The following is a 55,057-nucleotide window of genomic DNA, read 5'->3' on the forward strand; positions in this document are numbered from 1 at the left end:
CGCTCCTGTTCCTGATCATGCCGTACCTGACGCCGGCCCTCACCGCGGTCGGCCAATCCGTCTGGCCGCTCGTCATCACACTGACGGTCGCCGGCTTTTCGCTGGTCGGTTTTGAATCCACGCGCCGGGCATTGGGCCTGCGTTTCTAGTTCTCTCTGGCCACGCCGGCGATCAGGGGCACGAAGCGTACCTCACCGAGGTCTTCCGTCTCGTAGCCATCCGCCGTCTTGGTGTAGCGCAGCAGGCGCTGGGTCGAGCCGCGCCCTTGCGGACCGACCATTATGCCTTTTGGCTTCAGTTGCGCCAGCAGGTGCGTAGGTTCTTCCGGCAGGGCGGCGGTGACGAGAATACGATCGAACGGCGCCTGTTCCGGCCAGCCTTCCCAGCCATCGCCGAAACGATAGATGATATTTTCCAGCATCAGGCGCTTGTGGCGGATTTCCGCCTCGACCATCAGCGAACGATAGCGCTCGATCGTGTAGACATAGCGCGCCAGGCGGCTAAGCACGGCGGTCTGGTAACCGCTGCCTGTGCCGATTTCGAGCACGCGGTGACGCCCCTCTATCTTCAGCGCCTGGGTCATCAGGGCCACGATATAGGGCTGGGAAATCGTCTGTCCACAATTGATCGGAATAGCCGAATCTTCCCACGAGCGATCGAGGAACAGTTCCGGCACGAACAGGTCGCGCGGCGTATATTCCATGGCGTGCAGGACTTTTTTGTCGGTTATGCCCTGTGCTTTCAGGGTATTGAGCAGGCGCTCCAGACGTGTCGGTTCTTCGCTCATTGGGCTGCTTCCACCTTCTTCGGCGCCACGCCGCCGAGCGTCTTCTTCAGACGGTGCAGGGTCTCGTTGTGCGTCAGGTCAAGATGCAGCGGCGTCACCGAAATGCGCTTCTCGGCGATGGCCTTTAGATCGGTGCCGTCAATCAATGATTGCTCGTAATTATGGAAATCGATCCAGTAATAGTCACGGCCGCGCGGATCGGTGCGGCGGACGGCGTGCATCTCATGCAGGTTGCGGATGCCCTGGCGGGTGACCTCGACGCCGGTCACGTCGTCAGCGGCGCAATCCGGGAAGTTGATATTCATGATGACATCGGCCGGCCAGCCCTGCCCGATCAGATTACTGATCACCGGCGCACCATAGACCTGCGCCGCCTGCCATTGCGCTTCGATATCGAGGTCGAAATCGAGGCACTGCGACAGGGCTATGGAGGGAATGCCGAGCGACATGCCCTGCAAGGCGCCAGCCACCGTGCCCGAAAGGGTGACATCCTGCGCCAGGTTGAAGCCGCGATTGACACCGGAAAGCACCAGATCGGGGGGAGAGTCCATCAGGTCGCTGACGGCGATCTGCACGCAATCGGTCGGCGTGCCGGCGGCGGCGAAGCGGCGCTCGCCCAGGCGGCGGACCCGGACCGGATCATGCAGCGATACGCCCCTGCCCTTGCCGGATTGCTCCAGCACCGGCGCACACACCCAGACATCATCGCTGAGCGCCGAAGCGATATCGTAAAGCACCTTCAGCCCGAAGGCGTCGATACCGTCATCATTGGTCAGCAGGATACGCATGGGGCTTTTGTACGGCGATTTCAGTTAGTGGCGCAACGGTGAAAGCGGCTTTCAAAGTAAGAAAGATACCCCACCACCACGCCACGAAGAATGGCGCGGTCCCCCTCCCCGACAAGTCGGGGAGGTATGATAATTAACAGTCCCCTTATACCTCCCCAGCTTGCTGGGGAGGGGGACCATTGCTTTGCAATGGTGGTGGGGTTTCTTTCTTACCCGATATGCGTCAGGCCGCCCATGTAGGGCTGGAGCACGGCGGGGATGGCGATGCGGCCACCCTCGTCCTGATAGTTCTCCATAATAGCCACGAGCGTCCGACCAACCGCCAGGCCGGAACCATTGAGCGTATGGACAAAGCGCGTGCCCTTTTCGCCGGTCTTGCGGGTGCGGGCGTCCATGCGGCGCGCCTGGAAATCCCCGCAATTTGAGCAGGACGAGATTTCGCGGTAGGTATTCTGCGACGGCAACCACACCTCGAGATCGTAGGTCTTCTTCGCGCCAAAGCCCATATCGCCGGTACACAGCAGCATGGTGCGGAACGACAGGTCTAGCTTTTTCAGGATTGTCTCGGCGCAGGTTGTCATGCGCTCGTGTTCGGCGTCGGATTGCTCCGGCGTGGTGATCGAGACCAGTTCGACCTTCTGGAACTGGTGCTGGCGGATCATGCCCTTGGTGTCGCGCCCGGCCGAACCGGCTTCGGCGCGAAAACAGTTGGTCAAGGCCGTCAGACGAAGCGGCAATTCTTCCTCAGCCGTGATGGCTTCGCGGACAAGGTTGGTCAAAGTGACTTCAGCGGTCGGGATGAGGTAATAGTCAGATGCAAACGGCCCAGCACGCAAATGCGTCTTCAACAATTCAGCATACATCTTAGCAGCGCCAGCGAAGCCAACGTTCAGAGCATCTTGGGAGTTGTCCGCGATCGATTCAGCTATTGCCCGATATTCATCCCAATCCAAGCTTGAAGTTTTGAATAAATCTTCTTCGAACTTAGGAAGCTGTCCAGTACCAAAAAGCGCATGTTCTTTGACCAAAACCGGCGGATTAACCTCGGTGTAGCCATGCTCCGTCGTTTGGACATCGAGCATAAATTGACCGATGGCACGTTCGAGACGGGCCAGTTGCCCTTTCAGTACCACAAAACGCGAACCGGACATCTTGGCCGCTGCTTCGAAATCCATCAGTGGGCCAGTTGGCCCCTTGAGCGCTTCGCCGAGATCGGCGTGATCCTTGGCCGGGAAGCTCAGGATATTGGGCGCACCGACCTTGCGCACCTCGACATTGCCGTGCTCATCGGCGCCTTCCGGCACATCCTCAAACGGGATATTCGGCAGCGAAGCCAAAAGGTTGCGCAATTCCTCACCCTTGAGGCGTTCGGTTTCCTGCGTCGTCTCGATGGTGGTCTTCAGTTCGGCCACCTCGGCCATCAGGGCTTGCGCCTTGGCCTCATCCTGCTGGGCCTTGGCCATGCCGATCTGCTTGGAGGCGTCATTGCGGCGGCTTTGCGCGGCCTGGAAAGCGGTCTGGGCGGCGCGCAGGTCGGCATCCAGCGCCAAAAGGGCATCGATATCCGACTGCGCGGTCTCGCGGCCACGCTTTTTCCAGCCATCAACAAAGGCTTGAGGATTTTCGCGGATCGCCTTGATATCGTGCATTTTATGAGCCTTGCCTGAGCATAAGTAAGCGCCCCCTCCGTCAGCGACACCGGCCCTTCGGGCCTTGCGCTGACACCTCCCCCGCTTCGCCAAGCGGCTCGCAAGGGAGGAGAAGTGGGCATGTGTGTCTATACAATGGTTTGCATCTCAGGCAAGCCCATAGACGGCATCACATACACCGTCGCATTACGGGTCAAGGGGGCTTGCCCCCTTGTTAGGCCCCTTGCGGCTTGCCTTTTCTTAATTCGATGACCTTCACGCACAGGATCGAGATTTCGTAGAGCAGCACGATCGGGATGGCCAGCATACATTGCGAGATCGGATCGGGCGGCGTCACCACGGCGGCCACCACGACAATGGCCAGGATGGCGTAGCGGCGCAGGCTTCCCAGCATCTTGGAGGTCACCAGGCCGGTCAGGCCCAGCAGGGTCAGCACCACCGGCAACTGGAAGCAAAGACCGAAGGCGATCATCAGGGTTTCGATCAGTTGCAGATATTCCGACACCTTCGGCATGAACTGCACGACCACGCCGCCGGCGCCGGTCACCTGCTGGTTCAGCGAGAACCACAGCACCATCGGCAGCATCAGGAAATAGACCATGGCCATGCCGAGGATGAACAGCACCGGCGCCGCCACCAGGAACGGCAGGAAGGCCATGCGTTCGCGGCGATAAAGGCCGGGCGCGACGAAGCGGTAGACCTGGAAGGCCAGGATCGGGAAGCTGACGATGACGCCACCAAACATGGCCAGGCGCAGATTGGTGAAGAAAACCTCCATCGGCGCCGTGGCGATCAGAGGGATTTCCTTGACATTGCCGATGGCTTTCAGCCCCAGCAACACGGAAATCAGATCGAACGGCCCACCGTGGCCATGCAGTTTCTGCTCTTCATAAAGCGCCGAAGCCACGGCCAGCGGATGGGTCAGCAGCGACAGAATGGTGTTGTGGAAGGCATAGCAGGCGATCACGCAGACCAAAAACGCCACCACCATGACGATGATGCGCTGGCGCAGTTCGATCAGGTGATCCATCAGGGGCGCACGCGACGCCTCAATATCCAGTTCGTCCTGGTCGGCCGTGATGATGTTGCGCTTGGACTTATCCTCGACCTCAGCCGGCAGGTTTATATCATCACTGCTCATTGGGCACTCTTCTTCGTGCGGGTGCGCTTGGCAGGCGTAACGGCAGGCTCAGGTACGGGCTCCACTGCGGCTTTCGGCTTGCGAACGCGCTTGGGCTTGGCCGGTGGTTCCGGCTTTTCCGCAGGCGGCAGGCCGTCCAGTTGAGAGTTGGCCAATTGAGGATTGGCCGGCTCATCCACCGCCGGCGTATAGCTGGCGGGCTTATATTCCGGCGTCGGCGCGGTCAGGCTGGAACTGATGTCGCTTTCGAGCGCCTTCATCTGGTGGCCGACATCCTCAAGCCCCAGTTTCCCGGCCCTGAGCGCATCGACCTCCTTGCGCAGGTCATCAAGTTCGCTCTGCCGCGCCATGTCCTCGAATGAGGTACGGAACTCATCCGCCATCCGCCGCATCTTGCCGACAAAGCGGCCAAGCTGGCGCAACAGTTTCGGCAGGTCTTTCGGCCCGACGACAACCAGCGCCACGACAGCAATAAGAATGAGCTCACCGCCCCCGATACCGGGCACCATGTGAAAGACTTTCTGTTAGGATTTCAGATAGATGCGATCAGGCTTTCGGCTCGTCGTCCTTCTTGGCCTTCCCATCGTCTTCATCGTCCTTCAGGCCGTTCTTGAACGCCTTGATGCCCTTGGCGGCATCGCCCATCAGGCCCGACAGCTTGCCGCCGCCGAACAGGACCAGGACCACCAGACCGATGATCAACCAGTGCCAGATGCTGAAACTACCCATACTCTAATCTCCTTTGCGAGCCCGCCCACCTATCAGATGGGAGGCCGCCCCTTTAAATGTCAGTCCGTCCGGACCAATTTATGCTCTTATAGGCGCGTTTTAACCTGTCTTGGAAGTGTTTTTGCGCAAAATCACTCTTTCTCAAAGAAGTCTTGCGCAAACTCGGTTTCTTCCATCTCCTCTAGAAGCAATGGATCTTCGGCGGTCTGTCCGCTGGCAGGATCGGGCACCATAAAGTCCGCCGGCACATTGATGTCAAGCAGGCCCGCCGCTCGCATTTCGGCCGCTCCCGGCAGATCGGCCAGGGATGGCAGGGAGAATTGCTCAAGGAAGTAGTCGGTCGTGCCGTAGGTGACCGGCCGGCCCGGCGTCCGCCTGCGCCCGCGCAGTTTGATCAGGTTCATTTCGTGCAGCACATCGAGCGTGCCGCGTGACAGGCCAACCCCGCGCACCGCTTCGATCTCGGCCCGCGTCACCGGCTGGTGGTAGGCGATGATGGCGAGCGTCTCCAGCGCGGCCTTGGAGAGCCGACGCGGCTCCTCGCGCTCCTCGACCATCAGGTAACCGAGATCGGCCGCGGTACGGAACTGCCAGCGATCATTGATGATTTCGAGCGACACGCCCCGGCCGGCGTAACGCGCGCGCAAGGAAGCCAGCGCCTTGCCGACATCGGCGCCTTCCGGCAGGCGGTAGGCGATTTCAGAGGCCGACAGCGGGCCATCAGCGGCAAACAGCAGCGCCTCGATGGCGCGTTCGACGGTTTCCGGAGTCATGATTTGTCTCCCATCAGCGCCTGTCTTTTACGCATGTACAGCGTCTCGAATGTCGCCAATTGCTGGAGTTGCAAATGACCTTCCTTGGCCAGTTCCAGAGAGGCGGAAAGGGTTGACGCCACATAGGACACCCGGCGTGGACCATCGCTGCGCACCGGCTGCGGCGCCACATCGTCAAGCGCCGTCCAGTTGCTCAGCCTGGGCAACTGCGCGCGCAGATTATCACGAGCATCTTCCAGCGAATAGGCTTCGACGCGACGAGTCGGGTCGTAATGGCGGTCCAGTTCGCGGCGGCGCTGGGTGACATAGGCGCTCATCAGGTCGAAGACATTGGCCTCGATGCGCGAGGACGGAATGATCAGCCGCGCCTCCGGATCGCCGCGGGCAAAGACATCGCGCTTTAACTGCGGCCGCGAGGTCAGGGCCTCCACAGCCTTACGTATCGCTTCCAGTTTTTGCAGACGATAGGCCAGAGACAGGGCCAGTTCTTCCGGCGCCGGTTCATTGGTCTGCTTGCGTTCGGCCTGGGGCAGCAGCAGCCGCGATTTCAGATAGGCCAGCCACGATGCCATGACGAGATAATCCGCCGCCAGGGCAAAGCGCAGGCGACGCGCTTCCTGGATGAAGGCGAGATACTGTTCAGCCAGGCGCGTGATCGAGATCTTCAGCAGGTCGACCTTCTGCTGGCGGGCCAGGGCCAGCAGGACGTGCAGCGGCCCTTCATAGCCGTCGAGTTCGAGAATCAGCGCCTCGTCATTGGCGATTTCTTCGGCGACATCCGGGGCTGGACCTTCAAAATCGAGACGCCTTTGCAGAACGTCGTGCTCCAGACCTTTCGGCGTTGTATCGCGGCTCATGATGGCATGGCCTCGGTCGGATCAGATTTGGCGCCAACATCCTGCCCCCGCGCCATCACCACATCGAAACGGGCACGCGCATCGATCACATCGAACGGTTCCGGTGTTTTCAACAGACGCTTGATAGCGGCTTTCACGCGACGCAAGCCCTCGCCTTTCAGCTTCGGCGTGACGTGCGCCACCGACTTCATCTCGGCCATCTGACCGCTGCAATGCAGGATCACATCAACGCCCGCCCGCAAGGCGGCCTTTGCGCGCTTTTCCAGAGTACCGGAAAGGGCATTCATGGACAGGTCATCAGTGATCAAAAGACCATCGAAACCAATGATATCGCGGACGATTTTTAAGCATTTTCTTGAGGTTGTCGCCGGATTGCGCTTGTCGATGGCGCGATAAAGCACATGGGCCGTCATGGCAATCGGCATGTCGGCATTGACCTGGAAGGGATAGAAGTCGACCTTGAGCAATTCATCCAGCTTCGTATCGACGCGTGGCAGATCGGTATGCGAATCAGCCCCGGCCCGTCCGTGGCCGGGAATGTGCTTGATCACCGGCAAAATGCCACCAGCGAGGAAACCTTCGCAAGCCGCGCGCCCCATGACCGCGACGGCCTGCGGCGTCATCCCGTAAGCGCGATCACCGACAATTTCATGAGCGCCAGGCTGCGGCACATCGAGCACCGGCGCGCAATCCACATTGATGCCCAGTTCGGCCAGGTCATGCGCCATCAGGCGCGCGCCGAGGCGAACCATTTCGCGCTCTTCGGAAGGATCATTGGTCACTTCGGCAAAACGCGAAGCCGGCGGATAGTCCGGCCAGTGCGGCGGCCGCAGGCGGCGCACCCGTCCGCCCTCCTGGTCGATCAGGATCAGGGCGTCATGCGCCACCAGCTTTTTCAGCGAAGTCACCAGTGCCCTCACCTGCGCCGGTGTGTCGATGTTGCGGCGAAACAGGATAAAGCCGAGCGGCTGGAGATCGCTGAAAAAGCGTTGTTCCTCGGGCGTCAGTTCGGTGCCTGCAAGTCCCAATATACACGCGGCGATACCCTTGCCCACGGCCCTACTTCACGATGCAGTCATGGCCCGACGCCTTGAGCGCCGAACAGAAGGATTTTGCCTTGTCCGCGCTCAGGCCGGTAAAGGCAGTGCGATAGAAGGTGCCGTTGGGCGTGGTGACCTTTTCAATCCGCTTGCTGGCGCCGCCGACAAACAGACCGTAGGAAGACGCCACCTTGGCATATTCGGCATTGGCGATGTCGGTCGAGGTATAGGCGCCGATCTGGACGGAGGCCGAACCGCTTGCTGCTGGCTTGGCGGCGGCAACGGGCGCCGTCACCGGCTTGGCGGCGACAGGCGCGGCCGGCTTGGCGGCAACCGGGGAAGATGCGGACGCACTGGCGCCAGGCACCGGCGTGGCGACAATACGGGCGGGGGCCGCGCTGCTGCTTATGGCGCTGGCGGTTGTTTGCGACGGCAGCGGCCCTTCGATCGGCGCGGCCGGCAGCGGCGCGATATCGACCGTCGAGGCGCTGGCCGCCGGCCGCGCGCCGGGCACTTCCGCACCGGGCGCGAAGGTTGCGATGCCGGATTCGCTCAGATCCTGGTCGCTCAGCGGCTTGGCATCCTGAACCTGGCCTTCCTTGATATCCCCAAGGGAATCACCGACTTCCGGGGCGATATTGCCATGCTTGTTAAGGGTGCCGGAATTATAGAGGATCACCACGACGAGCAGCAGAACGACCAGGCAGATGCCGCTGATGATCAGCGTGATCGGCGCCTTGTCACGCGAAGCCGGTGTCCGGCGCGATTCATAGCTCAGATTGTCCTCGGTGGGGGGCGAATAGGTGCCGCGATCCCCGAACTCTCCGCGATCCTGATCTGACATGGTGAAAATCCCCATAGGCCCGGCGATTGCACACCGGAAAAAACACAATAATAGGTCCGATTCCTTACGGGCGTCGTGTGGAATCGGGCGCGAAGATACAGACTAGCCAGCAATTTTGACAGCCCTGTGGCCAAAAATGTCCGGTCCGCCTTCGGATAATATCCCGCAGGCAATCCCATCGCCATATTGCGCCCTTACCGGCTCGCACCTATCTCTTAAGACATAAGGAGATCGATCATGGATCAGGCCGTTACTGACAATACCGGCGAAAGCCGCTTCGAGCTGAATATCGACGGTCAGGTTGCCCGTGCCGATTACCGGATATCAGGTGACACGCTCTATATCGATTACGTCGAGGCTCCGCCGGCCCTGCGCGGCACCGGCGCTGCCGGGCGACTGATGGAAGGCATCATGACAGCCGCGGCCGAAAAAGGCTATGCGGTCGAACCGGTTTGCGGTTATGCCGCCGCCTGGATGCGCCGGCATCGCAAGCTTTAGGCGGGTATTTGCATCACGAAGCGCGTCTCTTCCGATGTAGAAGTCGCTATCAGTTCGCCGCCATGGGCACGGGCGATTTCTGACGCGATGTAGAGGCCGAGCCCCAGGCCCTGTTGTGTCGATTGGCCGTGCCCGCGGACGAAGGGCTGGAACAGGCGCGTCATGATATCTGCCGGTATCTGCCGCCCGCCATTGGCGACCTGAAGTTCAAACCGCCCTGCTGCGCTTCTGGCGATGACGCGCACCGGCTCATCGGGCGCCCCATAGGTCAGGGCATTGCCCAACAGATTGGAAAAGAGCTGCGCGATACGGCCGCCATCGCAATCGACCGGTGAACGCAAATCGTAATCCACGGAAATGACCCGCTCGGGCCAGCTTGTGCGCAACTCGCTGATGACCTGCTCAAGAACGGGCTCAAGCCGTATCTCCTGGCGAATATCGAGCGCAATTCCGCTCCCCAGGCGGCCGCGGGCAAAATCGAGCACATTACCGATCAGTTCGTTCATCCGCGCGGTACAGGTCTGCATCATGGTCACCAGACGGGCACCGCGGTCATTAAGCGGCATGGCCTCAAGTAAGGTCACACCGGACATGATGGCGCCCAGGGGATTGCGCAGATCGTGCCCCAGAACGGCAATAAACTGCTCGCGCCGTTCGGCCGCCTTGCGCGCTTCAGCCAGTTCGGCCTGCGCAGCGGCCATGCAGCGTTGGCTGTCGAGGTGCTGGGCGATCAGTTCGGCAGACAATCCGAACAGGCCGATAATCTCCGGTCTGTTGACACGGGCCGCGCGGGTATCGAAGGCGCAGAGCGTGCCGAAGCAGCGGCCGTCCGCCATCATGATCGGCACGGCTATATAGCTTTTCAGGCCATAAAGCGCGGGTGTGTGAAGTGTGGTAAAATGCGGATCGTCGGCGATATCATCAAAGACGATCGGCTTGAGGCTCTGATGAATGTCATGGCAAGGCGTGGTTTCGACCTTCAGTTCCCCGCCTGGCTTCAGGCCAAAACCGATATTGTCCTGCACCGCGCAGGCTACCCAGCGTTCCGGCGTGATACGCGCGACCGTCGCAAATCCCATTCCGGTGGTGCGGCAGATCAGATCGAGTATTCGCGGCACAGCCGAAATGCCGGCAAGAGCATCAATGTCCGCCTGAAAATCGCTTATTCTCGTGATATCCAGCGTGTCCATAAACCATGCTGGTCACATATGACACGACATGGCAAACCCTGATTTCGCCAGATACGGGCAAGTATCCAATATGCGCGGTCTGAGGAAAATTTTAGCCGGAATGCGCAGAAATTGTTGTCCTGACGGTGGTCAGTATTTCATCTGAGAGCGACTCATCACTGACCGCCCGCGCCAGAACCATTGCGCCGACCAGGGTTGATAACAGGGTGATCGCTTTTTGGCGCCCCTCGCCGGCGTCGGTCAAAACCGCCAGGGCGTCGAGATAATCCGCCACCCCTTCGCTGAAAACCTGACGCACGGTGTAAGCCTGCCGGGCTATGTCGGCGGCCAGAGATGGAAACAGGCAGGCCTGCCCCGGCTCATCCCGGTTCTTCGTCGACAGATAGCGCGCCACATAGGCGTCCAGTTCCGCCTGGAAATCCCTCTTCGCCGTCTTAAGGCGTGCAGCCTGGCGTTCCAGGGAGGTCGCACAGGTCTGCGCCACCAGGTCTTCCTTGGAGTCGAAATAGGTGTAGAAACCGCCATGCGACAAACCGGCCGCCTGCATGACATCGGCCACCTTGACGCCGTCAAAGCCATACCGCCGAAACCCCTCCGAAGCGGCTTGCAGCAGTTTCTCCCGATTGGCCTCGACATTTGCTTTGGATGTTTTCATATCTTGACTATACATGATCATTATCATAAATGCAATCATGACTATTATCATGTAAAAAGAGCCCGCCATGATCTCGACCGCCCTCGCCGATCGCCTGAAGCGCCACAATATCCATTACGGCTGGGTGATGGCTGGCGTTACCTTTCTGGTCATGCTCACCACCGCCTGCGCACTCGGCGCGCCGGGCGTGCTGATGCCACCGCTGGAGAAGGAATTCGGCTGGAACACGGCGGAAATTTCCGGCGCCCTGGCTTTACGGCTGATCCTGTTCGGCGCCATCGCCCCGTTCGCGGCCGCCCTGATGCTGAAATTCGGGTTAAAAAAGGTTGTGTCATTGGCGTTGACCCTGATTTGTCGGCGGGCTTGGTCTATCCATGCTGATGACGCAGATGTGGCAACTGGTCCTTTTATGGGGGATATTTGTCGGCGTCGGTTCCGGCATGACCGCCATCGTACTGGGTGCCACCGTCGCCACACGCTGGTTCACGCACCGGCGCGGCCTGGTGATCGGCCTGCTGACCGCCAGTTCGGCCACCGGCCAACTGGCCTTCCTGCCGCTGGTCGCCAAAATATCGGAAAGCCATGGTTGGCGCGCCGCCCTGCTGCTGGTGGTCGGCCTGCTGGCCGCAGCGCTGGTTGCCGTGCTCTGCCTGCTGCGTGACCGGCCGACCGATCTCGGCCTCCTGCCCTATGGCGAAACCGAAGCTGTGCCCGTCCCGCCTCCGGCCCAGTTGTCGCCCATCGCCATGCTGAAAGAAGCCGCCCGCACGCGGACCTTCTGGATTCTGTTCGCCAGCTTCTTCGTCTGCGGCGCCTCGACCAACGGCCTGATCCAGACGCACTTCGTTTCCCTGTGCGGCGATTACGGCATGGCAGCGGTGACAGCGGCCAGTGTTCTGGCCATGATGGGCATATTCGATTTCATTGGCACCATCGGTTCCGGCTGGCTGTCCGACCGCTTCGATTCGCGCTGGCTGCTCTTCTGGTATTACGGTCTGCGCGGATTGTCCCTGCTGTACCTGCCGCACACCGACTTCACCTTTGGCGGCCTGTCGCTGTTCGCCGTATTTTATGGCCTCGACTGGATCGCCACAGTGCCGCCCACATTGAAACTGACGGCGGAGAAATTCGGCCGCGAAAAGGCCGGCGTTGTCTTCGGCTGGATCTTCGCCGGCCACCAACTGGGCGCGGCTGCCATCGCCTTCACCGCCGGCTATATCCGGACCACCTATGAAACCTATATTCCGGCCTTCCTGATCGCTGGCAGCCTGTGCCTGTTCGCTGCCTTTTTCGTGCTGCTCATCATGCGCCCGAAAACGATAACAATCGCAGCCTAAATCACCAGGGCGGCGCCTGAACAGCGCAGGCCGTTGACCTGGGCATCGACCTCACCCAGCCCGACCCCCAGTTGATCGAGCAAGGCATTGATCACCGGATCAAGCACCGGTCCCAGGCCGGCGATCAGATTGCCAAGGCTTTTCGTCACGACATCCAGGCCGATACCCAACCCCAGCACATTGGCCGTCAACTGGGTCTGGCCGGCCAGGGACGAACCGATGCTGGTCACGGCGTCGTTGGTCCGCACGGTCTTCACGGTCTGATTGCTGATATCGGCGGCGGTGAAGGTGGCGGATTGCCACGACGTGCCACCGATCTTGATCTGAGCCTGCGCCGCGACGCCACCGACCAGCGGGATTGTCACCAGTTGCGCCGGCGAAACGGCCAATGTCTTTTTAAAGTTGTTGAGGTCCGCCGTATTGATTGTGCCGATGGCAGCCTGGCCAATGCCGGGGCTTAAGGCCAGAGCCACACTGTTCAGCGTTTTGTTGGCATTGCAGGAAATGCTCGACAGCTTGCCCTGCGCCGAAGCCAGTTCGATAAAGAGCGGCACGTGGACAACGCTGACGCCATTCAGGCCCGGCACCAGAGAGGCATCAATATAAAGCCTCGCCTGCGCCGTGCGGATAACGGGTTCACCGGTGCGGGTGACCGTCAGCCAGGCCGAATGATTGGGCCGTTCGCCGATCGCCATCCAGATCTTAAGGCCCGCCAGCCCCGGCGCCTGCGCGCCCAGGTCAAGCTGTACCTGCCGGTCCTGGTTGGCAAGGGAAAGGATAGCCCTGGTCATAGTCAGGCAGTCGACCTTAATGGCGGCATCGGCCCCGCCGACAATCCGGTCCTGTTCGCCATAGGCGCCGATATCGACCAGATCACTCATCTTGATCTTTGTCGATTTGATCGGGCTGTTGGCCAGTACTTTTAGCGGTGTCCTGGCATTCGCATCCGTCTCATTGGCCAACAGGGTCAGGGCGTCGCCGACCGTTATGTCGCTGGCCAGGGATTGATCAAAGGTGGCGGCGGTCAAATTGGCGCGGCTATGCAGGGCCTGGACATAGTTGAGAAGATCGATTTTGGCACCGGCCAGGTTGTTGTAATCCATGACCGTCAGGTTCACGGTGCTCCCGGTCAGGCCGCTCAGGAGCGCATTGGCTATGCCGCCATTAACCGAGGCCAGCCGCGTACCGATGCTGAAAGCCGCCAGCCTGACCGACGAAGCCGTGGCCGTGCGCGTGATATGCGCCGTATTCTGGCCCAGCATCCGACCGAAAAACAGATCGGCATCCGCGCTCAAAGTCACCTGCGCCGCATTGGCATCGGCCACAGGTGTGACCTTAAAACGCGCTGAAGGTGTTTTACTGGCGCCGGCATCGTAAAAGCCGGTCAGTGTTTTGGCGGTGATGGTATTTCCGTGTGCGTTCGCCTGAACCACTGCCTGGGCCGCGCTGTCGGCTGCGCTCAGGTTCGCTACCGCTGACATCGCCGCCAAATCGGCCGTGCCCTGCAATTCGCGGCTTTTGACATAGACATAGCCCATATCGACGGCAAAAGCCGCCAGCGCCACCGTAATAATCATCAGCCCCGCCCCCATGATCAGAACAGACCCGCGTTTGTCACGCCCGAAGCGGGTCAGGAAATGAACATGAAATGATTTCACGGCACCCTCCCGAATTTAGTAGCCGCCGCGAACGATAGACGCTGAGCGCACTATTGTGTCCGGCATTCCCGGCGGCAGGGGAAAAAGCTCGAATGTGCCGCCGTCAGGCTTGTAGGTCAGGGTCACGGTCACAACCTGCGTGCCTTCCGTAATAGAAAGAGCTGCCGTGCCTTTCGACAGGAAGGCGTACTTGTCAGTTTCACTGTCCATGACGCCTTGCGCCAGTTCGAGCCGTTCGGCGGCCGTATTGCCGGCAATAGCGGTGCGCGCAGCGTCATTGACCATCTGCTGCACGCCATGCGCAGTCGAAAAATAACTGCCATAGTCCACAATCCCGGCCAGCATCAGAATGAACAGCGGGCTGATCAGCGCGAACTCAACCGCTGATGCGCCCGTTATATCCGAGCACCCGGCGCGAAATGAAAAGGCCCTGCGAAACATGTGTCACCATTCAAGGACGAGATAACCGCAATAGCCACTTAGAATTGCATATTTAAGTTTCTCAATTCCTAATGGTTCAAATAACGCTGTGGAGAGCGATATTCATACTGACGGCAGCCTTATGAACGACAGGCCATATCCCTACAGTCCCCTTGCAACCGAATGATTTAGCTTCTCTCCTGCAAACAATGGAGATACCCAATGGCCCCCCCTTCCCAATCCTCAGGCAATAACGGCCTGGTCGTCATTATAGCCGTCGCTGTCATCGCCATTCTGGCGGTCGGCGCCATCTTTCTGATGCAGGATCATCGCTCCGGCAGCGAACGGGTCGGCGATGCCATCGAAGCCGCGCCGCATGGGCTTGACAAGGCGGCCGACAAACTGGGCGATCAGGCGCCGGCCGATAATGTTGAGCGCAATCTCGACAAGGCCGGTGACAAGGTGGAAAAGGCCGTCAACTAATGGGGATAAAAGAGTGGTCGGGCGATTATTCGCCGGCCATTTTTCATATCCGGCTTCATGTCTGGTGGATTGGTAGGCCCGGAGGGACTCGAACCCCCAACCAGACCGTTATGAGCGGTCGGCTCTAACCATTGAGCTACAGGCCCCCAAATATGAAGGGAGGCCGTGCTAACATGCACGCCGTCAGATTTAAAGGCTATTTTTGAACGGTCAGGCCCGTTCAGCCCACATTCATGCGCGATCGATCATCATGGACATACCGCAAGGCCGATCCCAAGGCTTGCGGCACTCAAACAAGAAAGACCATCCACATGCCAGCCATCAAATCCGCCCTGCTGAAATCCTTTGCTTTAGGTGCCCTGAGCGCCGGCCTGGTTGCCGCCCCCCTGATGGCCCCAAATGCAGCCTTGGCCCAGACCACGCAACCCGTTCTGGTCATGCCGGCGCAGAGCACCTTGTCCCTCAGCGCCAATGGCGAGGTCAGCGCCACCCCAGACATGGCCACCATCAATTTCGCCGTGGTGACGCAAGGCAATACCGCGTCCGAAGCCATGAAGGCCAATAATGTCCGTATGAACGCGGTCATGGCGTCTCTGAAGAGCGCCGGCATCGCGGCCAAGGATATCCAGACGTCGAGCCTCAATCTCAACCCGCAATATGACTATACCGATGGCCAGGCGCCGAAGCTGACCGGTTATCAGGCGCAGAACCAGATCACGGTCCGGGTCAACGACCTGAACCAGACCGGTCCGGTGATCGACGCCGTGATCAAGGCGGGCATCAACCAGGTCAATGCCATCAATTTCGGCCTGAAGAACGATGAAGCCATGACCGATCAAGCCCGCCAGGCCGCGGTCGCCACCCTGCTGAAGCGCGCCAACCTCTATGCGGCCGCCACCGGCATGAAGGTCAAGCGGATCATCTCGATCGAGGAAGGCGGCCCGGTCTATAACCAGCCGCAGCCGATGATGTTCCGCGCCAACAAGATGGCCGACGCCTCGACGCCGGTGTCTTCCGGTGAACTGCAATTGAGCGTCAATGTCTCGGCGACTTTTGAGTTGGAATAACCTCTCCTCCCCTGACTTGAAGCCTGTCACGCCAAAAACGCGACAGGCTTTTTTTGTGCATAAAATTCAATCAATGCGATAAAGCAGGTGACGCAAAATTAAGACTTTATTAACCTGCGCGAATGTTTGGAAAACGCGCCCCTTCATATGCAATTGCAAAAGTCGCCCCCGCCCTGCCCGTTTGGCTGGCTGTGGACAGCGTGTTCAATCCGGTAAATGTCGGCATTTTCCTGGCGGCCTTGCTTTTCGGCATGAACGCCTGAACAACCGGCTTGCCCTGCCCGCCTTGCGGGATTAGGACAGGCTATGACCAAGACAGCGCCCGCAACCGTTTCGCCCCTGTTCGTCACCGAACTGTACCGCGCCGATCTAAGCGCGCAGCCGGGCTTTGACGACTTTCTCGCCGAACTGGACGACACCTGCCGCGCCATTGCCGACGAGGATGAGGCCGGCCAAAACTGGTCTCAGCAGAAGGGCTATCTCGGCTATACCTCCTATGCTTCGCTGAATGACCTGCCGGCGCGGGCCAGCGTTTTCGCTGACCTGAAGGCGATTCTCGATACCCATGTCGCCGCCTTCGCGGAAAAGCTCGATTTCGATCTGCACGGCCAGAAGCTGAAGCTGAATTCCCTGTGGATCAACATCCTGGAGCCGATGGGCCATCATTCCAGCCATATCCATCCGCACAGCGTCATCTCCGGCACCTTCTATATCTCCATCCCCGAAGGCGCCAGCGCGCTGCGCCTGGAAGACCCGCGCCTCGGCTTCATGATGAATGCGCCCTTGCGCAAGGCCAACGGCAGGCCGGAGCACCAGACCTTCGTCAATTTCACCGCCCAGGCCGGCACAGTGCTGCTGTGGGAAAGCTGGCTGCGTCATGAGGTGCCGATCAATCTCAGCGACGATGTACGTATTTCGGTGAGTTTCAATTATGGCTAGTGTGAAAACCGCCCTCGTTGGTTACGGCTACGCCGGCAAGACCATCCATGCCCCGCTGATCCGCGCCGCAAAAGGCCTGAAACTGGCCACCATCGTGTCCTCCAGACCGGTTGATGTACTGGCCGGCCTGCCCGGCATGACCGTGGCGCCGGATCTGGCGACAGCCCTCGCCGATCCGTCAATCGAGTTGGTCGTCATCGCCACGCCGAATGAAATTCACGCCTCCATGGCGCATGAAGCGCTGGATGCCGGAAAGCATGTGGTCATCGACAAGCCGTTTGCTCTCAGCGTGGCGGAAGGTGAATCCGTGCTCGCCCATGCCGAACGCGTCGGTAAAACGGTCTCTGTCTTCCATTGCCGCCGCTGGGACAGCAATTACCTGACCCTCCAAGCCCTGCGTCCGCATCTGGGCGATCTCTATCAGGTGATTTTACGTTACGACCGTCTGCGCCCCGTGGTGCGCAATCGCTGGCGGGAACGCGCTGGTCCCGGCTCCGGCATCTGGTTCGATCTCGGCTCGCATCTGATTGATCAGGCGATAACCCTTTTCGGCTGGCCGGAATGGATATCGGCGGATATCGCCGGCCAGCGCCCCGGCGCACAAACTGATGACTATTTCCACGCCATCCTGGGCTACGGACCGCTGCGCGTGATCCTGCATTCGTCAATGATGACCACCATTCCCGGCCCGGCGCTTGAGGCCCAGGGCGCGCATGGCGCCTTCGTCAAGTTCGGCATGGATACGCAGGAAGAGATGCTGAAGGCCGGCCGGGTGCCCGGTGATACCGGCTGGGGTATTGATCCGGTCATGGGTATTTTCACGCCGGTGGCTGGTGAAATCGCCGGACAATCACAGGAAGTCACCGCCACGCCCGGCAATTACCTCGCCTATTACGAAGCCATTGCGGACACCATAAGCCGAAACGCGCCCAATCCGGTGACCGGAGAGGACGCGCTGAAGGTGATGAAACTGCTCGAACTGGGCTTTGTTAGTGCGCGTGAAGGGCGCAAAGTTGCAACCTAGACACCCAAATCTCCTGAGATTTGGCAAGGGCAAGCGACCGCCCGAGTGGTTGCAAGGCAAGCCCGCGCGGCGTTTTAGCGCCTATAAAGGCAATACCCTGCGCTTTTTCGAGAAGCTCATATAACCGACATTGGCGCCGAGACGGAAGCCGACACCAGCGCGGATCGGCGCCAGCACTATGCCTTCGGCGCGCTGGTAGGTGATGCCGAGACCGCCAATGAAATAGGCCGAGCCTTCGACGCCGGGGAAGCGGCGATACATGAAGATCGGCTCGCGCAGGTTATAGACCAGGGTGAAGACGCGCGAGGCATTGGCGCCGGTATCGAACCCGATCGAGGGCCCCTGCCAATACATGTGGGTCGGCTCGGCAACGTCCTTCATGAACAGATTGCCCTTGCCGTAGCGCACGCCAATCCCCACAGCGCCGGAAGCTTCGGTGCCGGCGATATAGGCGGTCGGGTGATCGCCGTAATCGGCGAATATCTTTTCAAGCGCGCCCCCCAAAGCTTCGACCGTCACGCCCAGGAAATCGGAACCCGCGGTCAGGATCTCATCGCGGGTATAGTAGCGATATTCCTTTTCCTCGGCAGGCTGATTCTTCTCGGTCGGATAGGTTTGCGCCAGGCTCAGGCGCGGGGCCAGGCCAGCGATCATGGGTGTTGCGGCGGCGGCCACACCGGCCAGAAGAAACGAACGACGTTCCATGGGCGAAAACTCCTCAAACTCTGATCGATGGGGTCTATCGCCGACAAGGTTAACAGATGATTTACTAACATCCCCTTACGCGCGCATTCCCCGGTTACGTGCAGGGTGCCTGTGCCATGTGTCGTGAATAGGGCTTAACTTGCCGCGACTTCGCCGCATTTCTTAATGCAAACCCCCACCGGATGTTATAGTCTCAGACCAACCGTAGTTGGCCATATGGGGGTTGCTGTGACATCAGTCGGCGCTTTTTTTACCTACCGTCAGGGCGTCAATATAGCGATACTGGCCAATTATATCCTGCTTGCCATTCTGATCGTCATTCATTCCGTCACCGCCCAGTGTGAGCCCCCGGCGGCGCGCCTGATCGTCATTTTGCTTTGGCTGCTGGTGCTTCTGGTCATCGCCTATGTATGGGTGACCTGCCGTGAGCGCCTGTGGTGGATGCTGCCGCAGATGCTGGCCCTGGCTCTGGCCATCATGTCCCTGGCGACAATGACCATTTACCAGTCCCAGGGTAGCGGCGACATCTGTCTCTACGATCCCAACCCGATCAAGTTCGAGCTGCGAAAAAAATAGACACGGGGCGCCGGCCTCATTTGCGCTCAGTGTCAGTGATGTCGCGCGCCCCTTTGAACTCAGACGTATCGCGCCAGACCGGCCACCGGTGTGAATTGGCCAGGGCCTCGCCGATTTGATAGTAAAGCGAGGCGTCTTCGACCAGCCCGCTTAAATCCCAGACCGCCGACCATTCATCGCCCGGCTGATGGTAACGGTGGTCGGTATAGTCCTTTGACAGCGCCTCTCCCGCCGCCTTGCCGCCTTTGACCATGTCGTCGCCCGAATAGGCGACCAGCATGGGTACGCCACGCTTGACCAGCGGGAAGTGATCCGAGCGAAAGAAACCGCCGGCTTCCGGACGCGGATCAGGCGTAATCGTGCGGTTCTGCTTGCCACCATAGAGCGCCACCATGTCATCGAGCGATGACTGGCCAACGCCTTCGACCACGATATCCTTGGTCGCGCCATTCACATTGAGCGCATCCATATTGATGCCGGCCACCGTCTTCGCCAGCGGATAGACCGGATTGCTGGCGTAATATTCCGATCCCAGAAGCCCGCTTTCCTCGGCGGTGAAGGCGATCATGACGATCGAGCGCTCTGGTTTTTTGGCTTTTCCAAAGGCCCGCGCCAGTTCCAGGAGGGTGGCGCTGCCGGTGCCGTTATCGACCGCGCCATTGCATATCTTGTCAGCCGCCTGCGGGGCGCAGATGCCGAGATGATCCCAGTGACCGGTAAAAAGCACGGTCTCGTCCGGATATTTGGTGCCTGGCAGACGGGCGATGATATTGTGGGTGGTGATCTCGCTGGCCGCCACCTTGTAACCGCCGCTCAACGTCACATTCAGCGGCACCGGCTGGAAGTCCTTGGAGCGCGCCTTCACCCGCAGGGCGGCCAGGTCAAGCCCCGCCGCCTTGAACAACGCCTCCGCCGTTTCGTGCGTCATCCACGATTCCAGCTTCGGGCTGGCAGTTGACGGATCGGACCGGACAATATCGAACTGCGGGCCGGACCACGAATTACGTACCGTATCCCAGCCATAGGAAGCCGCGTCAGCGTCATGGATGATGATAACGCCGGCGGCGCCACGGCGGGCGGCTTCTTCATACTTGTAGGTCCAGCGGCCGTAATAGGTCATCGCCTTGCCGCCGAAAGTCATCAATTGCGGTTCGACAAAATCCGGATCATTGATCAGTTCGACCAGGATCTTGCCTTTGACATCAACACCTTTGAAATCATCCCAGCCGCGTTCCGGCGCGGTAACGCCATAACCGACAAAGACGAGCGGCGCCTTGTCGAAGCTGACATCGCCCAAAGCCCCGCGCGTCGAGGCGGTGATGTCAACGCCCTGTTTCAAGTCCAGGCTGTGACCGTCGGCAAAATTGAACGCCAGTTTCGGGTCCCTGACCACGAACTGGCGCAAGTGGACCGCCTGCGTCCAGCCCCCATTTTCTCCGCCCGGCTGGAAACCGGCGGCGGCAAAGCCTTTCGACATATAGTCAATCACCTTCTGCTCGGCCGGCGTGGTAATGCCGCGCCCCTCGAACGCATCGGAAGACAGCACCTTGATGTCATCGGAGATGCGCGCGGCGCTGATATCCTGCGCCTGGACGGCGCCCGCCAGTGAGAACAGCGCCACGGAGGCCAGAAGGACGGATTTCAACATGACGCATCTCCCAGATTGGTTTCTATTGATGCTAGTTTGCCATGAACAGGAGTCAAGCCTGTGCTGGCGGTTGATATGTGTTTATGCGCTTGCCCCCTACGGCAAACCCGATCATAAAGTCACTGATAGCGCTAACAATTATAATATCATTGGGAGAGTGAGATGGCCCTGTACAGATTCACGCGCCGCAGCCTGTTTGCCGCAACTTTGGCTTTGGTTCTGCCCCTCGGCTTCATCGGTCCGGTCCATGCCAAAACAGCTCAGTCACAGTGGGTGACGGTCTGGTCTACCGCGCAGATGACACCGGGCGCCGACAGCGCCCTCTCCCCGGCCGACGCGACTGACGCCACCCTGCGCCAGACGATCCGGGTCGCCAAAGGCGGTGATATGATCCGCCTGCGCCTTTCCAATGCCATGGGCACCGACCCCCTGTCCCTGCGCAATGTCCATGTCGCGCGAACGACAATAGCCGGAGCCTCCACCATCGATCCGGCCACGGATCATCCGGTTACATTTGGCGGTTTGAGCGACATCGTCATTCCCGCCGGCGCGGACTATATTTCCGATCCGATCTCAATAACCGTGGCCGATCAATCTGTCCTCGCCATCAGTTTTCATATGCCGGCAGGACTGCCCCAACAACAGACCGGCCATCCTGGGTCGCGCACCACCTCCTGGCTCGTTCACGGCGACCATGTCAGCGATGCCGAACTCCCGGAAGCGAAGAAGTTCGATCACTGGTTCACCATAGCCGGCCTCGATATTGAAAACGGGTCGGCCAGGGCCGCCCTGGTGGCCTTCGGCGATTCGATCACCGATGGCTACGGCATCAAGCCCAACAGCGACAGCCGCTGGCCGGATTTTCTCGGTCGGCGCATGAAGGACAAGCGGGTTTCGGTGCTCAATGCAGGCATCGGCGGCAATCGCCTTCTGCTCGATGGCCTCGGCCCCAATGCCCAGGCACGCTTTGACCGTGACGTACTGAGCCAGAGCGGCGTCCGATACGTGATTGTGCTGGAAGGCGTGAACGATCTTGGCATGTTAACGCGCGACGGCCCCGTAACACAGGCGGCGCATGACGACCTGGTTGCCCGGCTCAAGGCGGCCTATTTGCAGATGATCACCAAGGCCCATAGCCACGGCCTGAAAATTTATGGGGGCACCATCACGCCATTCATGGGCATGGACTATTACCATCCGGATGCGTTGAACGAGGCTGACCGCCAAGCGGTCAATAGCTGGATCCGGACGTCGGGCGCCTTCGATGCGGTGATCGATTTCGATGCCGCCCTGCGCGACCCGGCGCAGCCCAACCGCCTGTCACCGGTTTATGACAGCGGCGACCACCTGCATCCGTCATCGGCCGGCTACCAGGCCATGGCGGAGGCGGTAGATTTGAAACTGTTTGAAAATTAACGGCTGCCGGCCAGTTGCTGGGCGGCTTGCCCGCCCGGCAGTTTCCAGTTGGTGGTAAAACGCAGCCAGTCGCCGGCATGATGTCCCGGCTGGCTGGTGTCGGTCTGGGCCCATTTCAGGACCGTGACCGCCAGTCCTTCTCCAAGACCATATCCGGGTCGACTTTCGGCGGCGACCACGCATTGCGTCAGGCCGCCATCATCACCGATCTGGCAATCGACCTGGGCCTGGCCTTCAATGGCGCTGACTTTCGCCACCTGCGGATATTCGCCGGCCTGGCTGAGATCGCCATCGCGCGTATAAAGGCGTGTCCCATCGGGAATAACCGGTGCGGCTGTCGGCGCGCAGTGAACACCACCGCCTGTCGCCGTGGCATCCTGCGCCAGGGTTTGCGTGGCGACCAGGCCGCACAGGACGGATAAGCAAAACACAGTCGTTTTCATAAGCCCACACTCACAAGGATTTCCGTCAGTAAGCCACCTGGAGACATAAGGGGACAATTAGGGGATTCCCGCAATCCCTAAATTTGAAATACGTGGTTAAGAGCGCTTCGACCGCATTGAGGCACAAGCGCCCAGCCCCTTCCCTATTGCGGCGCGTCATGCTATCCGCACCCGAATGAGCACAGACCTTTCCAAGATCCGCAATTTTTCCATCGTCGCCCATATCGACCACGGCAAATCCACTCTCTCCGACCGCCTGATCCAGTTCACCGGCGGTCTGACCGCACGCGAGATGAAGGAACAGGTGCTCGACAACATGGATATCGAGCGCGAACGCGGTATCACCATCAAGGCCCAGACCGTCCGCCTCAATTACAAGGCCCACGACGGCGAAACCTATGTGCTGAACCTGATGGACACGCCGGGCCATGTCGATTTCGCCTATGAGGTTTCGCGCTCGCTGGCCGCCTGCGAAGGCTCGATCCTGGTGGTGGACGCGTCGCAGGGCGTCGAAGCGCAAACCCTGGCCAATGTCTACCAGGCCATAGACAACAATCACGAGATCGTCCCGGTCCTAAACAAGATCGACCTGCCGGCCGCCGAGCCGGAGCGCATCCGCGCCCAGATTGAGGATGTCATCGGCATCGACGCTTCCGACGCCGTACTCTGTTCGGCCAAGTCCGGCCTCGGCATCGAGGATGTGCTCGAAGCCGTCGTCACCCGCCTGCCGGCGCCGAAGGGCGACGAAAACGAGCCACTCAAGGCCCTGCTGGTCGATGCCTGGTACGATCCCTATCTCGGCGTCGTGGTTCTCGTGCGCGTGTTTAATGGCCGCATGAAGCCCGGCCAGCAGGTCAAGCTGATGAATGCCGGCGCCACCTACAGGATAGACAAGCTCGGCGTCTTCATGCCGAAGGCTACCGATGTCGAAAGCCTCGGGCCCGGCGAGATCGGTTTCTTCACCGGCCAGATCAAGGAAGTCTCCGATGCCGCTGTCGGCGACACCATTACCGACGAGCGCAAGCCGACCGCCCAGGCCATGACGGGCTTCAAGGAAGTCCAACCGGTTGTGTTCTGCGGCATTTTCCCGGTCGATGCCGCCGATTTCGAAGACCTTCGCTCAGCAATGGGCAAGCTGCGGCTCAACGACGCCAGCTTCTCCTACGAAATGGAAACCTCGGCGGCGCTCGGCTTCGGCTTCCGCTGCGGGTTCCTCGGCCTGCTCCATCTCGAAATCATCCAGGAGCGCCTGAGCCGCGAGTTCAATCTCGACCTGATCGCCACCGCGCCGTCGGTCGTCTACAAGATCTACATGAATGACGGCGAGGTCATCGATCTGCACAATCCCGCCGACATGCCCGATCCGGTCAAGACCGACCATATCGAGGAGCCGTGGATAAAGGCCACCATCTTCTGTCCGGACGATTATCTCGGCGCCATCATCAAGCTCTGCCAGGATCGCCGCGGCGAACAGGTCGACCTGTCCTATGTCGGCACCCGCGCCATGGTCGTCTACAATCTGCCGCTCAACGAAGTGGTTTTCGATTTCTATGACCGCCTGAAATCGGTCTCCAAGGGCTATGCCTCGTTCGACTACAATATCGAAGGCTACCGCGAAGGCGACCTGGTCAAGATGTCTATCCTGGTCAATTCGGAGCCGGTAGATGCGCTATCGATGCTCGTCCACCGCGATCGCGCCGAAATGCGTGGCCGCGGCATGTGCGAGAAGATGCGCGAACTGATACCGCAACACCTGTTCGTCATCCCCATCCAGGCGGCCATCGGCGGCCGTATCATCGCCCGCGAAACCGTGCGCGCCCTGCGCAAGGACGTGACGGCCAAGTGCTACGGCGGCGACGCCACGCGTAAAAAGAAGCTTCTGGAAAAGCAGAAGGAAGGCAAGAAGAAGATGCGGCAGTTCGGTAAGGTCGAAATTCCGCAGGAAGCCTTCATCGCCGCCCTCAAGATGGATAACGACTGACCAGGGGCACCGCCCCTGGCCCCGGAATATTATCGTTTCTATTAAAAAAGCCGGAAGCAATCTGCTTCCGGCTTTTTTAATGCGACTTCTGGTAGGCTAATGTTTCGGCCTTGTTTAGCGGCTCAATCGTATCGACCATACAGTGCATCGGTATGGCGGTCGTGATGTCGCCGGTTATATCGACATCGAGCGGTCCACAGATGCGCGTGCTGCCGCGATATTCCAGCTTGATCGCTTCGTTTTTCGTCATGCAGGGACCGGTCATGTGCATGACCAGCGAATTGCCGCTACGATCGACCAGAAGCAGGGTCTGGCGATCGATCACAGTGGAAGTTTCCAGTGGCGATGAGACGCACTGGTTCGCCGCCACCGAACGGACACCAGGATTGGGCGTCCGTTCAACCTGAGACGTGGCCGCACAGCCAACGACCACGACGGCCAGAATCGCGGCCCCACCCGCCAGGATCAGTCTTGTTTTGCGCACCTTAGTTGTCCTTGTCCAGCAAAGTGGCGGCTTCACGGGTGATCGGTTCAACACTGTTGATCAGGCATTTCACCGGGCGCTCGCCGTTTTCAGACCGCAGGATCATGGCGTCGTGCGCCTGGCAAATCTGATTGGTGCCATTGAATTCAAAGCCGATCTGCGAGAAATCGGTCATCGATTTGCAGGGACCGCCGATATCCATTTTGTACGGATTGCCCCAGGTATCGTAAACCAGCAGCGTATGGTCATCGACCACATGCTTGCGGCCGATATTACGAGCGTCCAGGCACTTCGGCGTTACCTTCGCCTGGACCGACGCCTGATCACCGCTCGCCGGAGGTGTGCCGGCACAGGCCGTCACGATCAGGCCGCCAGCGATCAGGCCCGCGATTGCAAACCCCGCCATATACATTTTTTTCGCCATCATCCTACTCCCTCTGATTATTTGGGTTTGTCGGCCCTGGGCTTGATGCCATAGGCCGCCGCCTCTTCCGGCGTCAGGTGACGCACGGCCTGTATCGGACAGGTCTTGAGTGGCCGATCACCCATGTCGCTGTAAACAATCTCACCGTCGAACGGCCCGCAAATATCGTTCAGGCCGCTGCCGCGTGACTTGATACCGATACGGAAACTGGAATCCAGGCCGATACAGGCCGGCGTCATGGTCAGTTCGTAGGCTTCGTTCCAGTTGGAAATGATGATGATCTTGTCATCCTTTTCCGTCTGGAAACTGCGAACCTGCGAAGAGTCGAAACAGGCCCTCGGGTCACGGGCGGGTCTGTTATCCGGCGCCGGCCGACCGGCAGAGGCCAGCGCCACACCGCCCACGGCCATCACACCTAGCCCGGCAGCGAAAAGGGCGGCGAAACAGGTCGACTTCTTCATGACAACACCTCTTAGGACAAGGGATAGGCTCTCGAAGCTGAACGCAGAATGAACATGTTGTTTATACGTCGGCCCGCGGCAAAAAGCGTCGCGGATCGAGCAAATTTTTTGCCGCACGCGGCAGCGCGGACGGTACGCCGATAATCTGATTTAGCAAGCCCCTGGCCAGCAGTGGCGCCAGGCAAAACCCACGCGCGCCCAGACCGGTCAACAGAAAAACGCCTTCATCCACCGCCCCCACGACAGGCAGGTAATCGCGCGTCATGACCCGAATGGAGGCGCGGGACTGGAATGGACCGTCGGCAACACGGGCGGCGCGTTCAGGCATGGCCCTGGCGAGGCTGTCGAGATTGCGGGCACGATCGGCCTGGCGCACATCGACACTGCGATCTTCGCGTTCGTGGGTGGCGCCAAAGAGAAAGCTATCCGCCAGCGGAATGGCATAGCCGCCCCAGCTTATGGCGCCTTGCAGGGGCACAGGATCAGACACGACCTCAACCTGCCCGCGCACCGGCCGCAGATCATAACGGGCCCTGTAATCCGCCAGATCGAAAATGCCATCCCCGCAAGCGAAAACGAGGGCGTCGTACCCCGCATGAACGGCCCCCTCAGACGTTTCAAATCGCCAGCCCGCCTCTGTCAGGCTGCAACCGGTGATCCGCGCCTGTATGATGGCTTTCGATCCCAGAAGCGTCGAGAGGATTTCGGCGGGCTTCACCCACAGGGCCGTATGGAGACCTATGCCCGCAGCCTGTGGTGTCTCCGCGGCCGCTCCCGCAGAAAACAGACCCAGATCGCCTTCGGCGAAACTGGATTGCTTGGCAATCCGCTCAAAGCGCGAGGCGTCTTTTGGCGTGGCTTCGCATTGCCATACCCCCTCCCCCAGAATGGCCTGAGGGCACAGTTGGCGATACAGCGCCGTGGCATAGGCGAACGCATCCGCAAAGAGCGCCGATATATCATTATCACCAGCATCAAGACGCGGCGTCACCAGGGCGGCGGCATTGCCGGATGCGCCGGCGCCAACGCCATCCGCCTCGAACAGATCGACCTCCAGGCCCAGTTGCCGCGCCTCATAAACCAGCGCGCAGCCTGCAATACCGGCGCCAACAACCGCCAGCTTTTGTGGACGTGAAAGCGCCGGTGATGCTTCACCGGCGCGCACCGCCTCCAGCCGTTCCCGCTTGCGCCCGAAGCCGGGACACTTCTCAACGGTGAAACCGGCTGCCTGGAGCCCGCGCCGCACGAACCCGGCCACGGTGAAGGTGGCCAGGCGCGCGCCGCCCTTGGTCCGCTCGGCGACCAGGGCGAAGACATCATCCGCCCACATATCGGGATTGAGCGCCGGCGAAAAACCATCGAGAAAGACGGCATCGGCCTTGCCCTCCCACGCCGTCAGGGCGGCGCAGACATCCATCAGCCCAAGCGTCAGGCTGACACCCCATTGCGGGAAAGTCATATAGTGAAAGCCGCGCCGAACTTTTGGCCACTGTGTCAGCAAAGCTTCGGCAAAGGGCGCCAGTTCGGGCCACGCCGCCAGAGCTTGGCCAGCATCTCCGGCGCTCATTAGGAAGCCTTCGACGGAAAAGATGTGCAGATGACCGCTGGCCGGCCGCGCCTCCGCCCACAGCGCCATGACGGCGGCGATATTCAACCCCGTGCCAAAGCCCAGTTCGAGCAGGGTAAAGTCACTTCGCCCGGCCCAGATATCCGGCATATGACAGCCCGCCAGAAAAACGGCGCGGGATTCGCTCAATCCATCCTGGAGCGAATAATAGATGTCACCGAAACGGCCGGACCGCGGCGCGCCATCCTCGGCGAAATAGAGTTCAGGGTCAGTCTGAGACATGCCCGCTTCTAGCCCAGGCAATAAAAAAGGGCCACCCAAAGGCGACCCTTTTCACATCAAATGCCCGAAGGCGAATGATTAGGAAGAAACGGCTTCCGAAGCGGCTTCCGAAGCCGGAGCCATTTCCGAAACGGCAGCGTCCGAAACGGCGGCTTCCGAAGAAGCAGCTTCTTCGGTCGGGGCCTTCGGGGTGCAGGCGGCGACGGACAGAGCAGCGCCGGCAACGGCAGCGATCAGAGCGATACGAACGATCTTGGAGGTCATGGATCAATTCCCTTTGATAGTTTGAAGGTGCAGGACCATTCCTGAACCTATTGCCGGGGGCAATTGCACCCCCGTCAAATCTTGTGATTAGGAAGCGGCCGAAGCTTCGGCAGCGGCGGGCGAAGCGGCGACGGCGGCGTCAACGGCAGCCGACGAATCGGTGGCATCAGCCGGAGCGGCTTCAGGCGCCATTTCCGAGGCAGCGCTTTCTTCAGTGGCGGCAGGCTTCTGGCAGGCGGCAACCGAAAGGGCGGCGACAGCAGCAGCAGCAACCAGAGCAGTGCGAACGATCTTGGAGGTCATGCGATCAGATCCTATTTCCTAAAATAGAGCGCCAGGAACTGATACCCAGGCCCGAGCCTTTTCATACCTATTTTGACCGAGTCCCGCAAGAGTTTATTTCACAAAACTGTGATCGCCTGCGTAACTAAATGCATCTTTTTCATCGAAAAGGAGGTATTTTCGGCGAAAAACGATCACGTTAATCAGTATTAACGGAGAAACTGGCCAAAAAACGTGATCGTAAACCGGCGAATCGTGCCGCCCTGACAATATCCGCATTGCTTGTTGATGAAACTGCCCCCCGTTATGCCGCCGCCCCTTCGGCCGGGATATTATTGAGCGCCTCTTCCATTTCCAGGAAACTGGGTTGCAACTGCGAAGGAATGCTGCCGCGGCCGATTTCCACCGATATCTGCGCCGCATTACCATGCAGGTGCGCTACTAGAACCGACTGGATAATCTTGTAGAATGACGCGTCCTCTTCGATCACGCCGCTCATGCGGGCGGCGAAAGGCCCGACCAGACCATAGGAAAGCAGGATGCCCAGAAAGGTGCCGACCAGCGCGCCGCCGATCATGGAGCCAAGGATTTCCGGCGGCTCGGTGATCGATCCCATGGTCTTGACGACCCCCAGAACGGCCGCGACGATACCCAGCGCCGGCAGGGCGTCGGACAGGGACTGCATGGCGTGGGCCGGATGCAGGGCTTCATGGTGGTGCTTTTCAAGCTGCTTTTCCATGGCGTCCTCGACCTGGTGCGGGTCTTCGAGGTTCATTGTCATCATGCGCAGCGTATCGCAGATGAAATCCGTAGCGAAATGATCCTTAACGATCTTGGGAAAGCGGTTGAAAATGGTCGAATCGTGCGGCTTTTCGATATGGCTTTCCAGCGCGATGACGCCTTTCGACTTCATGGTCTTGGTCAGCAGGAACAGCAGGGACAACAGGTCGCGGTAATCGCTGGCCTTCCATTTCGTGCCGCCGAACACCTTTCCCATGCCGCCGCCCATGCCCTTGAGGGTAGTCACGCTGTTGGAGATCAGGGTGGCGCCGATAGCGGCGCCGCCAATGGCCATCAGTTCGTGCGGCAGGGCGTGGAGAATCGGCGCCATATTGCCGCCGGAAATGATGTAGCTGCCGAACACCATGGCGAACAGGCAGACAATACCGATAATCTGAAACATTTAGAGGAACACCCAGCGACTCGTTTATGAGCTTGACTATGGTGACCAATTCTTAAAGGGGCGTTAGCCATTAACCGCGTCTTTTAACTTTTCGCTCGCCCGGTTACCGGGTTTCAGCCACGCCACCGGTCATGACGACGAACTGATTGGCCAGGTCGAAGCTGAGATAGCCGTCCGCCGTCAGGTGATTGGCCCTTTGCCACTCACGGATGGCGCTGCGGGTGCCGACGCCGATGACGCCATCGATCACGCCCGGATCGAAGCCGGCGGCCTTGAGCGCTTCCTGTGATTTGAGACGCTGGTTGAGGCTGAGCGGCTGTTCGACCGGCCACGGCGTGACCGGTCCCGGCTTGCCGGCAATGCCGTCAGCCAGGAAACCAACCGCCAGGGCATAGGCGGTGGAATTATTGTATTTGCGGATGACATAATGGTTGGGCAGCGCCAGGTAGGCCGGCCCCTTCGCGCCCGAAGGCAGCAGGATCGTAGACGGCTCCGACACTTCGGCCGGCTTCCAATAACCACCATCGGCGCGTTTGACCCCCAGCGCCGCCCATTCAGTCGGTGTCTTTTTGGCCGTTTCGGCCAGATAATAGTCAAAGCCGACCGGCAGCATGACCTCGACCGCCCATTCCTCGTCCGGCTTCCAGCCGGCCTTTGCCAGCAGGTTGGCCGATGAGGCCAGCGCGTCAGAATCCGAGCCCCAGATATCGACCTTGCCATCATGATCACCGTCAACGCCCAGGGTCAGATAGTTGTCGGGCAGGAACTGGGTCTGCCCCATCGCGCCGGCCCAGGAGCCTTTCAGGGTGTCACGGCTGATGCCGGAATCGCGCAGGATCTTCAGGCAGGCGATCAGTTCGCTTTCCGCCCAGTCACGGCGGCGTCCATTATAGGCCAGCGTCGCCAGAGCTGAGACCACGTCTATATTGCCCTGCACTCGGCCGAGATCGCTTTCCATGGTCCAGATGCCGCCCAGCACTTCCGCCGGCACGCCGGAACTGCGCACGATTTCCGGCACATTGGGATTGGCATCCAGCCGCGCGCGGGCGGCGGCAAAACGCGACGCGGTCACGGTCTGCCGGATATAGGAACTGGCCGGCTTGGAAAACTCCGGCTGCTGGGAATCGGACGAGGTGACACTGGCCTGGGGCGTGACGTTGCTCAGAACCTGCGCCGTGAAAATCGGGTCGAAGCCCTGTCCGGCCGCTTTTGCGATGAAGCTCTGCTTCCAGTCATCGAAGGTCGCATTGGCAGGCAGAGGCGCTGTCGGGGCAGGCACAGGTGCGGGCGTGGCTGCCTCACTGGCGGAGGCAGACGATGAGGCACTGGAGGCTGTCGGCGCCGGCGGCGTAGTAACGGGCGTCGGCTCGGGCTGCGGCGTGGCCGTGCTGCACGCGGTCAGAATGGCGAACAGGCTGATGTAACGTAACCGCATAGCATTTCCTCAACTACTTGAATGGCCAGCTAACCTCATTGCGTTCGGCTTTCCAAGCCCTTAAAAACCTCACTTTGTTGTCAGAATGATGTGAGGGACCGGAAATTACCCGATTTCAGCAAATCACCGTTGACAATTCCGGACCTCTCCCCTAGATACCCGCCCTCTAACGAAGTTGGCCAAGCGCGCGACCCGGTTGTGCTGCCCTGTTCCCGCTTCTTCGCAGCCATTTTTAAGATCAGGTGAAAACCAATGAAAGTCCGCAGCTCGCTCAAGTCGCTCAAGGGTCGTCACCGCGATTGCAAGATCGTGCGCCGCAAGGGCATCGTCTATGTCATCAACAAGACCGATCCGCGCTTTAAGGCCAAGCAAGGCTAATTAAGCTTCTGCGCCGATGTATACGAATAACGCTTAAGGCGCAGGCTTTAAGCGTTTTTTCGTGTCTGATGTCCTGGCTTTAATCCACAGGTCATCGGGACTTATCCTCAAGGCGACCGTTGAGAAGCTGATTCGCAACCGCTATGGTTAAGCGAACCGCTTTTACAGGATATCCGCCATGGCCGACGACGCCCTCCTCTCCTTCTCCGCCGACGACGTCATTTCCGGCGCCGCCCAGACCCGCCTGCGTACAATCATCGAGCGCATCGAACGCCTTGAAGAAGACAAGGCCGGCATCATGGGCGACATCAAGGAAGTCTATGACGAAGCCAAGGGTGAAGGCTTCGATGTCAAGATCCTGCGCAAGGTCGTTTCCCTGCGCAAGAAGGACAAGGTCAAGCGCGATGAGGAAGAAACCATCCTCGACCTGTACCTGACCGCGATCGGCGACCGCTAACCGCCTCACGTCAGAAAGTGGTCACCACTTTTTGGATAAACGTGAGGCGCAAACAATGCCTTGACGATACTCAAAGCCGTCCGCATGTTCACCGCATGGGGACGGCTTTTTCATGCGCGGCGAGACAGGATGGCATTTAAGACGCCCGCCAAAGGCATGACGCGATCGAAAGGGCTGCAAACGAAAAAGCCCTTGCAGGCCAAGGCGCCACTGGCGGCCAAGTCGCTCTCACCGGCAGACCAGATCAAGGCCCAAAAGAAGGCCATGCAGGCGTCCACAATCCGCGCTCTGGAAAAGGCGCGCCGGATCGCCGCCGAGCAGGGCGTCGAATTGTCCGCATGGGAGACCGACTTTATCGAAGGCGTCACCGAGCGGGTCAAGACCTATGGCCGGGCCTTCGCCGATCCTGACAAGGGCGCCATGAATGGCACATTGTCCCTGCGCCAGGGTGTGAAACTCAGGGAAATCCGCAAAAAAGCCCAAAAGGGCAAACAGGCTGCCCCGGAAGAGGATGAAGACGAATGACGCCCAACCGCCGCCACCTGCTTTCCGGTTTGACCGCCGCCGCCCTGCTGCCTTTCCGGGCACTGGCGCAGGCCCGCCCGCGCAAGGAGGTGCTGGTCTTCTATTATGGCTGGTACGGCACGAAGGCCCGTTCGGGACAGGATATTCACTGGCTCAATCCCGACACGGCGCATGAACGCATTGCCGATGCGCCCAACTATCCGGTCGGCGGTCCCTATGACAGCCTCGATCCGGACGTGATTGCCCGCCAGATGGCGCAGATCAAGGCGGCCGGTATCACCGGCCTGATCGTTTCCTGGTGGGGCCAGACCGATCGCACCAACGAACAGTTGCGACGGGTGCTCGATGCCGCCGGCGCGCAGGGGCTGAGAGCCACCGCCTATATCGAGCAGGTCGCCAGTGCCGAAGGCGTGGCAGAGGATACGCTTTATCTCTATCGCACCTATGGCCGCCATCCCGCCTGGCTGAGGCTCGACGGTAAGCCAGTCATCATGTATTTCGACCGCCTGATGCAGGATATCGGCCTCGAAGGCTGGCAGAAGGCGCGCACCCTGATCGAACAACAGGCGCCCGGTGCCATCAGCTACATCGCCACGGCCAATACGCTGAAGGAAATCAAGGCCCGCAAAGGCGCTTTCGATGGCCTGCATATCTATTCGCAGCAGTTTGAAGGCGCCGAGACGCGGCTTCTGCCGTCCCTGTGGCGCTCGAAATACTACAACGACTGGGTCAGGGCGCAGAAAGGCGCGAAAGTCACCACCGCAACCATCCTGCCCGGCTTCGATGACCGACTACAACTCGACCGCAAGGGCAAGCGCCCGGTGATCAAGCGTGAGGATGGCAAACCCTTCCGCGACCTGTGGAACGCCGCCATCGCCGCAAAGCCTGACTGGATACTGATCGTGTCGTTCAACGAATGGCACGAGGCCAGCCAGATCGAGCCTTCCACGGCCTTCGGTATGCGCGAACTGGAGACCTGCCGGCAGATGAACGCCAAATTCTTGCGATGATTCCAAATCGTCCGATTTGGCAAGGGCACATGCCCGTCGGCGTCGTTGCGCCGAGCCTCGCGGCGGTTGAGCGCATTTTAAAGGTGACAAGCTAGCGCCCCCCTGCTTAATTCGACCCAACAAAATTATAACAGTTGGGAACGATGACACAGGATGCGAAGACCGCCGCCGCGCCGGGCTGGCCGGAGAAGATCAGTTATGGCTCAGGTGATTTCGGCTTCAATCTCTACTGGACCACCATCAGCGCCTTTCTGCTGATCTTCTATACCGACAGCTTCGGCCTCAGCGCCGCCGCCGCCGGCACCATGCTGCTCACCACCAAGCTGGTCGATGCCTTCGCCGATCCGATCATGGGTGCCGTGGCCGACCGGACGCGCACCAAATGGGGCCGTTTCCGCCCCTGGCTCCTGTGGGCCGCCGTACCGCTGGCCGCTTCCGGCGTCCTGACCTTCACCACGCCCGATCTCGATTCCACCGCCAAACTTGTCTATGCCTACGCCACCTTCGCCCTGATGATGGTCATCTATTCGGTGATCAATATCCCTTACGGCGCGTTGTCCGGCGTGCTGACCAACGCACCGCAGGCGCGCACCCAGCTCAACAGCTTCCGCTTTGTCGGCGGCTTTCTCGGCGGCACCTTCGTCACCTATATGACCCCCAAACTGGTCAAAGCGCTGGGTGGCGCCGATGAGGTGCTGGGCTGGCAACTGACCATGACAATCTACGGCATTATAGCCTGTGTCCTGTTCGTCACTCTGTTCCTGACAGCCCGCGAACGTGTCGAGCCAATAGCCGAGCAGAAGGTCAGCCCGTGGAAGGACATCGGCGACCTGCTGCAAAACCGGCCGTGGCTGATCATGTTCGTACTGGCCCTGGTGGTCATGGTGACGATCAGCACGCGCATGGGCGCCAGCGCATACTACATCAAATATTATGTTGGCCGCCCGGATCAGACGGGCCTGTTCCTGACCGTATATGGCGGGGCCCTGGCCGCCGGTTCGCTGATCACGCCCCTGCTGACGCGCTTAATCGACAAGCGCCGGCTGCTGATTATCCTGATGGTGCTGGTCGGCATTCTGTCCTCGGTCTTCGTCTTCATCCCCAAAGACCAGATCATGCTGATGTACGGTTTGCAAATTGCCATCGGTCTGTGTCTCGGCCCCAAATCGCCCCTCACCTTTTCGATGTACGCCGATTGCGCCGACTATAACGAATGGAAGACCGGCCGCCGCGCCACAGCCATGACTTTCGCCGCCGCCACCTTCTCGCAGAAACTCGGCGGCGCCCTGGCTTCCTTCGTCATCGCCAGCGTCCTGGCCAGCCTCGGCTATGTCGCCAACCAGGCGCAGAGCGGCGCCTCGCAGACCGGCATTGTCTGGCTGGTCAGCGTCGTGCCCGGCGCCATGGCCCTGCTCGCCGCCGTCATCATGTGTTTCTATAACCTGACCGATAAACGCCTGGCTGATATCCAGGCCGCCCTTGCCGAACGGAAAGCCCAAAAGTGAGCCTTATAGACTTCTCCGCCGACCGCTGCACGCTGACCAGCCCGACCGCCTTGCCGCTTGCCGCCGGCTTCCTGTGGAACCCGCACATGATGATCCACATGACGGCGCGCGGCTATGCCACGGCGCAGTTCATGCAGCCGGAACCAAGCAAGTACGCCCGCGCGCAAATCATGGAAGCCAAACATTTCATGCTGCCGGAACAGGGCACCTATGCGCACCATCCCGGCCGCTTTTTCTATGTGAAGGACCGCGAAACCGGCAGCCTGTTTTCCGCCCCCTACGAGCCTGTGCGCGCGCCGGTCGATGCCTTCGCTTTCGAAGTCACACCAACCGATATCCGCTGGACGATCGATCGTCCCGGTCTTCGCATCGAACTGACTCTCACCCTGCCGGTCAATGATGCCTGCGAGCTTTGGGAAGTGCGCCTGACCAACAGCGGCAAACGCGACCGCCAGGTCAGCTTTTATCCCGCCTTCCCGCTTGGCCTGATGAGCTGGATGAACCAGTCTGCGCGCTTTGATGCAACGCATGGCGGTATCGTCGCTGACAGCGTTACGCCCTACCAGAAGATCGAAGACTACTTTAAAAACAAGAACCTGAAGGACAAGGTTATCCTGCTGAGTGAACAGGCACCGCTGGCCTTCGAGACCCGTCAGGCTCGTTTTGAAGGCGAAGGCGGCTTGTATAAGCCCGACGCCATCATGGCTGCGCAGATGTCTGACGGCGTGGCGTTGTATGAAAATCCGATCGCGGCTATGCAGTTCGATCACGATCTGGCGAAAGACGAAAGCATCACCCACCGCTTCCTGTTTGCACCGGCTTTCGATGAGGCCGAGATCAGCCGCCTGAAATCGCTCTATCTCTCCGAAGCCGGATTTGCGAAAGCGCGCGAGACCTATGCCGCCTATATGGCCGCCGGCGCGAAGGCGATCAATATGGATACGCCCGATCCGCATCTGGATGCCTTCGTCAATACCTGGCTGCCGCGCCAGGTCTATTATCACGGCGACACAAATCGCCTAAGCACCGATCCGCAGACACGCAACTTCCTGCAGGACGCCATCGGCAGCGTGTACGTCAAGCCGGAAACCGCCCGCACTACCCTGTTGAAAGCCCTCTCCCAGCAGCACGCCAATGGCGCCATGCCAGACGGCATCCGCATGTATGAAGGGGCCGAACTGAAATATATCAATACCGTACCGCACACCGACCACAGCGTCTGGCTGGCCATGCTGATGGAAGCCTATCTCGACGAGACCGACGACTATGCCGTGCTCGATGAGATGGTCACCGACAAGGAGACTGGCGAGGCACGCATGGTCCGCGACCGTATTTCTGCCGCCAATCAATGGTTGATCGGAGCGGTTGACCATCGCGGCCTGAACTTCATCGATCAGGGCGACTGGAACGACCCGATGAACATGGTCGGCTGGAAGGGCAAGGGCGTGTCCGGCTGGTTGTCCCTGGCCACCGCCCATAGCTTGCGTTTATGGTCGCAGATCCTGGAGCGCGACGGCCGTGATGGCAGCGCCTTCGCCTGGGCCGCGAAAGCCTTTAATGAGGCCATGAACACGCACCTGTGGGACGGTGACTGGTACGGACGCGGCATCACAGATGACGATGTGAAATTCGGCGTCAAGGCCGATATCGAAGGCCGCATCTATCTCAATCCGCAGAGCTTCGCCCTGATGAGCGGTGCTGCCGATGCCGACAAGCAGACACGCATGGTGGGCGCCATCGCCGACCAGATGGAGACCCCCTATGGCGTCGAAATGATCGCACCGGCCTATACCCATATGCGTGAGGATGTCGGTCGCCTGACACAAAAATTTCCGGGCGTGGCGGAAAATGGCTCAGTTTATAACCACGCCGCCATCTTCTACATTTACTCGCTCTATCAGGTGAACGAGCCCGAAAAAGCGTTTGAATTATTGCGTAAAATGCTGACTGGACCGAACGAGGATGACTACCTGCGGCGCGGGCAGTTGCCGGTCTTCGTACCTAATTATTACCGCGGCGCGCATCGCCAGCATCCGGAAGCTTCCGGCCGTTCGTCGCACCTGTTCAATACCGGCACCGCCTCGTGGCTTTATCGCAGCGTTATCGAAGGTCTGCTCGGCCTGAAAGGCTGCCGCGAGGGCTTGCGCATCCGCCCGCAACTGCCGGCGACCTGGCCGTCGACACAAGTCACGCGGCACTTCCGCGGCGCGACCTTCGAGATCGAGATCACACGCGATAATCCCGGTCTTACAGTCGACGGACAAACGATTGCCGGAGACATAATTACCGATATCGTCGCCGGGAAAACCTATCATGTCCAGGTCGGCGTCTAAGCCGCCGCGCCGATAAAGACCGGGATCGAAACGTTGATCTTCTGATTTTTCGACGTCAATGTGCCATCGTCATTGACCGCGAACACGACAAGATCATTGCTTTTCTGGTGCGCCACCACCAGCCGCTTGTGCGCTTCATATAGTGCAAAGAAGCGCGGCCAGTTGCCGAGCGTCGGCGATATCTGGCGCAGGGTCAGGCGTCCATCCGAGGCGACATCAAAAACGGCAATGCTGTTGTGGCCGCGGTTTGAGACATAAAGCCGGTCAGCGGCGGCGTTCAGCGCGATATGGGCACAGAAGCTTTCGCCCGTATAACCCTCCGGCAGAGGACTGATTGTCTGGATGGCTTCAAAGCGACCGTTTGCCGCCTTTTTCAGGACAATGACCACGCTGCTCAACTCCGTCACCAGGAAGGCGTGGACGCCATCCGGATGAAAGGCCAGATGACGCGGGCCGGCGCCGCCTGGTGCGTGGTATGCCTCGAATGCCTCCCCCACATGGCCGCTGGCGGCATCGAAGCTGTAACCCAGTATCTGGTCGGTGCCGAGATCGACGCTGTAGATATGATCGCCGTGAAACTGAACCCAGTGCGCGTGCGGCCCTTCCTGACGATCCTTGTTCGGCCCAGTCCCTTTGTTCTGGCGGTTGACGGGCGGCTGTTCCAAACCGCCTTCCGCACCGATTTTGAAAATGACGACATTGCCTGATGAATAGTTGGCCACCGCCAGGTAGCCGTCCGTGGGATCGATCGCCGCATAACAGGGCGCGGCGCCCTGGCTGGAGACCTCATAGCTTTGCGTCCATGATTGATCATAAACGCCGATGCGACCATCATCCTTTTCATTCAGCAGGTAATAATGTTTCGAGGTGGGGCTGTAAGTCCCGAACGAGACGTTCTCAATCGCCTGCAGCGCGCTTCCCAGCGTCCAGCTATCGGTCGCGGCCTTATAGGTCAGCGGATAGATGCCTTTCGCGCTATCCGAGCTGTAGGTGCCGACAAACAGGTTCAAATCAAACGCCTCCGCATGGGCGAAGGCCGGCATGAACAGGGTCGCCGTCGTACCAGCCAGGAACAGCCGTCGATCCGGCGTAAAGGATGTGCGGGTCATGTCGTCCTCCTGAATTATGTATATGCACCCTAGTCGAGACTCTCCGCTTTACGCCAGCCCTTTTCGCGCCCCCACAACTCGCCTGATGCGCGAAAACACATTCCCGTCTTTCCACTTCATTAAGGGATAGAGGTAACAATGATCGCATTAGTATGCCCCAGGGCTTTGAGTATCCATGCCACCCATTTCCAGCGACAAGGCGGCCCTGCACGCCTACGAGCCGATACGAATCCGGGAGATCGCCAGCTACAGCCTGGGCGACGCGGGCTTCAACCTGTACTGGGCGCCACTGTCCGCCTTCCTGATGGTCTATCTGAACGATGTGGTGGGCCTGAGCCTTGTCAGCATCTCAACCCTGCTGATCACCATGCGCCTGGTCAGTGCGTTCGCCGATCCGGTATTCGGCGCCATCGCCGACCGCACCCGAACGGCTCATGGTCGCTATCGCCCCTGGTTCCTGTGGCTCTGCCTGCCGCTGGCGGCTTCCGCCATCATGTTCTTTTCCATCACCAATGCGCCCCCGGATGCGCGCCTGATTGGCGCCTATGTCGGCCTGATCCTGATGAACCTGATCTATACGGCCGCCAATACGGCCTATAACGCCCTCTCCGGTGTGATCACGCCCGATTCCGTCCAGCGCGAGCTGATCATGAGTTCGCGCTTCGGTGCCGCCTTCCTGAGCGCTGTCTTCATCACCTGGATCACGCCAAGGTTCATCGATTGGGCCGGCCGCGGCAATGCGGCACTGGGCTGGCAATTCGTCATGACCATATATGGCGTTATTGCCGTCGCCATCCTGGTCAACCTGTTCCTGCAAACCCAGGAACGCTTTGCCTCCAACGCGCCTCCTCATGCCAATCCGTTGCTTGATGTCGCCGAACTGTTCAGGAACCGTCCGTGGGTGATCCTGTTCGGGCTTGCCGGCGTGGTGATGGCCGCTTCCATGCTGCGCACGTCGATATCGCCCTATTTCATGAAAGCCTATGCCGGCCGGCCCGACCTGGTCGTCAGCTTCCTGATGACCTTTACCCTGGGCCTCGCGGCGGGTTCGGTCAGCGTGGCCTTCGTGACCCGCCTGATGTCACGCCCCGCATCGATTGCCCTTATGTTGGGCCTTATTGCCCTCTCGGGGCTGGGCCTATATCTCTGCGGACCGCACCAGATTCTCCTGATGTTTGCCCTGCAGGCGGTCAGTGGCGCCGCCTTTGGCTTCATCGGCACCCTGACCTTCGCCATGTATGCCGATACGGCTGATTTCAATGCCTGGAAAACCGGGCATCGCGCCACGGCCATGACCTATTCGATGATCATGTTCTCCAAAAAGGTCGGCGCGGCGGGCGCGGCCGCCTTTATTGGCTGGGCACTGGCGGGCTATGCCGCCAACCTGCCGGTGTCACCGCTGATCCTGGACAATATCCGCCTGCTCATGGGTCTGGCCCCCGCCATACTGGCTCTGGTCGGTATCGGCATTATCGCCCTGTATGACCTGACGCCGGAAAAGGTCGTCAAGCTTCAGGCGCAATTGCTGGGCGGGCTTGGCCGCTCAGAATCTAGCCAGCTTCCTTGACCAGGCCTTCGAGACCACAGTCACGCACCTTGCGATAAAGCGTCGAACGGCCAATACCCAGTCGACGGGCCACTTCCGACATATGGCCGGCATAGACCCCGATGGCGTGCTCGATCAGGTCGCGTTCAATATCTTCAAGCTTGCGCAGGTGACCGGCCTCATCAAGGATACGTACCGGTGCATCATGCAGCGCGTCCTGGTCATCGGGCATATGCGCGACCGTGGACAGTGTCATTGGCTCCATGACGGGCATGGGCACCACCTGGCCGCTGATCGCCGGGAAGTCGAATGCCTGCAAATGCGGGCTGTCGGCCAGAACAATGGCGCGATAGACCGTGTTTTCAAGCTGACGGACATTACCCGGCCAGTCATAGGCGCACAGAAGCTGCATGGCCTCCGCCGATACGCCGCTGATGCGCTTGCCTTCTTCCACGTTAAAGCGGCGGATGAAGTGATCGATCAGTGCCGGAATATCGTCACGACGTTCACGTAAAGAGGGCGCTTCGATCGGGAAGACATTGAGACGATAGAACAAATCCTCGCGGAAGGCGCCGGCCTTGACCTGGTCTGCCAGGTTGCGGTTGGTCGCCGAAATGATGCGGTCATCAACCTTGACCGGCCGCTTGGAACCAACCGGATCGATCTCGCCTTCCTGCAGGGCGCGCAGCAGCTTGACCTGCATGTCGAGCGGCAGTTCGCCAACTTCATCGAGGAACAGGGTGCCGCCATTGGCTTCCTGGAACTTGCCGAGATGCTTGTCCGAAGCGCCCGTGAACGAGCCCTTTTCGTGGCCGAACAGGATCGATTCAACCAGGTTTTCTGGCAGGGCGCCGCAGTTGACCGCAACGAAAGGCTTGCCAGCACGCTCACTTGAGCCCTGGATGGCGCGGGCGATCAGCTCCTTGCCGACGCCGCTTTCGCCCAGGATCAGCACCGGAATGGACGATTTGGCGGCGCGTTCGCCCAGGCGGCGCACCAGCGCCATGGGGCCAGACGTACCGATCAGGTCATCGAAGGAAATGCGGTTGGCGGTGTGCTTTTTCAGGCGCGCCACCTCGGCGACCATGTCTCCCATCTGCAGGGCGTTGCGGACACTGACCAGGATGCGTTCCGGCGAGGCCGGCTTGATGAAGAAGTCCTGCGCCCCGGCCTGCATGGCCTTGACCACGGTATCGATGCCGCCGGAAGCGGTCAGCACCACCACGGGTGTGCGGATGCCCGCGGCGCGGATTTCCTTGAGGGTATCGATGCCGGACTGGCCAGGCATGACCAGATCGAGAATAACCGCGTCAATGCCCGAATTCTGCGACAGGCGCTCATAGGCTTGCGCACCGTTTTCCGCATGTAGCACCGAGAAGCCTTCGCGCTCCAGGACCGCCTGTATCAGGCGGCGCTGCGTCGGATCATCGTCACAGATCAGGATCGTTTTCGCCATATCAATATCCACCATCGTTCTGATTGGGCTGTGCCGGCATGTGCGGACACGGCTTATTTTGGGACAAAACTACGCCTCCCAGGTGAAAATCAGGTGTAGACCTATAGTTAATGTCCCGTTTTCGCACCGCCCGGTTCTCGTCCTTGCGGTGTGATCCGTAGAATTTGCACGAGCCCTCTCGATTTTTGGCAGCTTTATCGCTATGTCCCATCCCATGAACACATATGCTCCCCTCACCGCCGATACCCTCCCGATCTGGGACCTGTCCGACCTGTATTCAGGGCCGGAAGACCCGAAAATCGCTGAAGATTTCGCGCGTGGGGAGAAAAGCGTCAAAGAACTGGCGAAGCTTCAGGGGCAGTTCGTTTCGGCGCGTGCCAATCCGGAACGCCTGGGTTTGCTGATCGATCAGGCGGCCAGCCTGTATGAAAAAGCAATGGACGATATGGGCGGCGCCCTGGCCTTTGCCACCCTGGCGTCAACCATTGACCGCGAGAATACCCGCATCTCGAAAATGCAGTCCGATCTCGGCACCCAGGCCGCGATGATTTCGGCTGACAGTCTGTTCCTGTCGCTGGAACTGAACCAGCTCGAAGACTGGGAAATCGAGAACGCGCTAAAAGCGACACCCAAGGCTCAGAAGTGGCGGCCCTGGCTGCGTCGTATCCGTGCCAGCCGCCCGCACGAACTGACACCGGACCTTGAACGCCTGATGCTGGAGCGGATGCCGGCGGTTGGCCAATGGACGCGCCTGTTCGATGAGACCCTGACCCGCCTGCGCGCCAAGGTCGGCAAAGAGTCGCTGACGCTCAACGAAGCCCTCACCCGCCTGTCGGCGCCGCAAGCCCCTGTGCGCAAGGCCGCGGCGCAAGGCTTAAGCGTAGCGCTGAAAGAAAACGCGCCTGTGCTGGCCCTGGCGCTCAATACCCTAGCCTTTGAAAAGCAAGTGGAAGACCGCTGGCGCAAGTACGAAGACCCGGCCGCTTCACGCCACCTGGCCAACGAGGTCGACAAGGACGCGGTCGATGCCATGGCCGAAGCCGTGAGCGACTCCTATGTCAACCTGTCGCATCGCTATTACAGGATCAAGGCGAAGGTGCTCGGCAAGAAGCAGCTCGACTACTGGGACCGTAACGCCCCCCTGACCCAGGACGTGCAGAAGCTTTACACCTGGGCTGAAGCGAAAAAGATCGTGCTCGACAGCTTCGCCCAGATGGGTCCGGAATTCGCCGAACGCGCCGAGCGCTTCTTCGATCAACCGTGGATCGACGCTGCCCCCCGCCCCGGAAAATCTTCCGGCGCCTATGCTCATCCGGTCACCGCCAACCGCCACCCTTACGTCATGCTGAACTTCACCGGCGACCGCCGCGAAGTGCTGACACTCGCACATGAACTGGGCCACGCCGTCCACCAGACCCTGTGCCAGCCGCTGGGCTCCATACTGGCAGATACCCCGCTCACCCTGGCTGAGACGGCCTCCATCTTCGCCGAGGGGCTGGTGTTCGAGCATCTCGTCGCCTCAGCCTCTCTGGAGGAAAAGAAGGCGCTCCTGGCCGGCAAGATCGAGGATGGCCTGAACTCGGTCATCCGCCAGATCGCCTTCCATCGCTTTGAGGAAAAGTTCCACGCCGCCCGTCTCGAAGGCGAGGTCGCGCTCGACCAGATCAACGCCCTGTGGCTGGAGGTCATGGGCGAATCCCTGGGGCCGGCGATCAGGCTGAATGACGGCTATGAGGTCTACTGGGCCTATGTCAGCCACTTCGTCCATTCGCCCTTCTATGTCTATGCCTATGCCTTCGGCGACCTGCTGGTCTCGGCCCTGATGGAAAAACGGCGCGAGAATCCCGCCGCCTTCACGCCGCTTTACCGTGAACTGCTGGCCGGCGGCGGCACGAAAACCTATGTCGAGGCCCTGGCGCCTTTTGGCATGAACCCGCGCGACAAGGCGTTCTGGAAAATGGGCTGCGCCCGTCTGGAAGGCTTGATCGAGGCTTTCGAAGCGCTGGTTTAAGCGTCATTTCGCCCCATTGACCAAACGGGCGGGCTTTTGTAAGACCGATACAGGAAACACTGTTTGCAGGGACACATCACCTGCCCGTTAAAGGATATGAGCATGGCCGACCATCACGACGATTCTGATTACGTACACGGCCACATGGATGTCCATCAGCAACAACATTCCTACGAACTGTTCGCCAGCCTGACCAAGTGGGTCAGCCTGCTTCTCGCCGTCGTGCTGGTTTTCCTCGTCATCCTCACCTGTACCCAGATGGGCTGGCTGACCGCTATCATCGCCGCCATCGTTGTGGCTGTTCTTGGCTGGTTCATGCTGAAAAAGAAACCTGACGCGGCCCACTAGGGTGCGAGGGTGTCATGATCAACCTGACACCCAAGCAGGAAGCCTGGTTTGCAGCGCTAAGCGCCAGTCTTGAACGTGACACCGGCAAGACGCTGGCGGCCTGGATCGGTATTGTCCGCGACGAATGCCCGGAAACCACCCGGCAAGGCCGCGCTGGCTGGCTAAAAACCTACCATGGTCTGAGCCAGACCCGCATCCATCAGATTCTAAACGAATTTCTGCCGCCTGATTCTGGCTGGACAAATCCGGATGCCCTGCGTGCCGCCCTGTGGAAGACGCCGGCTTCCCTTGCCCTGCTGACCGCCTTCGAATCATTGATCGCACATTTGCCGGATGTCATACCGACGCAGCGAAAGGGCTACAGCGCCTTCAGCCGCGATTACCAATTCGCCGCCCTGAAGCCCGTAAAAGGCGGGGTTCGCATCGGCCTGGCCGTGCCGGTGGAAAGCGATGCGCGCCTGATGCCGGCCCGCCGGGAAAAGTGGTCTGAACGCTTACAATCCAGCCTGATCATAATCTCGACTGCTGCCATCTCTCAGCTAAAGCCACTTGTGGATCGCGCATACAAGAATTCATGACACCGGTGGCAATTTAGTGTAGATAACGATTAGAGCGATCATAAATCGCGCAACAAGGCTTTGACTCGCAGTCGGTTTGACCATTACAAACAGAGTAACGCAGTTACGACTCCGGGTCGCAACGACATAAGTACGCAGCCGTTCAGAGGGAAACACAGTGGGCCTAACCCTTGCCGTCACCACGGAACAAACCGCCGGGGAAACCCGCGTCGCCGCCACGCCGGACACAGTGAAAAAGTGGACCGCTGCCGGCCTAACCGTCAATATCCAGTCGGGTGCGGGGCTTGGCGCATCGATCACCGATGACGCTTTTACCTCGGCCGGCGCCACAATCGTAAAATCCGCCAAGGACGCCCTCAAGGATGCCGATATCGTGCTCAAGGTACGCGGCCCCGCCAAGGATGAGATCGCCGCTCTGAAAAATGGCGCCATCGTCATCGCCACGCTCGATCCCTACCGCGAAAAGGATACGCTGAGCGCCCTGGCGGCCAAAGGCGCTTCGGCCTACGCCATGGAATTCGTGCCACGCATCACCCGTGCGCAGGTGATGGACGCGTTGTCGTCCCAGGCTAATCTCGCCGGCTATCGTGCCGTTATCGAGGCCGCCAATGCCTATGGCAAGGCGTTCCCGATGATGATGACCGCCGCCGGCACGGTCGCGCCCGCCAAGGCCTTCATCATGGGGGTCGGGGTTGCCGGTTTGCAGGCCATCGCCACCGCTCGCCGTCTGGGCGCGGTGGTCACCGCCACCGATGTCCGCCCGGCCACCAAGGAACAGGTGGAATCACTCGGCGCCAAGTTCCTGGCCGTCGAGGACGAGGAATTCAAGAACGCCCAGACCGCCGGCGGTTACGCCAAGGAGATGTCGGCGGAATATAAGGCCAAGCAGGCAGCCCTGACCGCCTCGCACATCGCCAAGCAGGATATCGTCATCACCACGGCGCTGATTCCCGGCCGGCAGGCGCCGATACTCGTCACCAAGGAGATGGTCGCCTCGATGAAGCCCGGTTCGGTGCTGATCGATCTTGCCGCACCGCAGGGCGGCAATGTCGAGGGCTGCGTCGCCGACAAGGTGGTGGATGTCAATGGCGTCAAAATCATCGGCTTCTCCAATATTGTGGCTGCCATCGCCGCCGATGCCTCGGCGCTTTATGCCAAGAACCTGCAAGCCTTTGTCGGCCTGCTGATCGACAAGGACGGTACGCTGGCTCCCGATTCGGAAGATGAAATCCTCAAGGCCGCCCTGGTCACTTCCGGCGGCGCCATCGTCCACCCCAATCTGAAGGGCGCCTGATGGCCATAGATTATGAACAGCAGGCCGCTGACTGGTATGAGGCGTGGAATTCGCGCGATGCGCAGAATATCTGCGATCTCTACGCCGATGATCTGGTCTTCACCTCACCTTTCATTCGCAAGCTTGGCCTGTCCGAAGATGGCGCCCTGACCGACATTCAGGCGTTTTACGCCTATGTTTCCAATATGTTGCCGCGTATACCGAACCTGAAATTTGAACCGGTCGCCAATTGCATAGGCGTAAGCGGACATACCCTCGTCTATCGCAACCAGTCGAGCCATATCGTGACAGAGACGTTTGAATATAACGACCAGGGGCTGATCCGCCTGGCAAATGCGGCGTTCTCGACCGCCCCGATCAAGAGGAAAAACTATGGAAGCCGTTGATCCTACCATCTTCCGCCTGGCCATCTTCGTGCTGGCCATTTTCGTCGGCTACTATGTCGTATGGAGCGTGACACCCGCCCTGCATACACCGCTGATGGCGGTCACTAATGCTATTTCCTCGGTCATCATCGTCGGCGCCCTTATCGCCGCCGCCGCCCATGCCGATGGTGCTGGGATAGGCGTCTGGGTGTCGAAAGGCGCCGGTGGCATCGCCTCCGCCCTGGCGGCGGTCAATATATTCGGCGGCTTCATGGTCACGCGCCGGATGCTGGCCATGTACAAGAAAAAAGAAAAGAAAGTGGAGGGCAAGTAAATGGATTTCGCCAATATATCGGCCCTTTCCTATCTCGTTTCGGGCGTCCTGTTCATCCTCGCCCTGCGCGGCCTGTCATCGCCGGAAACCAGCCGCAAGGGCAATCTCTACGGCATGATCGGCATGGCCATCGCCATCGGCGTCACCCTGCTGTCGCTGCTGGGCAAGGGCGACCTGGATCCGGTCACCATCGTCATCATCCTGTGCGGCATCGCCGTCGGCGGCATTGTCGGTATGACTATCGCGCAGAAGGTCTCCATGACCTCCATGCCGCAGCTCGTGGCGGCCTTCCACTCGCTGGTCGGCATGGCCGCCTGCATGGTCGCCATCGGTGCCCTCTATGCCCCGCAAGCCTTCGGCATCGATGACGGCGCCGGCGGCATCAAAACGCAATCATTGATCGAACTGTCGCTCGGCGTGGCCATTGGTGCCGTCACCTTCACCGGCTCGGTCATCGCGTTTGCCAAGCTCAACGGCAATATGTCCGGCGCCCCGATCATCCTGCCTGCGCGCCACCTGATCAATATTGCTTTGGGCGTCGCGGTCGTGGTGCTGATCGCCACCCTGATCGTCACCCACGGCCTGGCCACCTGGGCCTTCTGGGGCATCTTCCTGTTGGCCCTGGTGCTGGGCATCACCCTGATTATCCCGATTGGCGGCGCCGACATGCCGGTCGTCGTTTCCATGCTCAACTCCTATTCGGGCTGGGCAGCGGCGGCACTGGGCTTTACTCTGGAAAACATCGCCCTGATCATCACTGGCGCGCTCGTCGGCTCCTCCGGCGCCATCCTCAGCTACATCATGTGCAAGGGCATGAACCGTAACTTCTTCAGCGTCATCATGGGCGGCTTCGGTGGGGATACCGCAGTGGCCGCTGGCGGCGCGGTCGAAACCCGCCCGGTCAAGCAGGGCTCGGCGGACGATGCCGCCTTCATCATGAAGAACGCCTCCAAGGTCATCATCGTGCCGGGCTACGGCATGGCGGTGGCCCAGGCTCAGCACGCCCTGCGTGAAATGGCCGACAAGCTGAAGGAAGAAGGCGTGGAAGTGAAATATGCCATCCACCCAGTCGCCGGACGTATGCCCGGCCACATGAATGTCCTTCTGGCCGAAGCCAATGTGCCCTATGACGAGGTGTTCGAACTGGAAGACATCAACAGCGAGTTTGCGACCGCTGATGTGGCCTTCGTCATCGGCGCCAATGACGTCACCAATCCGGCCGCCAAGACTGATCCGACCTCGGCCATCTTCGGGATGCCGATTCTGGAAGTGGAGAAGGCGCGCACGATCCTCTTCATCAAGCGCGGCATGTCGGCGGGCTATGCCGGCGTCGAGAACGAACTGTTCTTCAAGGACAATACCATGATGCTCTTCGGTGACGCCAAGAAGATGGTCGAAGGGATAGTGAAGGGGCTTTAAGGTAAGCCCTCTCGCCCCTAAATTATCAGCGCCTCTTCGTCAGCCGACGGAGAGGCGTTTCCATTCAGATACTGTTCAGCCTTAATTTTTTACAATGCCGGACGTTATGATAGGTTCATAACAAAACTGTAGTAATGGTGATTATGTTGAAGCTGATGAAATCCGTGTCGAAATCTTCTGCCGCATTGCTGGCCCTTGGCCTCCTGAGCGCTCCCCTGGCCTCGCCTGTCCTGGCGCAGACGACCTCCAATGGCATCACCACACAGGAAGCCTCCGCCTCGGACGCCTTTCCAGGCCTCAAGGGTTTCCTCAACCTGCCGGCGGCAGATCGCAGCCAGATCAATGTCTATTACGCCGTGCGCATCAAACACGCCGACCCCGCTGCGGTGAAAATCATCCTCACCCATAATGGCCAGAGCCAGCCGCTTCGCATCGGTGCGGACGGTCGCATCACGCCTTTGCCGACCCGCGACCAGTTGAACAGCGGCGCCAAGATCAGGATCAGCGGTCCCGCCAGCGGCAGCTATGCTATGAAACTGCACGTCTTCTCACCCCAGCCGAATGGAAAAACCTATGATGCCGGCGGGCTCGCCACCGGCGTCAGACAGGCCAATGCAGCCATGAGCAAGATCGCCGGCCCCCTGGCCATGATGCTGCCCAAGCTCGATCGAGTCTATTTTGTCGGTGGCGGCACTGGCGAAGCGGAATTCGCGGGCGGCCAGAAGAAGCCCCTGCCAAGGACGACGTCAGCCGGTGAATATCCGGCCGGTACGCCCTATTTCGTACCGGGGCAGATGAATGGCGCCACCCGCCTGACCTTCAGCAATACGGTCAGCCTGGCGCATTACGACAATCCGCCGAAGTAAGAATTGGCCGCCGAAGTAAGAATTGGCCGCCGAAGTCGGATCAGATTTCAGCCTGTTGAGATTTGACCGCCTTCTGCGCCGTCATATACATCCCCAGCCAGCCGCTGGCGAAGGCGCACACCCCGACAATGATCGGGCACAGGATGAAAAGGGTTGTCGTGTTAGGCAGGTGCAGCAGGTCGATCCAGAAATAGGTCGTCAGCAGGATTCCCGTCAGCCAGGCGGGAAACTGCCCGACCTTGCCCAACAGGGTGGCGAAATAACCGCCGACCAGCGCGCCCACGGCCCAGGTAATAGGGATAATGAGAAAGACCTGCCCGGCCACCGTTTTCATTAGTTCGGCCTTCTGCTCGGCATCGACCATGTAGATGCCGGGGGGAAACGGAAAAAGCTGATCGAGCACATATTTGGCGATCGTATAGACCAGCATACCCAGAAGCAGGCCAGACAGCACGACCAGAACAACCATAAGCGTCTGTCGCGTCTTGCCGTCATCCCACTCGCTGATCCAGTCCTGAAAACGGCCGACAAACGACGATTTGGCCATAATGGATACCCCTCATCCCTGTTACATGACGCATTGATGTCCCTGTTAGGCCATCTGGTCAATGCCTTATTATTAACACAATCCGGACATGCCTGACAAATGCCGGTTTAGACTTCAGCCGCCGGCCACCGGACGCGGCTTCCCGTTGTCATCTATGGCCACGAAGGTGAAGATGGCTTCGGTCACGCGCACCTTGTCTTCGCCTTCGCGTGGCCGGCGATAGGCGTCAACCTTCATCTTCATCGAGGTCCGGCCAACCGATATGACCTTGGCATAGACTGTGACTTCATCGCCCACCTGCACCGGCGTCAGGAAAACCATGCCATCGACCGCGATCGTGGCTACGCGCCCCTTTGAAAGGCGCGCGGCGATATTGCCGGCCGCGAGGTCCATCTGCGACATCAGCCAGCCGCCGAAGATATCGCCCGACGGGTTGGTATCGGCCGGCATGGCGGTGGTCAGGATGCCGAGGTCTGCGGGGTCAGGCCGTTCGGAATGATCGTGCGGGCTGTTGGCCATGAAATTATCTCCTGCGTCACGGACAGCAAAAAGCGCTGAAAGCCGGGCCTTCAGCGCTTTAAAATTATGCCTGTCCGTTCAAAGCTCTAAACGGACAAATCAACTAGGCGCGAACCGGACGCGGCGTGGCGGGTGCGCCGCCTTCACGTTGCAGGCGCTTGCGGGCCAGCTTGCGGGCGCGGCGAACGGCTTCAGCCTGCTGGCGGGCGCGCTTTTCGGAGGGCTTTTCGTAATGTACGTGACGCTTCATTTCGCGGAAGGAACCTTCGCGCTGCATCTTCTTCTTCAGGGCTTTCAGGGCCTGGTCGACATTGTTGTCACGGACGAAAATCTGTACCAAAAGGTATCTCTCCATTCAGGGTTCGTGGGCCGGCGAGGACATGCGCCAGATGTTCCGGCAGCGGCCCCTCGGCCAATTGTGAAAAAGAAACTTACGCCCGCAAACCAAAGGCGTGCAGGAAGATCGGCCTTGCCCATACATGAGGTGAACTGCCTTGTCCAGACAAAGCCCGCTTTAAAAGGGTTTTTGATCGCTTTTTTTGCCGATTTCCTGAGGGACTGCGACCTTTGCAACCTTCGCAGATGCGACATTTTGTTGCCGTCATGACCGACTTCCCCCCTTGGCGGAGAGCCCGGCAACGCCTATTGTAACAACATGACCTTATCCGCGCCCTTTTCCGGCTTAAAAGCCGCCGAGTCCCGCCTGGCAAGGGCCGTGGCCGCCTACGTGCCCGCACTCGGCCTGAACCGCCAGAGCGTTGAGGCCGGCGCGCGCAGCTTAGGCATCAGCGAAGGCGAGCGCGACCTGATTGCCCCGCACGGCGCCGCCGATATCGCCGCCATCCTGTGGCGTGATCATGATGAAATCTTGCTCCACCCGGAAACGACCGAATCGCTGGCCGGCATGAAGATCCGCGAAAAGATTGGATACCTGCTCAATCTGCGACTTGACGAGGCCGCGAAGGATGAAAAACTGGCCCGGCGCCTGATGGGCTATTTCGCCCTGCCCCCTCATGCCGCGCTCAATCATCGCCTCTTGTGGCAGACCGCCGATATTATCTGGCGCCTGGCCGGCGATACGGCGCTGGACGAAAACCACTATTCCAAGCGCATCATCGTTTCCGGCATTATCACCACCGCCATGATGACCCGCCTGTCGCGCGGCCGGAAAGCCCAACTCGAACAGATCGACCGCAATATCGAGCAGGTCATGCAGTTTGAAAAGTTTAAGGCGAAACTGCCGGTCAAACCGGAAGGCCTGGTCCTGAACCTGGCCAAAGCGCTCGGGCGGCTGCGTTTCGGCCAGCCGGCAAGCGTCACATGACAGCCTTGCGCGCCCTGCTCGCCTGTGTCTGGCTGCTGTTCTCTCTGACGGCAACCATCGCACCGCAGGCAGCGGCCAAAGACATGACCAGCGATATGGCCTGCCATATGGACCATATGGAAATGAGCGGCAGGCAGATGCCGCACCACAAGCCAGATACGCCTGCGACGCCGCAGACGGTCATGCCCTGTTGCAGCCAGCCCGTGCTCGCCGCGGATGCTGAACCGGTTGCGCTTCTCTCGCGCCCCTTTGAACCGGCCCGGTTGACACCCGCTATTGCCCGGCCGCTCGCCAACCTGCCCGCCCGCCTGGAGCCGCGTCCGCCGAAAATCGTTTGATGGAATAACCTTTTCCCATCAAATATTTTCAGGAGACAGCTTATGTCTTATCTAAAGTGCACAACCGCCCTGGCGGTGCTTTTTGCGTTGTCCGCTGCGCCGGCCTTCGCCCAAAACATGCCCAATATGGATATGCCGGCACAAACCGCCGATCATGATCATGGGGCAGATCACACGCAGGATCAGAAGCCTCCTGCCACCTCGCCCCAAACCATGGACCATGACATGTCCGGCATGGATATGTCCGATATGGATCACATAAACATGGATGCCCCGAAATCTGGCTGGCAGGTCATGTCACATGCCGTGCTGAACTTTGTGGCCGACAATCAGGAAGGCCCGCGCGGCGGATCGAAAAACTTCGTCGAAGGCATGGCCATGATCATGGCGTCGCGCGAGCTGGACAATCGCAACACGCTCGATCTGAACCTGATGCTGTCGCCCGATGCCTTCATGGGCAAGGGCGGCTATCCCCTGCTGCTGCAAACCGGCGAAACCGCCGATGGCGTGCATCACCTGGTCGATGCCCAGCATCCGCACGACCTCTTCATGGGTGCTACCGCCAAACTGACCCACCGCTTCGATAGCGACACCAAAGCCTTCGTCCTCATCGGCTGGCCGGGTGAATTTGGCTTCGGTCCGACCGCCTTCATGCACCGTGCCTCCGGTGAAAACTTCCCTACCGCGCCGATCACCCATCACTGGCTCGATTCCGGCCACATCACCATGGGCGTGGTCACTGCGGGCCTCGCCAAGGGGCCGTTACAGCTTGAGGTGACGCAGTTCACCGGGCGCGAACCGGATCAGTACCGCTTCAACCTCGATACCCCGAAGCTGGATTCCACGGCCATTCGCCTCACCTGGCAGGTCAGCGACCGCCTGACGGCCCAAGCCTCCTGGGCCCATCAGGTCAGCCCCGAGCAACTCGCGCCGGATGAAGACCTGCAACGGCGATCGGTGAGCTTCGATTACAATCACGCCTTCAGGGCCGGAACGCTCTATTCGACCCTGGCCTGGGGTCGAAAGGAGATCGAGCATAGTGCTGAAAAGCCCTCCGATGGATATCTGTTCGAGAACACGTTCAAATTCAATGACAAGTGGATGGCTTTGGGCCGTCATGAACGCGTCTATAATGACGAACTGGTCCATGACGGCGCTTACTGGGTAGCCAAGACGGAGATCGGCGCCATCCGCACCTTCGACCTGGGACATGACATGACGCTCGGCCTTGGGCTGGTACGCCAGTTTAACACGGTGCCCGATGCCCTCAAGCCGGTCTATGGCGATCACCCCAACGGTACGGTCGGCTTCCTGCAGCTCAAGATCCACCCGATGTATGGCTCGATGACTGGCCAGATGTCCGGCATGAATATGTAACAAAAAGCCCCGCCGGAGAAGCTCCGGCGGGGATTCAGTGTACCTTGGCTACGCCCTCATAATCATGAGCCATCCAAAGGCAAGCTTCCTCATGGTAAGGTTCAAGCTTGTCGCCTCGCAAGTAATGCAATCGGCACTCAGCCTCTGATCCATCACCGCCTGACGCATTATTCCTTTTGTAATAGGCGACGACGCGGTCGTACAAACTTATGGCCGCCGGCAGATTTTGAGCAACAATATCGCCGCGCTCATACAGCTTCGCCAGTAACATCATAGCTTCCGGCACATCAGTTTCTGATGCCTTTAGCAGGAAGGATATCGCACCTGTCGGGTCCGCCGGCTGGCCAAGCAAGTGCATCAATTCTGACTGAAGAAGTGCTGCGCCCCATAAATATTGCGCCCAATTATTTCCATCCTCCGCACCCCGCCTGAGAATAAGAAGTGCTTGGCGCTTATCCTCATCTGAACAAGGGAGTGTTTTGATTTGCGCACACATCAGTACCTGTTCCGCAGCATTTATACGGCCATACAAACGCGCTTCAGCTAGCCCTTCAGGCGTCAGTTCTTGAAAGCCGGTGACATCCTGCGGCAAGCCCCACCCTGCGTCCACCGCCCTCTTCATCCAGACCACGGCTTGATCAATGGTGGCCTGAGGTGAAAGATCGGGCGCGACCTTATCCGACGATATCAGCAGTTGTGCGAGGGCCTGCATCGCTTCGCCGTCGCCTTGATCAGCGGCCTTCTTATACCATGAGAAAGCCTCGGCTTCATTACGCTCAAAACCGTCTAAGCCCTGTTCATAATTTTGCGCCACTCTTCTCTGCGCCTCAATATCCCCCAACTGAGCTTGAGCCAGAAGTTCTCGGGTTTGACCTTCTGCTACCTGCCGAAGGTGTTCATCGATAAATGCGTATTTTTCAGGATGCAGCATACTATCCACGACATATTTGTCAGCTTCTTCAGCATAGTGTTTTCCCTTGTCCTGGTCTTTTATAACACCATCGCCAGTTAGATATATATCCGACAACTGACCGGCCGCCCAAGGCAATCCACCATCCACGGACTTTTCAAACCATTCGACGGCCTTCTGTTTATCAACCGCCACTCCTTGTCCCAAATAATAGTTCAAGCCTGTTTGGTATTGGGCAAAAACATCACCTTTTTCAGCAGCGCTCAGGCTCTCCTGAAAAGATTGTGCGAAGCTTGCACCTGCTTGCATGAGTAGTAACGCAATGAAAATCGAAATGTAGACACGCCAAACTATAAGCATGATCCCCCTCATTGAATTGAGTGAAGCATAGTCCTACATCAACAGTCGAACAGGACATAACAAAAAGCCCCGCCGGAGATGTCTCCGGCGGGGCTTGATTATCTCAGGCTAAACGGCTCAAGCGGCCAGTTCGGCCTTGGCCTTGAGCCCTTCCAGGCCCGGCGCGGTCGAAGTGATATTGACTTCAGAAATGACATATTCCGAAACACCGTTGATGTGGAACGGATCGCGGCGCAGCATGGCTTCGACCACTTCACGGCTGCCTTCGGCGAAAATCATCCCACCCGTGCGCGGCACGCGGCGGCCGGCCGCCAAGAACAGGCCGCTGGCATAGCCTTCTTTCAGCCAGGCCATGTGGGCTTCGAGGTGGCGATCGACTTCGTCATTGGGGACCGTATAGGTCAGGGTGACAATAAACATGGTAATTCCTTTAGCTGGGGAGAGCCTTGCAAAGAGAGTGGCGGTCCGGACGATCAAAAGTCAATTCGCAACTGCAAAAAGCGTGCCTGCGAGACTAAGCCTTGATGCGGTTGATATGTCCCATTTTGCGACCCGGACGCGGCTCGTCCTTGCCATAGACGTAGAGGCGCGACTGCGGCTCGGCGGCCAGGGTCGGCCATTCGAGAATATCCGGCCCCAGCAGATTGGTCATTTCGACCGTGCAGCGGGCTGTGGTATCGCCCAGCGGCCAGCCAACGACCGCGCGGATATGCTGCTCGAACTGGTCGCACAGGCAGCCATCCTGCGTCCAGTGACCGGAATTATGTACACGCGGCGCGATCTCGTTCAGCAAAAGGGCATCACCCGGCAGAACGAACAGCTCAACCGCCAGAACGCCGACATAGTCCAGCCCTTCCAGCACCTTGCGGGCGATCTCATGCGCCTTTGCGGTCACCGCTTCGGAAACCTGCGCCGGCGCCAGGGTGGTCGAGAGGATACCGCCGACATGATGATTTTCACCGATCGGGAAGGTCTTGATCTCGCCGTTCCAGCCGCGCGCCGCTACCACCGAAATCTCGCGTGTAAAGCTGGCCTTCGCTTCCAGGATCGATGGACGGCCATTCAGGCTGTCATAGGCTGCGGGCGCCTCTTCGAGACTTTTGATCCACACCTGCCCC

Annotated in this window: 61 protein-coding genes and 1 tRNA gene (1 of these 62 cut by a window edge); 27 read left to right on the forward strand and 35 right to left on the reverse strand. The window is 59.6% G+C overall.

Features of this window, described 5'->3' with window-relative positions; genetic code table 11:
* Nucleotides 1-145: 145 nt before the first annotated feature.
* From ACTHND_RS09750 to ACTHND_RS09795, 10 genes are all read right to left on the reverse strand, one after another.
* Nucleotides 146-787 carry a protein-L-isoaspartate(D-aspartate) O-methyltransferase gene (locus ACTHND_RS09750; protein ID WP_440177753.1) on the reverse strand — a complete coding sequence of 214 codons (642 nt, stop codon included), beginning with the start codon at nucleotides 785-787 and terminating at the stop codon, nucleotides 146-148.
* Nucleotides 784-1,575 (reverse strand): 5'/3'-nucleotidase SurE, encoded by a 792-nt coding sequence (gene surE, locus ACTHND_RS09755; protein ID WP_440177754.1) that lies wholly within the window; start codon nucleotides 1,573-1,575, stop codon nucleotides 784-786. Before surE ends, ACTHND_RS09750 begins: the two co-directional genes overlap by 4 nt.
* 209 nt (nucleotides 1,576-1,784) lie before the next feature.
* Nucleotides 1,785-3,224 carry a serine--tRNA ligase gene (gene serS, locus ACTHND_RS09760; RefSeq protein WP_440177755.1) on the reverse strand — a complete coding sequence of 480 codons (1,440 nt, stop codon included), beginning with the start codon at nucleotides 3,222-3,224 and terminating at the stop codon, nucleotides 1,785-1,787.
* Between the two features lie 214 nt (nucleotides 3,225-3,438).
* Entirely contained in the window at nucleotides 3,439-4,365 is a 927-nt protein-coding gene (tatC, locus tag ACTHND_RS09765; RefSeq protein WP_440177756.1) for a twin-arginine translocase subunit TatC, read from the reverse strand.
* Nucleotides 4,362-4,874 carry a Sec-independent protein translocase protein TatB gene (gene tatB / locus ACTHND_RS09770; RefSeq protein ID WP_440177757.1) on the reverse strand — a complete coding sequence of 171 codons (513 nt, stop codon included), beginning with the start codon at nucleotides 4,872-4,874 and terminating at the stop codon, nucleotides 4,362-4,364. Before tatB ends, tatC begins: the two co-directional genes overlap by 4 nt.
* 37 nt (nucleotides 4,875-4,911) lie before the next feature.
* Nucleotides 4,912-5,094 carry a twin-arginine translocase TatA/TatE family subunit gene (locus ACTHND_RS09775; protein ID WP_440177758.1) on the reverse strand — a complete coding sequence of 61 codons (183 nt, stop codon included), beginning with the start codon at nucleotides 5,092-5,094 and terminating at the stop codon, nucleotides 4,912-4,914.
* Nucleotides 5,095-5,225: 131 nt separating this feature from the next.
* Entirely contained in the window at nucleotides 5,226-5,867 is a 642-nt protein-coding gene (gene scpB / locus ACTHND_RS09780; protein WP_440177759.1) for an SMC-Scp complex subunit ScpB, read from the reverse strand.
* Entirely contained in the window at nucleotides 5,864-6,724 is an 861-nt protein-coding gene (locus tag ACTHND_RS09785) for a segregation and condensation protein A (protein ID WP_440177760.1), read from the reverse strand. Before ACTHND_RS09785 ends, scpB begins: the two co-directional genes overlap by 4 nt.
* Nucleotides 6,721-7,752 (reverse strand): beta-N-acetylhexosaminidase, encoded by a 1,032-nt coding sequence (gene nagZ / locus ACTHND_RS09790; protein ID WP_440177761.1) that lies wholly within the window; start codon nucleotides 7,750-7,752, stop codon nucleotides 6,721-6,723. The genes ACTHND_RS09785 and nagZ overlap by 4 nt, the downstream gene beginning before the upstream one ends.
* 31 nt (nucleotides 7,753-7,783) lie before the next feature.
* Complete coding sequence (locus ACTHND_RS09795; protein WP_440177762.1) at nucleotides 7,784-8,608, reverse strand: SPOR domain-containing protein; 825 nt, start codon at nucleotides 8,606-8,608, stop codon at nucleotides 7,784-7,786.
* Nucleotides 8,609-8,845: 237 nt separating this feature from the next.
* Here ACTHND_RS09795 and ACTHND_RS09800 point away from each other — a divergent pair, with 237 nt between their 5' ends.
* Nucleotides 8,846-9,106: a GNAT family N-acetyltransferase gene (locus tag ACTHND_RS09800; RefSeq protein ID WP_440177763.1), complete on the forward strand. Its 261-nt coding sequence runs from the start codon at nucleotides 8,846-8,848 to the stop codon at nucleotides 9,104-9,106.
* Here ACTHND_RS09800 and ACTHND_RS09805 read toward each other — a convergent pair.
* The 3 genes from ACTHND_RS09805 to ACTHND_RS09815 form a co-directional block, all read right to left on the reverse strand.
* Nucleotides 9,103-10,296 (reverse strand): GAF domain-containing sensor histidine kinase, encoded by a 1,194-nt coding sequence (locus ACTHND_RS09805; protein WP_440177764.1) that lies wholly within the window; start codon nucleotides 10,294-10,296, stop codon nucleotides 9,103-9,105. The genes ACTHND_RS09800 and ACTHND_RS09805 overlap by 4 nt on opposite strands.
* Nucleotides 10,297-10,387: 91 nt before the next feature.
* Nucleotides 10,388-10,951: a TetR/AcrR family transcriptional regulator gene (locus ACTHND_RS09810; RefSeq protein WP_440177765.1), complete on the reverse strand. Its 564-nt coding sequence runs from the start codon at nucleotides 10,949-10,951 to the stop codon at nucleotides 10,388-10,390.
* A 114-nt stretch (nucleotides 10,952-11,065) separates the two neighbouring features.
* On the reverse strand, nucleotides 11,066-11,230 hold the full coding sequence (locus tag ACTHND_RS09815; protein ID WP_440177766.1) for a hypothetical protein: 165 nt from the start codon (nucleotides 11,228-11,230) through the stop codon (nucleotides 11,066-11,068).
* Between the two features lie 95 nt (nucleotides 11,231-11,325).
* Between ACTHND_RS09815 and ACTHND_RS09820 the strand changes: the two genes are divergently transcribed.
* A complete protein-coding gene (locus tag ACTHND_RS09820; RefSeq protein ID WP_440177767.1) occupies nucleotides 11,326-12,288 on the forward strand; it encodes an MFS transporter in 963 nt (320 codons plus the stop codon).
* On the opposite strand, the gene ACTHND_RS09825 is transcribed toward ACTHND_RS09820, so the two are convergent.
* Together ACTHND_RS09825 and ACTHND_RS09830 are read right to left on the reverse strand one after the other, a co-directional pair.
* On the reverse strand, nucleotides 12,285-13,946 hold the full coding sequence (locus tag ACTHND_RS09825) for a pilus assembly protein TadG-related protein (RefSeq protein ID WP_440177768.1): 1,662 nt from the start codon (nucleotides 13,944-13,946) through the stop codon (nucleotides 12,285-12,287). The two genes, ACTHND_RS09820 and ACTHND_RS09825, sit on opposite strands and share 4 nt — an antisense overlap.
* A gap of 15 nt (nucleotides 13,947-13,961) precedes the next feature.
* Entirely contained in the window at nucleotides 13,962-14,387 is a 426-nt protein-coding gene (locus ACTHND_RS09830) for a TadE/TadG family type IV pilus assembly protein (RefSeq protein WP_440177769.1), read from the reverse strand.
* 201 nt (nucleotides 14,388-14,588) lie between these two features.
* Between ACTHND_RS09830 and ACTHND_RS09835 the strand changes: the two genes are divergently transcribed.
* A complete protein-coding gene (locus ACTHND_RS09835; protein WP_440177770.1) occupies nucleotides 14,589-14,849 on the forward strand; it encodes a hypothetical protein in 261 nt (86 codons plus the stop codon).
* Nucleotides 14,850-14,919: 70 nt separating this feature from the next.
* Here the strand turns inward: ACTHND_RS09835 and ACTHND_RS09840 are convergent.
* Nucleotides 14,920-14,995 (reverse strand) — tRNA-Ile (locus ACTHND_RS09840).
* A gap of 165 nt (nucleotides 14,996-15,160) precedes the next feature.
* Between ACTHND_RS09840 and ACTHND_RS09845 the strand changes: the two genes are divergently transcribed.
* From ACTHND_RS09845 to ACTHND_RS09855, 3 genes are all read left to right on the forward strand, one after another.
* Nucleotides 15,161-15,916 (forward strand): SIMPL domain-containing protein, encoded by a 756-nt coding sequence (locus tag ACTHND_RS09845; protein ID WP_440177771.1) that lies wholly within the window; start codon nucleotides 15,161-15,163, stop codon nucleotides 15,914-15,916.
* Nucleotides 15,917-16,222: 306 nt separating this feature from the next.
* Nucleotides 16,223-16,855, forward strand: coding sequence for a TIGR02466 family protein (locus ACTHND_RS09850; RefSeq protein WP_440177772.1), 633 nt, complete (start codon nucleotides 16,223-16,225; stop codon nucleotides 16,853-16,855).
* Entirely contained in the window at nucleotides 16,848-17,879 is a 1,032-nt protein-coding gene (locus tag ACTHND_RS09855) for an oxidoreductase (protein WP_440177773.1), read from the forward strand. Before ACTHND_RS09850 ends, ACTHND_RS09855 begins: the two co-directional genes overlap by 8 nt.
* A gap of 81 nt (nucleotides 17,880-17,960) precedes the next feature.
* On the opposite strand, the gene ACTHND_RS09860 is transcribed toward ACTHND_RS09855, so the two are convergent.
* Entirely contained in the window at nucleotides 17,961-18,584 is a 624-nt protein-coding gene (locus ACTHND_RS09860; protein WP_440177774.1) for a DUF1134 domain-containing protein, read from the reverse strand.
* 228 nt (nucleotides 18,585-18,812) lie between these two features.
* Between ACTHND_RS09860 and ACTHND_RS09865 the strand changes: the two genes are divergently transcribed.
* Entirely contained in the window at nucleotides 18,813-19,160 is a 348-nt protein-coding gene (locus tag ACTHND_RS09865; protein ID WP_440177775.1) for a hypothetical protein, read from the forward strand.
* 16 nt (nucleotides 19,161-19,176) lie between these two features.
* Here ACTHND_RS09865 and ACTHND_RS09870 read toward each other — a convergent pair whose 3' ends face one another.
* Nucleotides 19,177-20,808 carry a M28 family metallopeptidase gene (locus ACTHND_RS09870; RefSeq protein ID WP_440177776.1) on the reverse strand — a complete coding sequence of 544 codons (1,632 nt, stop codon included), beginning with the start codon at nucleotides 20,806-20,808 and terminating at the stop codon, nucleotides 19,177-19,179.
* 162 nt (nucleotides 20,809-20,970) lie between these two features.
* On the opposite strand from ACTHND_RS09870, the gene ACTHND_RS09875 reads away from it, so the two are divergent.
* Nucleotides 20,971-22,224 (forward strand): SGNH/GDSL hydrolase family protein, encoded by a 1,254-nt coding sequence (locus ACTHND_RS09875; protein WP_440177777.1) that lies wholly within the window; start codon nucleotides 20,971-20,973, stop codon nucleotides 22,222-22,224.
* Here the strand turns inward: ACTHND_RS09875 and ACTHND_RS09880 are convergent.
* Nucleotides 22,221-22,667 carry a hypothetical protein gene (locus ACTHND_RS09880; RefSeq protein ID WP_440177778.1) on the reverse strand — a complete coding sequence of 149 codons (447 nt, stop codon included), beginning with the start codon at nucleotides 22,665-22,667 and terminating at the stop codon, nucleotides 22,221-22,223. The two genes, ACTHND_RS09875 and ACTHND_RS09880, sit on opposite strands and share 4 nt — an antisense overlap.
* 175 nt (nucleotides 22,668-22,842) lie before the next feature.
* On the opposite strand from ACTHND_RS09880, the gene lepA reads away from it, so the two are divergent.
* Nucleotides 22,843-24,648, forward strand: coding sequence for a translation elongation factor 4 (gene lepA, locus ACTHND_RS09885; RefSeq protein WP_440177779.1), 1,806 nt, complete (start codon nucleotides 22,843-22,845; stop codon nucleotides 24,646-24,648).
* A 76-nt stretch (nucleotides 24,649-24,724) separates the two neighbouring features.
* Here the strand turns inward: lepA and ACTHND_RS09890 are convergent, their stop codons facing one another.
* From ACTHND_RS09890 to ACTHND_RS09925, 8 genes are all read right to left on the reverse strand, one after another.
* A complete protein-coding gene (locus tag ACTHND_RS09890) occupies nucleotides 24,725-25,132 on the reverse strand; it encodes a DUF6491 family protein (protein ID WP_440177780.1) in 408 nt (135 codons plus the stop codon).
* A 1-nt stretch (nucleotide 25,133) separates the two neighbouring features.
* Complete coding sequence (locus tag ACTHND_RS09895; protein WP_440177781.1) at nucleotides 25,134-25,538, reverse strand: DUF6491 family protein; 405 nt, start codon at nucleotides 25,536-25,538, stop codon at nucleotides 25,134-25,136.
* Between the two features lie 35 nt (nucleotides 25,539-25,573).
* Entirely contained in the window at nucleotides 25,574-26,017 is a 444-nt protein-coding gene (locus tag ACTHND_RS09900; RefSeq protein WP_440177782.1) for a DUF6491 family protein, read from the reverse strand.
* A gap of 61 nt (nucleotides 26,018-26,078) precedes the next feature.
* Complete coding sequence (mnmC, locus tag ACTHND_RS09905) at nucleotides 26,079-27,866, reverse strand: FAD-dependent 5-carboxymethylaminomethyl-2-thiouridine(34) oxidoreductase MnmC (protein ID WP_440177783.1); 1,788 nt, start codon at nucleotides 27,864-27,866, stop codon at nucleotides 26,079-26,081.
* Nucleotides 27,867-27,944: 78 nt separating this feature from the next.
* Nucleotides 27,945-28,130, reverse strand: coding sequence for a hypothetical protein (locus tag ACTHND_RS09910; RefSeq protein ID WP_090644063.1), 186 nt, complete (start codon nucleotides 28,128-28,130; stop codon nucleotides 27,945-27,947).
* Nucleotides 28,131-28,217: 87 nt separating this feature from the next.
* Nucleotides 28,218-28,433 carry a hypothetical protein gene (locus ACTHND_RS09915; RefSeq protein ID WP_440177784.1) on the reverse strand — a complete coding sequence of 72 codons (216 nt, stop codon included), beginning with the start codon at nucleotides 28,431-28,433 and terminating at the stop codon, nucleotides 28,218-28,220.
* Nucleotides 28,434-28,716: 283 nt separating this feature from the next.
* Nucleotides 28,717-29,595, reverse strand: a complete 879-nt coding sequence (motA, locus tag ACTHND_RS09920; protein ID WP_440177785.1) for a flagellar motor stator protein MotA — start codon at nucleotides 29,593-29,595, stop codon at nucleotides 28,717-28,719.
* Nucleotides 29,596-29,698: 103 nt separating this feature from the next.
* The gene (locus ACTHND_RS09925) at nucleotides 29,699-31,030 is read right to left on the reverse strand and encodes a lytic murein transglycosylase (protein WP_440177786.1); all 1,332 of its coding nucleotides are present in this window, start codon (nucleotides 31,028-31,030) and stop codon (nucleotides 29,699-29,701) included.
* A 252-nt stretch (nucleotides 31,031-31,282) separates the two neighbouring features.
* Here ACTHND_RS09925 and ykgO point away from each other — a divergent pair, with 252 nt between their 5' ends.
* The 6 genes from ykgO (at nucleotide 31,283) to ACTHND_RS09955 (ending at nucleotide 37,238) form a co-directional block, all read left to right on the forward strand.
* Nucleotides 31,283-31,408, forward strand: a complete 126-nt coding sequence (gene ykgO / locus ACTHND_RS09930; RefSeq protein ID WP_090644072.1) for a type B 50S ribosomal protein L36 — start codon at nucleotides 31,283-31,285, stop codon at nucleotides 31,406-31,408.
* Nucleotides 31,409-31,586: 178 nt separating this feature from the next.
* Nucleotides 31,587-31,865, forward strand: coding sequence for a DUF2312 domain-containing protein (locus ACTHND_RS09935; RefSeq protein ID WP_440177787.1), 279 nt, complete (start codon nucleotides 31,587-31,589; stop codon nucleotides 31,863-31,865).
* 129 nt (nucleotides 31,866-31,994) lie between these two features.
* A complete protein-coding gene (locus ACTHND_RS09940) occupies nucleotides 31,995-32,390 on the forward strand; it encodes a hypothetical protein (protein WP_440177788.1) in 396 nt (131 codons plus the stop codon).
* Nucleotides 32,387-33,400, forward strand: a complete 1,014-nt coding sequence (locus tag ACTHND_RS09945; protein WP_440177789.1) for a hypothetical protein — start codon at nucleotides 32,387-32,389, stop codon at nucleotides 33,398-33,400. Before ACTHND_RS09940 ends, ACTHND_RS09945 begins: the two co-directional genes overlap by 4 nt.
* Nucleotides 33,401-33,543: 143 nt before the next feature.
* Nucleotides 33,544-34,905 carry an MFS transporter gene (locus tag ACTHND_RS09950; protein WP_440177790.1) on the forward strand — a complete coding sequence of 454 codons (1,362 nt, stop codon included), beginning with the start codon at nucleotides 33,544-33,546 and terminating at the stop codon, nucleotides 34,903-34,905.
* Entirely contained in the window at nucleotides 34,902-37,238 is a 2,337-nt protein-coding gene (locus ACTHND_RS09955; RefSeq protein WP_440177791.1) for a GH36-type glycosyl hydrolase domain-containing protein, read from the forward strand. Before ACTHND_RS09950 ends, ACTHND_RS09955 begins: the two co-directional genes overlap by 4 nt.
* Here ACTHND_RS09955 and ACTHND_RS09960 read toward each other — a convergent pair.
* Nucleotides 37,235-38,347: a lactonase family protein gene (locus ACTHND_RS09960; protein WP_440177792.1), complete on the reverse strand. Its 1,113-nt coding sequence runs from the start codon at nucleotides 38,345-38,347 to the stop codon at nucleotides 37,235-37,237. The two genes, ACTHND_RS09955 and ACTHND_RS09960, sit on opposite strands and share 4 nt — an antisense overlap.
* A gap of 175 nt (nucleotides 38,348-38,522) precedes the next feature.
* Between ACTHND_RS09960 and ACTHND_RS09965 the strand changes: the two genes are divergently transcribed.
* A complete protein-coding gene (locus tag ACTHND_RS09965) occupies nucleotides 38,523-39,914 on the forward strand; it encodes an MFS transporter (protein WP_440177793.1) in 1,392 nt (463 codons plus the stop codon).
* On the opposite strand, the gene ACTHND_RS09970 is transcribed toward ACTHND_RS09965, so the two are convergent.
* Nucleotides 39,898-41,349, reverse strand: a complete 1,452-nt coding sequence (locus tag ACTHND_RS09970) for a sigma-54-dependent transcriptional regulator (protein WP_440177794.1) — start codon at nucleotides 41,347-41,349, stop codon at nucleotides 39,898-39,900. The genes ACTHND_RS09965 and ACTHND_RS09970 overlap by 17 nt on opposite strands.
* 214 nt (nucleotides 41,350-41,563) lie before the next feature.
* Between ACTHND_RS09970 and ACTHND_RS09975 the strand changes: the two genes are divergently transcribed.
* The 8 genes from ACTHND_RS09975 to ACTHND_RS10010 all read left to right on the forward strand — a co-directional run bounded on the left by ACTHND_RS09975 (nucleotide 41,564) and on the right by ACTHND_RS10010 (nucleotide 48,564).
* Entirely contained in the window at nucleotides 41,564-43,360 is a 1,797-nt protein-coding gene (locus ACTHND_RS09975) for a M3 family oligoendopeptidase (RefSeq protein WP_440177795.1), read from the forward strand.
* Between the two features lie 102 nt (nucleotides 43,361-43,462).
* A complete protein-coding gene (locus tag ACTHND_RS09980; RefSeq protein ID WP_440177796.1) occupies nucleotides 43,463-43,708 on the forward strand; it encodes an aa3-type cytochrome c oxidase subunit IV in 246 nt (81 codons plus the stop codon).
* A gap of 14 nt (nucleotides 43,709-43,722) precedes the next feature.
* Nucleotides 43,723-44,286: a DUF5655 domain-containing protein gene (locus tag ACTHND_RS09985; RefSeq protein WP_440177797.1), complete on the forward strand. Its 564-nt coding sequence runs from the start codon at nucleotides 43,723-43,725 to the stop codon at nucleotides 44,284-44,286.
* A 157-nt stretch (nucleotides 44,287-44,443) separates the two neighbouring features.
* Complete coding sequence (locus ACTHND_RS09990; protein WP_440177798.1) at nucleotides 44,444-45,580, forward strand: Re/Si-specific NAD(P)(+) transhydrogenase subunit alpha; 1,137 nt, start codon at nucleotides 44,444-44,446, stop codon at nucleotides 45,578-45,580.
* A complete protein-coding gene (locus tag ACTHND_RS09995) occupies nucleotides 45,580-45,966 on the forward strand; it encodes a nuclear transport factor 2 family protein (protein WP_440177799.1) in 387 nt (128 codons plus the stop codon). Before ACTHND_RS09990 ends, ACTHND_RS09995 begins: the two co-directional genes overlap by 1 nt.
* A complete protein-coding gene (locus tag ACTHND_RS10000) occupies nucleotides 45,953-46,279 on the forward strand; it encodes a proton-translocating transhydrogenase family protein (RefSeq protein WP_440177800.1) in 327 nt (108 codons plus the stop codon). Before ACTHND_RS09995 ends, ACTHND_RS10000 begins: the two co-directional genes overlap by 14 nt.
* Entirely contained in the window at nucleotides 46,280-47,698 is a 1,419-nt protein-coding gene (locus tag ACTHND_RS10005) for an NAD(P)(+) transhydrogenase (Re/Si-specific) subunit beta (RefSeq protein ID WP_440177801.1), read from the forward strand.
* 134 nt (nucleotides 47,699-47,832) lie between these two features.
* The gene (locus ACTHND_RS10010) at nucleotides 47,833-48,564 is read left to right on the forward strand and encodes a hypothetical protein (protein WP_440177802.1); all 732 of its coding nucleotides are present in this window, start codon (nucleotides 47,833-47,835) and stop codon (nucleotides 48,562-48,564) included.
* 40 nt (nucleotides 48,565-48,604) lie between these two features.
* Here the strand turns inward: ACTHND_RS10010 and ACTHND_RS10015 are convergent, their stop codons facing one another.
* From ACTHND_RS10015 to rpsU, 3 genes are all read right to left on the reverse strand, one after another.
* Complete coding sequence (locus ACTHND_RS10015; RefSeq protein ID WP_440177803.1) at nucleotides 48,605-49,111, reverse strand: hypothetical protein; 507 nt, start codon at nucleotides 49,109-49,111, stop codon at nucleotides 48,605-48,607.
* A gap of 114 nt (nucleotides 49,112-49,225) precedes the next feature.
* Entirely contained in the window at nucleotides 49,226-49,630 is a 405-nt protein-coding gene (locus ACTHND_RS10020; protein WP_440177804.1) for an acyl-CoA thioesterase, read from the reverse strand.
* 103 nt (nucleotides 49,631-49,733) lie between these two features.
* Entirely contained in the window at nucleotides 49,734-49,970 is a 237-nt protein-coding gene (gene rpsU, locus ACTHND_RS10025; protein ID WP_090644115.1) for a 30S ribosomal protein S21, read from the reverse strand.
* Between the two features lie 315 nt (nucleotides 49,971-50,285).
* On the opposite strand from rpsU, the gene ACTHND_RS10030 reads away from it, so the two are divergent.
* From ACTHND_RS10030 to ACTHND_RS10040, 3 genes are read left to right on the forward strand one after another with little or no spacing between them, the layout of a single operon-like run.
* Complete coding sequence (locus ACTHND_RS10030; protein WP_440177805.1) at nucleotides 50,286-50,954, forward strand: COQ9 family protein; 669 nt, start codon at nucleotides 50,286-50,288, stop codon at nucleotides 50,952-50,954.
* Complete coding sequence (locus ACTHND_RS10035) at nucleotides 50,951-51,292, forward strand: hypothetical protein (RefSeq protein ID WP_440177806.1); 342 nt, start codon at nucleotides 50,951-50,953, stop codon at nucleotides 51,290-51,292. Before ACTHND_RS10030 ends, ACTHND_RS10035 begins: the two co-directional genes overlap by 4 nt.
* 42 nt (nucleotides 51,293-51,334) lie before the next feature.
* Complete coding sequence (locus ACTHND_RS10040; RefSeq protein ID WP_440177807.1) at nucleotides 51,335-52,669, forward strand: hypothetical protein; 1,335 nt, start codon at nucleotides 51,335-51,337, stop codon at nucleotides 52,667-52,669.
* Nucleotides 52,670-52,703: 34 nt separating this feature from the next.
* Here the strand turns inward: ACTHND_RS10040 and ACTHND_RS10045 are convergent, their stop codons facing one another.
* From ACTHND_RS10045 to ACTHND_RS10055, 3 genes are all read right to left on the reverse strand, one after another.
* Entirely contained in the window at nucleotides 52,704-53,939 is a 1,236-nt protein-coding gene (locus ACTHND_RS10045; RefSeq protein ID WP_440177808.1) for a hypothetical protein, read from the reverse strand.
* 117 nt (nucleotides 53,940-54,056) lie between these two features.
* Nucleotides 54,057-54,359: a YciI family protein gene (locus tag ACTHND_RS10050; RefSeq protein ID WP_440177809.1), complete on the reverse strand. Its 303-nt coding sequence runs from the start codon at nucleotides 54,357-54,359 to the stop codon at nucleotides 54,057-54,059.
* Between the two features lie 94 nt (nucleotides 54,360-54,453).
* A protein-coding gene (locus ACTHND_RS10055) for a 5-(carboxyamino)imidazole ribonucleotide synthase (protein WP_440177810.1) crosses the window boundary here: on the reverse strand, nucleotides 54,454-55,057 show its 3' portion. The gene runs 473 nt beyond the window's last position; 604 of the gene's 1,077 nt are visible here — the last part of the coding sequence; the start codon falls outside the window, past its right edge; its stop codon occupies nucleotides 54,454-54,456.

The organism is Asticcacaulis sp., from assembly GCF_051954415.1.
Taxonomy (GTDB): domain Bacteria; phylum Pseudomonadota; class Alphaproteobacteria; order Caulobacterales; family Caulobacteraceae; genus Asticcacaulis.

Coding starts and splice junctions, on each gene's coding strand:
- scpB (WP_440177759.1), bottom strand. CDS start 5,867: ATGACTCCGGAAACCGTCGAACGCGCCATCGAGGCGCTGCTGTTTGCC.
- ACTHND_RS09980 (WP_440177796.1), top strand. CDS start 43,463: ATGGCCGACCATCACGACGATTCTGATTACGTACACGGCCACATGGAT.
- ACTHND_RS09835 (WP_440177770.1), top strand. CDS start 14,589: ATGGCCCCCCCTTCCCAATCCTCAGGCAATAACGGCCTGGTCGTCATT.
- ACTHND_RS09945 (WP_440177789.1), top strand. CDS start 32,387: ATGACGCCCAACCGCCGCCACCTGCTTTCCGGTTTGACCGCCGCCGCC.
- ACTHND_RS10030 (WP_440177805.1), top strand. CDS start 50,286: ATGACCTTATCCGCGCCCTTTTCCGGCTTAAAAGCCGCCGAGTCCCGC.
- serS (WP_440177755.1), bottom strand. CDS start 3,224: ATGCACGATATCAAGGCGATCCGCGAAAATCCTCAAGCCTTTGTTGAT.
- ACTHND_RS09910 (WP_090644063.1), bottom strand. CDS start 28,130: ATGACCTCCAAGATCGTTCGTATCGCTCTGATCGCTGCCGTTGCCGGC.
- ACTHND_RS10045 (WP_440177808.1), bottom strand. CDS start 53,939: ATGCTTATAGTTTGGCGTGTCTACATTTCGATTTTCATTGCGTTACTA.
- ACTHND_RS09875 (WP_440177777.1), top strand. CDS start 20,971: ATGGCCCTGTACAGATTCACGCGCCGCAGCCTGTTTGCCGCAACTTTG.
- ACTHND_RS10020 (WP_440177804.1), bottom strand. CDS start 49,630: ATGGCCAACAGCCCGCACGATCATTCCGAACGGCCTGACCCCGCAGAC.
- ACTHND_RS09815 (WP_440177766.1), bottom strand. CDS start 11,230: ATGGCGCCGAACAGGATCAGCCGTAAAGCCAGGGCGCCGGAAATTTCC.
- ACTHND_RS09935 (WP_440177787.1), top strand. CDS start 31,587: ATGGCCGACGACGCCCTCCTCTCCTTCTCCGCCGACGACGTCATTTCC.
- ACTHND_RS10050 (WP_440177809.1), bottom strand. CDS start 54,359: ATGTTTATTGTCACCCTGACCTATACGGTCCCCAATGACGAAGTCGAT.
- surE (WP_440177754.1), bottom strand. CDS start 1,575: ATGCGTATCCTGCTGACCAATGATGACGGTATCGACGCCTTCGGGCTG.
- ACTHND_RS09775 (WP_440177758.1), bottom strand. CDS start 5,094: ATGGGTAGTTTCAGCATCTGGCACTGGTTGATCATCGGTCTGGTGGTC.
- ACTHND_RS09785 (WP_440177760.1), bottom strand. CDS start 6,724: ATGAGCCGCGATACAACGCCGAAAGGTCTGGAGCACGACGTTCTGCAA.
- ACTHND_RS09830 (WP_440177769.1), bottom strand. CDS start 14,387: ATGTTTCGCAGGGCCTTTTCATTTCGCGCCGGGTGCTCGGATATAACG.
- ACTHND_RS09855 (WP_440177773.1), top strand. CDS start 16,848: ATGGCTAGTGTGAAAACCGCCCTCGTTGGTTACGGCTACGCCGGCAAG.
- ACTHND_RS09985 (WP_440177797.1), top strand. CDS start 43,723: ATGATCAACCTGACACCCAAGCAGGAAGCCTGGTTTGCAGCGCTAAGC.
- lepA (WP_440177779.1), top strand. CDS start 22,843: ATGAGCACAGACCTTTCCAAGATCCGCAATTTTTCCATCGTCGCCCAT.
- ACTHND_RS09850 (WP_440177772.1), top strand. CDS start 16,223: ATGACCAAGACAGCGCCCGCAACCGTTTCGCCCCTGTTCGTCACCGAA.
- ACTHND_RS09915 (WP_440177784.1), bottom strand. CDS start 28,433: ATGACCTCCAAGATCGTTCGCACTGCTCTGGTTGCTGCTGCTGCTGTC.
- mnmC (WP_440177783.1), bottom strand. CDS start 27,866: ATGTCTCAGACTGACCCTGAACTCTATTTCGCCGAGGATGGCGCGCCG.
- ACTHND_RS10005 (WP_440177801.1), top strand. CDS start 46,280: ATGGATTTCGCCAATATATCGGCCCTTTCCTATCTCGTTTCGGGCGTC.
- ACTHND_RS09860 (WP_440177774.1), bottom strand. CDS start 18,584: ATGGAACGTCGTTCGTTTCTTCTGGCCGGTGTGGCCGCCGCCGCAACA.
- ACTHND_RS09900 (WP_440177782.1), bottom strand. CDS start 26,017: ATGAAGAAGTCGACCTGTTTCGCCGCCCTTTTCGCTGCCGGGCTAGGT.
- ACTHND_RS09895 (WP_440177781.1), bottom strand. CDS start 25,538: ATGGCGGGGTTTGCAATCGCGGGCCTGATCGCTGGCGGCCTGATCGTG.
- ACTHND_RS09950 (WP_440177790.1), top strand. CDS start 33,544: ATGACACAGGATGCGAAGACCGCCGCCGCGCCGGGCTGGCCGGAGAAG.
- ACTHND_RS09995 (WP_440177799.1), top strand. CDS start 45,580: ATGGCCATAGATTATGAACAGCAGGCCGCTGACTGGTATGAGGCGTGG.
- ACTHND_RS09965 (WP_440177793.1), top strand. CDS start 38,523: ATGCCACCCATTTCCAGCGACAAGGCGGCCCTGCACGCCTACGAGCCG.
- ACTHND_RS09870 (WP_440177776.1), bottom strand. CDS start 20,808: ATGTTGAAATCCGTCCTTCTGGCCTCCGTGGCGCTGTTCTCACTGGCG.
- ykgO (WP_090644072.1), top strand. CDS start 31,283: ATGAAAGTCCGCAGCTCGCTCAAGTCGCTCAAGGGTCGTCACCGCGAT.
- ACTHND_RS09820 (WP_440177767.1), top strand. CDS start 11,326: ATGCTGATGACGCAGATGTGGCAACTGGTCCTTTTATGGGGGATATTT.
- ACTHND_RS09810 (WP_440177765.1), bottom strand. CDS start 10,951: ATGAAAACATCCAAAGCAAATGTCGAGGCCAATCGGGAGAAACTGCTG.
- ACTHND_RS10015 (WP_440177803.1), bottom strand. CDS start 49,111: ATGGCCAAATCGTCGTTTGTCGGCCGTTTTCAGGACTGGATCAGCGAG.
- ACTHND_RS09975 (WP_440177795.1), top strand. CDS start 41,564: ATGAACACATATGCTCCCCTCACCGCCGATACCCTCCCGATCTGGGAC.
- ACTHND_RS09750 (WP_440177753.1), bottom strand. CDS start 787: ATGAGCGAAGAACCGACACGTCTGGAGCGCCTGCTCAATACCCTGAAA.
- ACTHND_RS09925 (WP_440177786.1), bottom strand. CDS start 31,030: ATGCGGTTACGTTACATCAGCCTGTTCGCCATTCTGACCGCGTGCAGC.
- ACTHND_RS10010 (WP_440177802.1), top strand. CDS start 47,833: ATGGTGATTATGTTGAAGCTGATGAAATCCGTGTCGAAATCTTCTGCC.
- ACTHND_RS10000 (WP_440177800.1), top strand. CDS start 45,953: ATGGAAGCCGTTGATCCTACCATCTTCCGCCTGGCCATCTTCGTGCTG.
- ACTHND_RS09795 (WP_440177762.1), bottom strand. CDS start 8,608: ATGTCAGATCAGGATCGCGGAGAGTTCGGGGATCGCGGCACCTATTCG.
- ACTHND_RS09940 (WP_440177788.1), top strand. CDS start 31,995: ATGGCATTTAAGACGCCCGCCAAAGGCATGACGCGATCGAAAGGGCTG.
- ACTHND_RS10040 (WP_440177807.1), top strand. CDS start 51,335: ATGTCTTATCTAAAGTGCACAACCGCCCTGGCGGTGCTTTTTGCGTTG.
- ACTHND_RS09880 (WP_440177778.1), bottom strand. CDS start 22,667: ATGAAAACGACTGTGTTTTGCTTATCCGTCCTGTGCGGCCTGGTCGCC.
- tatB (WP_440177757.1), bottom strand. CDS start 4,874: ATGGTGCCCGGTATCGGGGGCGGTGAGCTCATTCTTATTGCTGTCGTG.
- ACTHND_RS09845 (WP_440177771.1), top strand. CDS start 15,161: ATGCCAGCCATCAAATCCGCCCTGCTGAAATCCTTTGCTTTAGGTGCC.
- ACTHND_RS09960 (WP_440177792.1), bottom strand. CDS start 38,347: ATGACCCGCACATCCTTTACGCCGGATCGACGGCTGTTCCTGGCTGGT.
- tatC (WP_440177756.1), bottom strand. CDS start 4,365: ATGAGCAGTGATGATATAAACCTGCCGGCTGAGGTCGAGGATAAGTCC.
- ACTHND_RS09800 (WP_440177763.1), top strand. CDS start 8,846: ATGGATCAGGCCGTTACTGACAATACCGGCGAAAGCCGCTTCGAGCTG.
- ACTHND_RS09970 (WP_440177794.1), bottom strand. CDS start 41,349: ATGGCGAAAACGATCCTGATCTGTGACGATGATCCGACGCAGCGCCGC.
- motA (WP_440177785.1), bottom strand. CDS start 29,595: ATGTTTCAGATTATCGGTATTGTCTGCCTGTTCGCCATGGTGTTCGGC.
- ACTHND_RS10035 (WP_440177806.1), top strand. CDS start 50,951: ATGACAGCCTTGCGCGCCCTGCTCGCCTGTGTCTGGCTGCTGTTCTCT.
- ACTHND_RS09805 (WP_440177764.1), bottom strand. CDS start 10,296: ATGGACACGCTGGATATCACGAGAATAAGCGATTTTCAGGCGGACATT.